Raw genomic sequence first — 54,447 nt, 5'->3', positions numbered from 1 at the left:
GCGATGTAGAGGGTCTCACGCTATCTGCCCCAGCCACTTCTGGACGGCGGTCGCGATAAACTCGCTACCATTATCGGATCGTATATGCGCTGGCGGCCCACGCGAGATGAACAGGTAGGCCAGGGCCGCCAGAACATCCTCGTGTTTGAGCTTCCGTGCGACGATGAGCGCCAGACATTCCCTGCTGGCCTCGTCGATGATCGTCAGGATGCGGAACTTGCGGCCGTCATGCGTGCGCCCCTCGACGAAGTCGTAGGCCCACACGTGCCCCGGATACTCGGGCCGCAGCCGGATGCACGATCCGTCATTGAGCCATAGACGCCCGCGCTTTGGCTGGCGCTGCGGGACTTTCAGTCCTTCACGCCGCCATATCCGCTCGACCCGCTTATGGTTCACCGTCCACCCCGCATGGCACAGCAACGCTGTAACCCGGCGGTAGCCGTAACGACCATATTGCTTCGCCAATGCAATGATGTCCTCGGTCAGTGCCTGTTCGTCATCCGCCCCGCGCGGTATCTTGCGCTGCGTCGATCGATGCTGACCCAGCACCCGGCATATCCGTCGCTCGGATACACGGACTGGCAGATCCCGTCGCACCTGATCGATGCAGCGCCGCCGCCGCGCGGGGCTCAGAAGTTTCCCCGTGCAGCCTCCTGCAGGATCAGCTTGTCTAGCGTCAGGTCCGAGATCGCCCGGCGCAGCCGCTGGTTCTCCTTCTCCAGATCCTTCATCCGCCGCGCCTGATCGGTCTTCAGGCCGCCATACTCCTTGCGCCACCGATAATAGGTCTGCTCGCTGACCGCGATCCGCCGGCACGCCTCGGCAGTCGAGGCTCCCTGCGCCAGCACAATCTCAACCTCACGCAGCTTGCCGATGATCTCTTCTGGCTTGTGCTTCTTGCTCGGCATTCAATGTCCCCTTCATGGTCCAGACTATCATAGTCTCTGGGCCACTCAGCGGGGGGCAGATCATGGATGGCCTGGCATTGTGCCTTGTTGAAGAGAAGCAGCTCTCCGCCCTCAACCGACAAGAAATCGAACGTCCTGCCCTCACCAATGTCAGATCGCCAGATTGAAGCCCTAATGTCACTGTGATTGCCATCAGAATGCGCATAAATCCTGTTGCGGGTATCTATCAGCATCTCGTGAAGGCTGGTTTCCTCGGCCGACAATTTGAAGGTTCGTCCCAGCTGTTTCCAACTGAAAGGTGCAGCCATCCCGCGCGCAGTTGTGAATGGCCGCGCATAGGACACAACCATCGACGTTTCGTAGCACTTGAACCGGCGTCGATCTTCCTGCGTGCATCGTTCGATTTCCCAATCGACGTCTTCCACCAAGAATGTCGCCGCGCTCAAAGCGTGACGAAAATCAAGGGCGCTCATCATCAGTCGATGATGCTGACCCTTCAGGTGCTGCTCGGTCGTAAGCTTGGATTTGCTCATAAACAGGGCTTGTAAGAGGCAAATACTATAATCAACGTCCGAGATGACATGAAGGGGGTAGGCAAATCAAGCATTGCATGACTATCTGCTCGGCCGCTGTTTGACCTAAGGATGAAAGTCACGGGGTAATCCGGCGTTGGTGCGGCAGGGCATATCGGCGTGGTTTAGTAGACTCCTGCCGGGAAATTCTCGACTTTCGCACGCGTCATGTCTCGGGTCCATTCTCGGAGCCGCCGAATCCCGTTCGTTCTCATTTGCTTTTCTGCGCCATCCGCTCGATGTACTATCGAGGCTAACAACAGGGTGAAGTGAATGGCAGAAAGATGGCTGGGGCTGACTGCCTCTAAGGACTCCGTAGTGATGGTGGATGCCGAAATACCTGATGACGGGGACGACCCCATCATTATCCACTCTGATGACACGTGGCGCGTCCAAAAGGGTGACCGGGCGGAGGCTTACAATGTGCTGCACCAACAGTGCGCCGACTACGTCAAGGAGAACGGCATCGACGCCGTCGTGGTGAAGGCCAGCGCCGTCGCGGGCAAGGGCTCAGCCACCCTCGGTTTCCTTCTCAGTGCCGAAGTGCGCGGCATCGTGATCGCTGCCGCGGCATCACATTGTCCGGTCAAGGCGCTGTCCAAGGCGGTCATCAGCCGTACCTACGGCGACCGAAAGGTTGATGAGTACCTGGCCGATGATTCCTTCTGGGCGGACAATACAGACGGTGGAGAACTGCGGAAACTTAGCCGAGAGGCGGCGATGCTGCTGATTGCGACGAGGAATGCCTGATGGCGGACTACGTCTCCGACCTGAAGCTGGGAGCAAAACTGGGCAATGGCGCCTTCGGCGAGGTGTACCTTGGCGAGGACCCGGCTCACGGCGAAGTCGCAATTAAGGTCATAAAAAGGGAATTATACCACGATGACGCTCGATGGGCTGACTATAAAGCGGGCTGCTTAAACGAAGCCCGCAACCTAGCGAAGGCAACCCACCGTAACGTCGTTCAGGTGCACCATGTAGCGGAGGCGCAGGGGGGAGACAGCATCGTAATCTGCATGGCCTTCTGCCCGGGCGGATCGCTGCAATCGGCTTTTGAGAACGGACCGATGACCCTCTCGGCCGTGCGCAAGGTCGGCAATGACGTCCTAATGGGTCTCAACACCATGCACGCGCGCGGTATGGTGCACCGGGACATCAAGCCCGCCAACATCCTGTTGAACGTAAAGGGTCAGGCCCAAATTAGCGACTTCGGCCTCGTTACCGACGACCTCGTGCTCGGCTACGCTTCACAGGCTGGTTACAGCGACCACATTGCCTACGAAGTTTGGAACGGCAAAGGGACTAGCGCGAAGTCTGATGTTTGGGCGTTGGGCATGACGCTCTACCGGCTGCTGCACGGGCAGGTTTGGTACGAGGAGGGACCTGACCCGCGAGACATCGTGAGGCACGGCGGGTTCGCTGATACCCTACGGTGGCTTCCGCACATCCCAAAGGCTTCGCGCCGCGTGATCCGCAAGATGCTCAACGACGACGACGCGGTCCGCTACCAGAACGCGGCCCAAACGTTAAAGGCGCTCGCCAACGTTCCGACCTTACCGCTGTGGGAACCGTCGGTGAAAAAGGACGTGATCCGTTGGGAGCAGATCAAGGGCAAGCGTCGGATCGTCGCTGAGTGGAAGCGACTGTCGCCCCGCAAGCATGAGTGGAAGGCGTGGAGTGAGCCTACCGGAGCGAGACAGAGCAAGACGCTGGCCGGTTCGGGCGGAGGTAAGCGTCCGCCCGGGACCGTTGGCGGCTGAAAACGCTTATTGCGGACATCGCCTAGCCGCCTTAGCCTATCTCATGAAATCAAACGGTGGCTACTTCTGCTCGAGGTGGGGAATGTTGGGGTGAGCCTGGAAACCGGAACAGAAGCTAGACTGGCGCTGGCGAGACGCTGGGAGACGCCAGCTCGGTGGATCATGTATTTGGCGATGGCGGGCATCGCCCTATCGTGGCTGGTGCAAGAATTTTGGGTGGCCCTTGCATCTGCGACCGTTGCCATGCCGGCTGCTTGGCTCTTCAACCTTCACTGTCCGAAGTGCGCTTGGCCAGCCTACCGTGTTTATGGGTCAGCGAAGGCCAAGCAAGCCGCAGACCAATTCCTCGCACCGCTGTATTCCAAGCATCTTTGGAAGCAGCCGACGGCGTGTTCAAAATGCGGGCATTCGTTCCGCTCGTCAGAAAATATTGGCAAGATCGCTCACTAACACCCGAATGCGCGTTCACGCTTGCGGGGTAGCCCAGTTCCAAGGCAACAGTTCATCGATCCGGTTGATCGGATGCCCCTTGCCGATGCGCTCGAGCACGTTGGCCAGCCATTCCTGCGGATTGATGCCGTTGAGCTTGGTCGTTTCGAGCAGTGAATACATGGCGGCGGCGCGCTCACCTCCACAGTCGGCGCCAGCGAACATCCAATTCTTGCGGCCCACGGCTATACCTCTGAGGGCATTCTCTGCCGGATTGTTGTCGATCTCCAGTCTGCCGTCGTCGGTGTAGGCGAGCAGTTGCGGCTTCAGCTTCACCGCATAGCGCAGCGCCTCGGCCAGCGGCGATCGGGCCGAGGCCCTCGACAGCACCTCGTCGGCCCACGCGAAGAAATCCAGCGCTTTCAGCTTGGAGAGTTTCCGAGCCTTGCGACGGAAATCCGCAGGTTCGCGCCCAATCTGCCTCTCGACGTCGTACAACTCGCCGATCAGTTGCAGCCCTTCGAGTGCAGCCGAGTTCGGGTCTGCCTTGTAGACATCGTTCAGCTTGCGCCGGGCATGGGCCCAGCACGCAACGGGCGTTATTGGCGCTGGCTTGCGGTCACTCGCGTAGAGGCGCTCGAAACCGGCATAGGCATCCGCCTGCAGAAAGCCTGCAAAGGTCTTGAGATGCTCACGTGGTCGCTCACCCTTACGATCGGGGCTGTAGTGGAACAGCGCAGCCGGCTTATCCAAGTGGCTCCATCGTCGGTTATCGCGAAGGTAAACCCATAGTCGCCCGGTTGCCGTCTTCCCGGTCCCCGGCGCCAGCACGGGAACGGGTGTATCGTCGGCGTGGAGCTTCACGCTGGCCATGACGTGATCGGCGATCCGATCCACTAGCGGTTGCAGCAGCCAGCTTGCTTGGCCGAGCCAGTCCGCCATCGTCGAGCGGCTGATCTCGACACCCTCTCGCGCGTAGATCTGTGATTGGCGGTACAGCGGCAGGTGATCAGCGAATTTGGAAACGATGACGTGAGCCAGCAGGCCGGGGCCAGCGCGGCCACGCGGCACGGGAAGCGCCGGGGCTGGTGCCTGGCTGATTGCATCGCAGCGGTTGCAGGAAAGCTTGGGCCGGACATGACGGACGACGCGGAAGCGGCCGGGGACATACTCCAGCACTTCGGTCACGTCCTCACCGAGCTTGCCCATCGTGCCGCCACAGGCGGAGCAGCCGTCGGCATCCGGCGCTGCGTGCATAACCTCATCGCGAGGAAGGTGGTCGGGCAGTGGCGCACGGCGAGGCTTGCGAGGGGCAGCCTTGGTCGGGGAATCTTCGGGCGCATGGCACTCGATCACACACTCGGCGTGGGCATGCTCGGCCTCGAGATCCTCCAGCGTCAGTTCGAGTTGATCGGCCTGAAGAGCAAGGCGTTCCGACGACTGACCAAACTTCATGCGCCGGAGGCGGGCCAACTGGACCTTGAACTTCTCGATCTGCAGCGCCGTCAACAGAATCGAGTTCTGCGCGGTCTCGAGCTTCCCACGTGTCTCGTCATGGGCCGCGCGTTCGGCTTCCAGCTCCTGCTCCGAAGCGGCCAGACGTGCGCGCATCGCCTCGGCAAAAGCGCGCAGTTCTGCGGGGTCGGCAGGCAGTTCGAGATCGTCGGGAGACACGCTTCCCGATAGCAGAATCCGGCCTTCCGCCCAAGCAGTAAGCCCGGAAATAGGCCGTTTATTGCGTCAAATCTGCACTGGCAGGCGGGGTGGATCAGGGGCGACGGTGCGCCGCCAATCCATTGCTTCGATCAGCAACGCGAACTGCGCCGGGGTCAGCACGACGCCGCCTTCTATGAGCGGCGGCCAGACGAAACGGCTGCGTTCCAAACGCTTGGCGAACAGGCAAAGCCCGGTCCCATCCCAATGCAGTGCCTTCAGGTAGTTGCCGCTCTTGCTGCGAAACAGGAAGACATGCCCGCCGTAGGGTTCGACCGCGAATAGCGGGCGGACCAGCGCCGCCAGCCCATCGAAACCGAGCCGCATGCTGACCGGCTTGCTCGCCAGATAGACCTTTGTTCCGGGCGCAAGCGAGATCACGAGACGTCCCGGAATGCACGCAGCACGCGGGCTAGCGCCTTCTCGTTCACGTAGCTGTCCACCGACAGGCGAACCCCGCTGGGCAGGTCTATGTCTATCGCGCCGGGACGGGCACCGGGATGCGGCCGGATCAGTTCCTCCGGCGCTGGCGGTATCGGCGACGGAACGGGTCGCGGCGTTTTCTGGGGCTCGGGCACCGCCGGCGCAGTGGCCGGCTCCGTCTCTATTATCGCACCGTAGGGAATGAACTCCAAAGCTTCACTGGCGATAGCCGCTGCTTGGCGGCGCGCTGATCGCCAGTTATAGATCAAGCTCTCGGCAATCTCATGACGCTCAGCAACCTGGCGGACCGATACGCCGTCTGTATTCGCCTCGGCGAGGATCGCCGCCTTCTCGGCATGCGAAAACTTTCTGCGCCGCTCGGTGCGTGTTATTATCTCTACCCGGTCCTTCACTCGGCCTCCTTCTGGAGTCCAGAAAGAGACTCCTTAGCGGAGGTCCATCAGCGCCGAGCCCAAATGCCGCAACACGCCCTAGAGCGGACGCTTACCCCCGCTGGGCAGGTCTATGTCTATCGCGCCGGGACGGGCACCGGGATGCGGCCGGATCAGTTCCTCCGGCGCTGGCGGTATCGGCGACGGAACGGGTCGCGGCGTTTTCTGGGGCTCGGGCACCGCCGGCGCAGTGGCCGGCTCCGTCTCTATTATCGCACCGTAGGGAATGAACTCCAAAGCTTCACTGGCGATAGCCGCTGCTTGGCGGCGCGCTGATCGCCAGTTATAGATCAAGCTCTCGGCAATCTCATGACGCTCAGCAACCTGGCGGACCGATACGCCGTCTGTATTCGCCTCGGCGAGGATCGCCGCCTTCTCGGCATGCGAAAACTTTCTGCGCCGCTCGGTGCGTGTTATTATCTCTACCCGGTCCTTCACTCGGCCTCCTTCTGGAGTCCAGAAAGAGACTCCTTAGCGGAGGTCCATCAGCGCCGAGCCCAAATGCCGCAACACGCCCTAGAGCGGACGCTTACGGGCGGAGTGGTAAGCCGTGCGGATGCCGTGAAGGCACTCGAGGCGTTTTTCGGCGTTTAGCTTGCTCTGAAACGCCTTTGCAAAAGGAACCGGCCCGACAAATCCGCTGGCGTGATCCGCTTGAGATCAAGTCGGGAAGCTGCGGCTGCTTGCCGTTCGTTCGCGCATTTTTTGCAGTGCGCTTGGTTTGCAACGACGCCCTCCGCAGGACGCCAGTGACGGCCGCAATTACGGCATTTAGGCAGACTCAGGGTCAAGTTGGGCGACTTGCGGCTCATAAGCTCCTCGCCTTCATGGGAACCAAGCTGTGAACAAATGGTGACTCATTAGGCCGTGTCCCGTTAAGTGGTGTAACAGCGTCACCGTTGGGGCGTGAAGCGGAGGGAGCGTAGCGACCGGAGCTTCATGCCCCAACGGTGGCATGGCTTCTGTCTAGGCGGCCATCGCCAATCTTCGGTAGAGTTCGGGTTGCGAAACCAATGAACCTATCGGAGACGACGATGACCACAGACAGAATGGCCCTTATTGAGCTGGTTGAAAAGGGCGCTGATGCGGATCTCGTTCGCGAGATGTTGGCATTTGCCGCTGAGCGAATGATGGAAGCTGAAGTGCAGGTGCTGACTGGCGCCGCGCATGGCGCTCGCGACCCTGCCGGGCGACAGGTCCAGCGCAACGGCTATCGAGAGCGTTCCTGGGAGACCAGGGCCGGCCACATCGAACTGGAGATCCCGCGGCTACGCAAGGGATCGTATTTCCCATCCTTCCTTGAACCCCGTCGGACTGCCGAGAAGGCGCTGACGGCGGTGATCCAGGAAGCCTATGTCCAGGGCATTTCGACGCGATCGGTCGATAATCTCGTGAAGGCCATGGGCGCTACGGGCATCTCCAAGAGCGCCGTCAGCCGACTGATCCAAGAGATTGACGAACGGGTTAACGCTTTCCTCAACAGGCCAATCGAGGGCGAATTCCCTTATCTGTGGCTCGATGCGACCTACATCAAATCGCGCCAGGGTGGCCGGATTGTGTCGACCGCGACGATAATAGCTGTCGGTGTCAGCAACGATGGCCGCCGCGAGATACTGGGCGTCGACACCGGGCCAACCGAGGCCGAAACCTTCTGGAAGGGCTTCTTGCGCTCTCTTGCCGATCGCGGGCTCCGGGGCGTCAAGCTTGTCATTGCAGACGATCACAAGGGCCTACGCGCCGCTGCCAGCAAGGTTTTCCACGCAACCCAGCAACGCTGTCGGATTCATTGGATGCGCAATGCGCTCGCCCATGTTTCCACTAAGCAGCGTGCTGCCGTCACCGCCATGATCAAGACAATTTTCGCGCAGGAAACTGCTCAGGAGGCTCATAAGCAATGGCAAACAGTCGCCGATGCCCTGCGTGATCGCGCTCCCAAACTTGCTGAGATGATGGATGGCTCCCGCGAAGACGTCCTCGCTTACACAGCCTTCCCGAAAGAACATTGGCCGCAGATTTCCAGCACAAATCCCCTGGAACGTCTCAACGGAGAGATTAAACGAAGGTCCGACGTTGTCGGCATCTTTCCCAATGACGCGGCCATTGTACGCCTCGTCGGAGCCCTCATGCTCGAACAGCAGGACGAATGGGCCGTGGCTCGCCGATATATGACACTTGAAAGTCTCGCCACCGTCAGCGACAATCCCCTCATCAGTTTGCCCGGCGTGGCAGCCTGATCCAGTCCGATCCTCTACCGAGGATACCCGCTGTTACACCATCCCCCGGGACACGATCACTCATTAGTGGGAAAATGTCAAGGGCGCGGCTTTACGCATTGCGGCTCGTGTGCGGCTTCCAACAGACAGTCGCGGCACATTCGATGGCCCGCCCCCTCGCTGCGGAAATTATTACGACGCCGCAGGTAGCCCCGACGGTTCAGCATGTCTCCGTTGCTCAGCCCGCGATCATAGTCAACAGCAACAAGTCGGGTGCGTTCTGAGCGGCCCGCCTATCATGGTCGGATGGCCGAGTTTGGCAGCGGCGGACTTTCACATCACTGGTGCGGAAGGACCGGCTTTGATCGACAACTACCGGCAGCCGACGTCGCGTGTGCGTCAGCTATCCTTGAAGCCCGGCTCCTAACCGGACGGTCGCCGACCGGCCAGATTTTGGTATCAGAGCGGCGAATCGGATGGGCCGCACCTAGGGATCGAAAAATCGAGGCTGAAAGTCTCATTTGGGTCGCGAACTGTCGGCAGATTTTTGCCAAATCTGAAGTTGAGTGACTCGAACAGCCGCCGAAACGCCCTGAAAAGAGCTGGGGGTATGATGGGGGGTATCAGACCATTTGACTTTTCAAAGTTACCTGAATACAGGGATTTTCCGGTGCTATTCGATGACCGTAAGCGCACCATTTTCCTGTTTTCGTGGCGTTTACGGGGTCAGGCGGGGGTTTCTGGCGTGGCGGTGGCGGCGAGTTCGGCTTCGCGGCGGGCGCGGTTGCGGTCGCCCAGGTCCTGGCGCTGGGCCATGGCGGTGAAGGCGGCGGCGGAGCGCAGGCAGCGGTCGCGCACATTGTCGAGCAGGGCGGCGTCCGCTTCGGCATGGGCCTTGTCAGCGAGCGCGCGATAGTCGGGATTGGCCACGGATAATTGTCCTTCGCATCCCCAGGGAAGAAGGCCGGGCATCATGGGATGGACACCCGGCCGGCCCGCACTGCCCACTCAGCGCGAACGCCGGGCGGGCAGGGGCCTTTCCGTTCAGCGATGGGCGGCCCGCGACGCGCGCGATCCGCCCGGACGCCTTATTCGGCGTGGGTGAGGTTCACAGCCGCCATCTTGCCGCGACGGTCCTGCTCCAGATCATAGGAGACGCGGTCCTTTTCGCGCAGCGTGGCGAGGCCAGCGCGCTCGACGGCGGTGATGTGGACGAACGCGTCGGGGGTGCCGTCATCGGGAGCGATGAAGCCATAGCCCTTGTCGGCGTTGAAGAATTTGACGGTGCCGGTGATGGCCATTGGGTATTCCTTCTTGTTTGCGGCGCGCCCCGTATGGGCGGGCCAAGGGCCAGAGAGGCAGGGAAAGAAGGAAGTTGGTGCCGCAAAGCGCCGAAGACCGTCGATTTGCGACTGTAGCCCGTCCCATATAGGGCATCAGGCGTGCAATAGCAAATCGCGGTACCGGGCGGCGCGGCATCCGGGGCCGGCGAAGGACGACAGGGGCAGGATCAGTGCGGAGGGTCCGCCGCGCAGGTCGCGCCGGCCGGCTCGGCCGAATCGGCGGCATTGTCGCACCCGGCCGCCGCCGCGTCGAAGCCGAAATAGGCGTCGCGCGCGCGGATCGCCGCTTCCTTATAGGGCAGATATTCCGCCTCCAGCTGCCGGGCCACGGCCTGTTCCTCGTCCATGGTCAGTTCACGCTGATAATCGTCGGGATCATACATCTCGTCGGTTTCCTCGCCAGTGAAGTCGGGCGGCGGGGGGAAATCGGTGCGCCAAGCGTTATAGAGCGTGTCCCACCAGACGCCGCGCAGCCCGGCGGCGGCTTCCTCCGGCGGCAGGTCCATGAGGTGGGGGAAGGCCTCAGCCGAGCGAAGTTCACACCGTTCATGCGCGGCGGAAAAGGGCGGGTTCAGCCCGGTTTCGCCATGGGCGACGGGGCCAAACGCGCTGCCCTGCGCGGTGGTGGACAACAGATTGCGGCGCACCGCGATGAACATGGCGACGGAGGCGGCGGACGTCACCAGCACGGCGGCCTCGTCCTCGACCGGGTCGGGATCGCCGGGCCGTTCGCCCAGCAGGGTCTGCGCGTCGGCGCTGGTGCGGGCGGAGGGTTCCTGACCGACAAGGGGCAGCTCGTCGCGCGCCACTTCGTCCAGCATGACCGCATAGGGGCAGATCATGTCGCAATAGGCAGTGAAATCCTGCGCCACGATGCGGGCCAGCGCGGCGTCGGAGCCTTCGGCGGGCGCATCGGCCATGCGATCGAGCCGGGAGAGCATCGACATGGCGAGGCGATTGTCATGGCGGTGGCGGCGCACCTCATAATTGTCGGGATCGCGGCGGATGACCTCTTCCTGCCCGGTGATCGCGCGGGCGAGCAGATCGGTCGCGAGCCGATCCCGCGCGATCAGGATCGCCGCGTCCCAGCCCAGCCGAAAGGCCGCGCCATCGTGACGGATGCGCAGATTATAGGCGCTGCGTGCGGTGATGCGCACGCTTTCGCAGGCGAGCATGATGACGCCGGTGGCGGCGAGCGTTTCCAGGAAGCGCCGCTGCCGCGCGGGCGTCCACCCATCGGCGCGGGTCGCATCGGCCGGGGTGGGGAGGTCATCGGGGAGCGAGGGGACGGGCGGCGGCACAATCGCGGTCATGGCAAGGCTCCTGTTTCCAGAATGAGGCTTGCCGAAAGGGTAGGCAGATGGGGCGGGTGTAGGACAGGGCAATAGGATTTTGGGCGCGCGCGTGGTTGCGCGGCCATGCCCGCCCCCTTGTCACCGCCCCGGAAGGCGTCAGGGGGCGGGGAAGGCCATTCTTATTGCGTGAACATATTCTTGTCGGTGACGACCAGATTGGTCACGCCGCAATAATCGACCGGGCTGTCAAATTCGCTGCCGTCGGAAAAGACGATTCGGGTCTGCACCTCGCAGCGTTCATCGCCTTCGAAGAATTTGAGCGGCCGGGTGGCGGCGGGCTTGACCGGCATTTTGAGCCAGTCCTTCGACCAGCTGCCATCCTTACGCTTGGTGAAAAACTGGATGGCGTCCACGGTCGATTTGTTGACGAGGACAAAGGCATTGTCGTCGCCATCATCGGCATGGGCCGCAGGCGCGATGAACAAGGCAGCGCAGAGCGCAGCGGTGGCGGCAAATGATTTCATGAAAGTCCCCCCTGAAACGGCGCGCGACGGGAGTCGCGGCCGTGGGACACGGGGTTAGCGGGCGTTACAGGTGGGCGCTAGGGATATTGCTGGCGGGTGTGAAGAAGCGCCAATATCTGAATGCGGTCGGTCATGACGCGATATACAAGAATGTAGTTGGGATGAACGACCGCTTCGCGCGTGCCGGGGACGCGGCCTGGACGATGAAGGTAAGGATGGTCGGGCAGGCGATCGGCAGCATGGCGGATGGCAGCGCCGATACGGTCGGCCGCCGTCGGGTTCCGCATTTCAATATAGTCGATGACCTGTTCGAGTTTTCGGAGTGCGCTGGCTCTCCAGACGACCGGCAGCACTAGGCGGTCTTGCGTTCGTTCGCCTGTTTGCGGCGGTCTATGATGGCCTGCATCCGCGCCATCGCTTCGTCATGCGGGATGTCGGGTTGGTCTGAGGCCATGGCGGCTTCCACCTCAGCGCGGAACCAAGCGTCATAGGCTTCCGCTTCCTCGGTCGTCGCGAACTCGGACTCGATGGGGGTGAGTTTGGTCATGGAGATTAGAATAGCAGAGCAGCGAATGTTTATCCAGATTGGGGACGGAGTTGCCTCCATAGTGGATCAATCCGAGACCGATCAGCGCGCCTCTATGACCCGATCGCCCTGATCGAGACGCTCGGCGATCATCGGCCAGCGGACGTCGAGCCAAATGCGCAGGCCGCGATTGCTGATATTGCCGCAGCGGAACCAGAGCAGACGGGATTTGACCGGCGGGTGACGCAGGAGAAAATCGTCGTCCTTCGTGACAAGGATCATGCCGTGCCGTTCGACATGGGCCGCAATAATGGCATCGGGTGTCTGGCCGCCCAGTTCTGTGCTGACATGGGTGGCGATCAGGCCGCGCTCCGCAAACCATCCGCACAGGGCGGGTGGCAGTTGCGCGTCGATCAGCAGGTGCATCAGGCGGCTTGGACGACCGTATGGTCCACCGCGCGCGCGCCATAGGCGAGGCAGGCGTGGACGTCTTCGCGGGTGAGATAGGGGAAGTCTTCCAGCAGTTCCTCGACGCTGACCGAGGAGGCGAGCGCATCGAGCACGTCGCTGACGCGCATCCGGGTGCCCACGACGATCGGGCGGCCGCCGCAGACATTGGGGTCGATGACGATGCGTGTGGTCATCGGTGGAGTATGTGGGGGCGGGGCGGGGGCGTCAAGGTGGTGACAGCAAAGCTATTTTTGCAACTCACCAGAAAACTGAACCATTTGAGTCACTTATCTTTCGTTGACTAACGTGTTGATTCTGCTAAGCTTTCTTAATGGATGCAACATACAATTTGAACGGCGGGTTTAAGCCCACTACTAAGCGCTTCGCCGACTTGGACGGGCCGGACTTCTTTCCGACTCCTGCATGGGCGACTCGCGCACTGATCGATAATGAAGATTTTCGGGGCGATATATGGGAGTGCGCCTGTGGCGATGGAGCTATGTCAGAGGTCCTCGAAAAAACTGGCAACAAGGTTATTAGCTCCGATCTGATTGATCGCGGCTATGGCGAGGGTGATCATGACTTCCTCGATAGCGAGCGCAGAGCGCCGAACATCGTTACCAACCCGCCTTACAATGCGGCAGAAGGATTTGTTCGTTCCGGGCTGAAGCGTGCCGATCGCAAATTCGCGCTTCTGTTGCGACTAGCTTTTTTGGAAGGAGCCAACCGCCAGCGTACCATTTTTACAGATGCTCCCCCTTCGCGCGTTTGGGTGTTCAGTGAACGTATTACATTTTATCCCGCTGGCGCGGTGCCAAAAGGAACCGGCACAACTGCGTATGCTTGGTTCGTATGGGACAAAAATGCTCCTGCGAGCACTGAATTAAAATGGTTTAAGCCGGGTTATAAAGCGCTTTACGGATAAAGTCCTAACGCTTGTAGATGGTCACGTCCGGTTTGCGTTATACGGTAGCCTGTTCGAGGAACATGAACCAACCACCCTTGGGCAATATAGTTGGTGCCAGCGATATCATGCGATTTAATATTGCGCACAATCTGGTGCCACATAGGTTCACCGGGCCGGGTAATTGAAGGGGCGTTGTTGCCGGCATTTAGCGCTACGATTGCGGGCATCTCCGTCCGACATCGCCGAAACGTCGCAACTCCGTTCGGCTGCTGTGCAGCGATTAGCATAACACCCTGTGCAATTTCCTGTTCAGTGGCCATACGGGATTCTCCTGTTTCCAAAAGGATCACACAATTATTCCATTTCACAACCGGTATTATGCTTATCTAACTGTATTTGTATAAAATTGTGTGCTGACGATCAGCCTGATCTGGTCACTCCGCCGCGACGCTCTCCAACCCCAACAATGGTGCCAGATACCGCCCGGTAAAGCTCCCCGGCTCCTTCACTACCTTCTCCGGCCCTTCGACTTCGTTCTCGGCTACGCTCGAACTTCGCTCAGGACAGGCTCGTCCCCGGTTGTCATTCCTAACATCGGTCGGAGATAGTGACCGGTGAAGCTCCGTGGGTTCTGTGCTACCTTTTCGGGGACGCCCTCCGCGACCACCTCGCCACCCTTGACGCCGCCTTCCGGTCCCATGTCGATGATCCAGTCCGCCGTCTTGATGACGTCGAGATTATGTTCGATCACGACAACGCTGTTGCCCTGGTCGACCAGCGCGTGGAGGACTTCGAGGAGTTTGCGGACGTCCTCGAAATGGAGGCCGGTGGTGGGCTCGTCCAATATGTAGAGGGTGTTGCCGGTGGCGCGGCGGGAGAGTTCCTTGGCGAGCTTGACGCGCTGGGCCTCGCCGCCCGAGAGGGTCGTCGCCTGCTGGCCGACCTTGATATAGCCAAGGCCGACTTCGGCGAGCATCGCCATCTTGTCGCGGATGGGGGGGACGGCCTTGAAGAATTCGACCGCATCCTCGACCGTCATGTCGAGCACGTCGGCGATCGACTTGCCCTTGAATTTCACCTCCAGCGTCTCGCGATTGTAGCGCGCGCCGTGGCACACGTCGCAGGTGACATAGACGTCGGGGAGGAAGTGCATCTCGATCTTGAGCACGCCGTCGCCCTGGCAGGCTTCGCAGCGGCCGCCCTTGACGTTGAAGCTGAAGCGGCCGGGCTTGTAGCCGCGCGCCTGCGCTTCGGGGAGGCCGGCGAACCAGTCGCGGATGTTGGTGAAGGCGCCGGTATAGGTCGCCGGGTTGGAGCGCGGGGTGCGGCCGATGGGCGACTGGTCGATGTCGATCACCTTGTCGCAATGGTCTAGGCCCGTCACCTTGTCATGCGGGCCGGCGATGATGCGCGCGCCATTGAGCGCACGGGCCGACGCGGCGTAGAGCGTGTCGATGGTGAAGCTGGACTTGCCCGATCCACTGACGCCGGTGATGCAGGTGAAGGTGCCCAGCGGGATGGACGCGGTGACGCCGGTGAGGTTGTTGGCGCGGGCGTTGTGGACGGTGAGTTTCTTGCCGGTGCCCTTGCGGCGCTTGGCCGGCACCTCGATGCGGCGGGTGCCGTTCAGATAATCGGCGGTGAGGCTTTTCTTGTTCTTGAGCAGTTGCTTGAGCGTGCCTTCCGCGACGATGGTGCCGCCATGGACGCCCGCGCCCGGCCCCATGTCGACGATATAGTCGGCGGCGCGGATCGCATCCTCGTCATGCTCGACGACGATGACGCTGTTGCCGAGGTCGCGCAGGCGCTTCAGGGTGACGAGCAGGCGATCATTGTCGCGCTGGTGCAGGCCGATCGAGGGTTCGTCGAGGACGTAGAGGACGCCCGAGAGGCCGCTGCCGATCTGGGAGGCGAGGCGGATGCGCTGGCTCTCGCCGCCCGACAGGGTGCCGGACGTGCGGTCGAGGTTGAGATAGTCGAGGCCGACATTGTTGAGGAAGCCCAGGCGCTCGACGATTTCCTTGAGGATGGCGCGGGCGATCTGGTTTTGCTGGTCGTTCAATTGCGCGGGGAGGGTGGAGAAGAAGCCCAGTGCGTCCACCACGCTGCGGCGGGTGGAGATGGAAATGTCCTCGCCCGCGATCTTCACCGCCAGCGCCTCGGGCTTGAGGCGCGCGCCGTGGCAGGTCTCGCAGGGCTGGGCGCGCTGATATTTGGAGAGCTCCTCGCGCATCCAGGCGCTGTCGGTTTGCAGCAGGCGGCGGTTCAAGTTGCCGATGACGCCCTCAAACGGTTTTTTCACCTCATAGCTTTTGCGGCCGTCCTGGAAACGCAGCGTGACCGACTTGCCGCCGGTGCCGTATAGGATGATGCGCTTCGCCTCGTCGGGCAGGTCGGTCCAGGGCGTGTCGAGGGAGAAGCCGAATTCCTTGGCGAGCGAGCCGAGCACCTGCATATAATAAGGCGAGGGCGGGTTGGATTTCGCCCAGGGGACGACCGCGCCTTTCTTGAGGCTGAGGGCTTCGTTGGGGACGACCAGTTCGGGGTCGAATTCCTGCCGCTCGCCAAGGCCGTCGCAGGCGGGACACGCACCCATCGGGGCGTTGAAGGAGAAGAGGCGCGGCTCGATCTCGGGAATCGTGAAGCCGCTGACTGGGCAGGCGAATTTTTCGGAAAAGACGATGCGGTTGGCGGGGACGCCCGCGCCCTTCATCTTCTTGTCGGGGGAAGCGGCTTCGTCTTCGCGGCCGGGGACGACGCCGTCCGCCAGATCGACATAGGCGAGACCGTCCGCCAGCTTCAACGCCTGCTCGAAACTGTCGGCAAGACGCGTGCCCATGTCCGGGTCCACGGCGAGGCGATCGACCACGACTTCGATGTCATGCTTATATTTCTTGTCGAGCGTGGGGGCGTCTTCGATCAGATACATCTCGCCGTCGATGCGGACGCGGGTGTAGCCCGCCTTCTGCCATTCGGCGAGTTCCTTGCGATATTCGCCCTTGCGCCCGCGCACGACGGGGGCGAGCAGGTAGAAGCGTGTCCCTTCGGGCAGCAGCATCACGCGGTCGACCATCTGGCTGACCGTCTGGGCGCTGATCGGTTCGCCGGTGACGGGCGAATAGGGGATGCCGACCCGCGCCCAGAGCAGGCGCATATAGTCGTAGATTTCGGTGACGGTCGCGACCGTCGAGCGCGGATTGCGGCTGGTCGTCTTCTGCTCGATGGAGATGGCGGGGGAAAGGCCCTCGATATGCTCGACATCGGGCTTCTGCATCATCTCCAGGAACTGGCGCGCATAAGCGGAGAGCGATTCCACATAGCGGCGCTGCCCCTCGGCATAGATGGTGTCGAAGGCGAGCGACGATTTCCCCGATCCCGACAGGCCGGTGATGACGATGAGGCTGTCGCGCGGCAGATCGACGTCGACGCCCTTGAGATTATGCTCGCGCGCGCCGCGGACAGAGATGTGGGTCAGCATTCGCTATGGCTCTGCTTCTGGATGTGGGGAAGGCTCATGAGGGATGTTCTATCTTCGTTCCTGGCAAGGGTCCAGAGTGGAAGATAGGTGGGCGAAGGGGCAAATGCGAGGGCGGTTGCGAAACCGCTGGCGCACCTTGGCAGTCGCTGTTCTCGAAGTGCAAAGCGTGATCGGCTTCGTTTTTTGCCGCATAATCAAAGTGGACCCCGCCCACGTCGTTGACATATAACCAACCTTCAGTGAGATACGCTGGTAACGTCATGGGCTGCCGACTTTTGCCGCCGCATTGATTGTCAAAGGTGGTGAAGCGCGCCGAATATAATCTAAGTCCCAATTACGGCTCAATGGCGAACCTTCGAAATCAACAGCCGGATCCGGCGTGATTGGGCCTGTCATCACTGGATCGCGGGCTGAATCGGGGGATTTCATGGCAGGCGAAAACGGCACATATGTAACCGTCGGCAATAGCGCGGACAATTTGGCGGTCATCAGTGGCGTCGATGGCAGCGTCACGGGCGGTCAGTTCATTGGTGCCGGGGAGTTCGTTGGTGGCGACCTTCAATCTGCGATCACCGAGATTCGCTATAATTATCTGGGCATTGTCCGGAATTACACTCTGACCGATGGCGTGATGGAGGTTTTTGCCGAAGCCGGCCACGGTCTGTTCGTCGATGCGTCTTTGGCTCCACTAAACTACCGCGCTCTCTATTCTGAAGGACTGGATGACGTCATCCACATCCCTGTCGGTCCGACATTCCATCTGTCCGGGCAAACCGATTTTATCATCGGATCGCGACACAATGACGAGTTTTTGAGCGGGCAGAGTGCGCTGTCCGTAGGTGGTGAGGACAGTATCTTGGGGGGCGGGGGAGGAGATGAATTTCTGATTCATCCCGGCAGCCAGTCCAGCACGCTGGTCATCGCCGATTTCGATGCGGACGACCGGATCGTCATCAAGGCCGATGGTGCGGCCGGCGTCAGCCCCCAAGTGGTCGATGCCTTCACCGGCGTGGCTGGCCAGGTCAAATATTCGATTGTTCGCGGTGTCGCCACGATCGAAATCGATGCCAATGGCGATGCGGCGACCGACAATATCGTCAGCTTCGCCGTGAACCAGGAGTTTTTGCGCTTCTACACGATCGGTTCCGGAACAGACCTGTATGTCGACTATCGTAAATATGTCGACACTCTGGACGCCAGTGACGGAGATAACATCGTTGATGGCTATTTTACGGACATCAATGCTTTCAACATTCGCGGCTATGCGGGCAATGATCGTCTGTTTGGAACCCAGGGTGCCAATCTGATCGACGGCGGATCCGGCGCGGATTATATGGTCGGTGGCGATGGGGACGACATCTACATCGTCGATCAGATTGATGACGTGGTTGTCGAAAGTCAGGATCAGGGATTGGATCAGATATCGTCCAGTGTGAGCTATTCGCTGGCAAACAATGTCGAAAATCTTATCTTGATCGGCGCTTTGAATATTGACGGTGTCGGAAATGATTTGGCGAACGACATTCGCGGGAATGCAGGTGACAATTTCCTGTATGGCGATGCGGGGGACGACCATCTTTACGGTAATGCCGGCGTCGACCTGTTGAGCGGGGGCATCGGCGCGGACTGGATGGAGGGCGGACAGGGCAATGACCGCTATATCGTCGACAATATGGGCGACACAGCGGTCGAGCGCGCTGGCGAGGGCTTCGATATGGTCGATACCAGTATCAGCTACACGCTGGGCGACAATATCGAGGCACTGCGGTTGATCGGTGCCCAAGGGGCGGTGGATGCCCGTGGCAATGGCGCGAAAAACTGGTTGAACGCCGCGTGGGTCGATGTCGCGCCGGCTGCTGGCACGCAAATCCGGCTCTATGGCGAGGGTGGCGACGATAATCTGCTCGGTTCGCGCTATGGCGACCTGCTGGATGGGGGCACGGGCGTCGACAGCATGACGGGTGGCGCTGGCAATGACCGCTATATTGTCGACAATGCTGGTGACGTGGTGATCGAGCAGGCGGACCAGGGGTTCGACATGGTCGATACCAGCATCAGCTATAGGCTGGGTGATAATGTTGAAGCTTTGCGCCTGATGGGCGTGACCGGCGCCGTCGAGGCGCACGGCAATGCGGGCAACAACTGGCTGAACGCCGTATGGGTCAATGTCGCGCCAGCGGCGGGCACGCAAATCCGTCTCTATGGCGAGGGCGGCAATGACGATCTGCAGGGATCGCGCTATGGCGACCTGCTGGACGGCGGGACGGGCGCGGACCGGATGACTGGCGGTCTGGGCAATGACAGCTATGTCGTGGACAATGCCGGCGACATCGTGGTCGAGCAGGCGGGCGCGGGCTATGACGTGGTGACGTCGAGCATTGGATATGCACTGGGCGACAATGTCGAGGCGGTGCGGCTGATCGGCGTGGCCGCCGGCGCGACCGTGGTGGCGCAGGGCAATGACCTCAACAACGAACTTAACGCAGTGTGGGTCGACCAGTCGGCGAAGGTCAGCCTGCTGGGCGGGGGTGGCAACGACCGGCTGCTGGGTTCGCGCTATGACGACCTGCTGGATGGCGGGACCGGGGCCGATACCATGCGCGGCGGCCGTGGCAATGACAGCTATGTCGTCGATAGCGTAACCGATCTGGTCTATGAGCAGGCGGGTGAGGGCTATGACGTCATCACCAGCAGCGTCGGCTATCGGTTGGGCGCCAACGTCGAAGGGCTGCGGCTGGTGGGCGTGGCCGAAGGGGCGAGCGTGGTGGCGCAGGGCAACGACCTCAACAACTCGCTGAACGCGGTGTGGGTCGATAAGTCGGCGAGCATCAGCCTGCTGGGCCATGGCGGCGACGACACGCTGCAGGGGTCGCGCTTTGGCGACTTGCTGGACGGCGGGGCGGGATCGGACAGGCTGACCGGCGGCGGCGGCGCGGATCGCTTCCATTTCGGCGACGTGTTGAACGCGGCGACCAATGTCGACACGATCCTGGATTTTCAGAAAGGCGTGGATGTCATCGAACTGGACGACGCTGTCTTTGCCGGGCTGAACCTTGGCAAGCTGGACGCGAGCGCGTTCGTGGCCAATGCCAGCGGCACGGCGACCTCGGCCGATCAGCGCATCATCTATGACACGGATAGCGGGCAACTCTTCTACGACGCTGACGGGTCACTGGGCGGTGCGGCAGTGCTGTTCGGCATGGTCGCGGGGCATCCGCCGCTGACGGGCGCGGATTTTGTCGTGGTGTAAAGCCGCATAGCGCTGATCCGTCGACAAACGGGCTGGCCAAGCGGCCGTCGAGCGGGCAGAGGGGCGGGCGATGCATGCGCCTGATCCTGCAACCTTCATCGCCGCGGGCGCGAGCGCGCAGGTGTATCGGCTTGAGGGCGGGCGGGTGCTCAAGCTGTTCCATGCCGGCATCGATCCGTCGATCGTCGCGCGGGAATATGCGATCGCGCGGGTGGTGCAGGCGAGCGGCCTGCCGGTGCCGGCGGTGTTCGGCGAAACGCGGGTCGATGGGCGGCAGGGGATCCTCTACGCCGAGATGCGCGGCCCCAATCTGCTGACCTATATGGCCCGGCATCCGCATCGCGCGGCCTGGGCGCTGGAGCAGATGGCCCAGCTTCAGGAGCGCATCCAGCGCTGCCATGCACCGGCGCTGCGCAGCCGCAAGGCGGTGCTGGCCGAGGATATCGCCGCCGCCGACATATCCGAGCCACTGCGCGAAGCGGCGATTGCGCGGCTGGACCTGCTCAATGAAGGGGACCATCTGAGCCATGGCGACCTGCATCCCGGCAATCTGATCGTGACAGACGCGGGCGTTGGCGTGATCGACTGGTCGCGCGCGGCCTGCGGGACGATCGCCACCGATCTGGTGCGGACCGAGATGGTGATGCGCTTTGGCCCGGCGCGCGGAGGCGGCGACGTCGCGCGGGCGGAGGCGGTCATGCGGGACGCGGCGGCCGGATGGTATCTGCGGCGCTATCGTGCGCGCACGGGGCTGGACAAGGAAGCACTGGGCGCGTGGCGGGCGCTTGTGGCGCTGGCCTGGATGCGCCAGCGCGCGCCGGCGCGGGATGCGGCCTTCGCCGATTATGTCGCCCGAGCGCTACGCGAGGCGGGGTTGCCGCCGCTTTAAGCTGTCGCAGGTGCGGGCGGTCCGCCCCCATGTCGTTGGTCGGCGCTGGCCCGCGCCTTGTCGACAGGAGACGCCGCCGGGCGGGACGCGGCGGCGGATCGTCGAAGGACGGCGGCGATGCACGGCCCGTCCGCTATGATCGATCATGTTAAGGCACGGTTCACCGCTAATAGCGTCGTCTGCCTTTTGACAGTTTACCCCGATCCGGAGTGCCCGACAGCGCCTGGATACGCCCCCGGCAATCCCTTGCGCCGGGGGCGTTTTCTTTATGCGGCGATTTCGTTACGATTCGCATATTCCCTTACGGTGCGCTGTCGTTCGCGGCGCTGGCCATGTCGTTCGTCGCGCCGTTCGTCCCCTGCCTGTCCCCCCTTTGTCGATGGTCGCGCCGTTCGCCGACGCGGCGTGCACCCGGTCGAAGCGGGCGAGCGACAGGCGGGCACTGGGCATAAAAGGATCAGGCGAGCGGGAGAGGGCGCTTCAAACCCCATCCAGACCTCAAAGAAGCGCCGCCCGTTCGCACCCAGCGCCGCGACGCCCCCCTGAACAGGCGGCGCGGGTCATGACAGAGACAAGAGGAGATTTGCCCATGTTCCGTATGTTTACGCTCGCCGCACCTGCGGCCGCCGCATTCGCCCTGACCGCAGGCGCCGCCCAGGCCGAGGATTTCGTGTCCAATGGTCGGACCGCGCAAGTCTATCATGGCGACCTGAACCTGGCCGATGCCGACCAGCAGAAGACGCTGCGCAGCCGCATCGCCCGCGCCGCCGCTCGCGTCTGTTCGTCGAGCGACCGCATGACCGCGCTGTCGTGCAAGTCCAAGGCGATCGCCCATGTCGAAGCGCCCATGGCCGCGGCCATCGCCCGCGCCGAAACCGGTGAGCGCTATGCCGATGCCGGCAGTGAGACGGTCAAGGAGACGCGCGCGATCGTCGGGAATTGACGGTGCTTGCGCCAACTGACGAACAACAAAGGCCCGGATGCGCTCCGGGCCTTTGTCATGATCAGGGCAGCATCAGCCGTTGACGATCATGCCGCCATTGGGGTGAAGCACCTGGCCGCTCATATAGCTGGCATCCTGACAGGCGAGGAAAAGGAAGGCAGGCGCGACCTCATTGGGTTGGCCGGGCCGGCCCATGGGCGTGGATTCGCCGAAATGCTCCAGCTTCTCCTCGCTCGCGCCGCCGCAGGGGTTGAGCGGGGTCCAGATCGGCCCGGGCGCGACGGCGTTGACGCGGATGCCGTGCCCGATCAGATTTTCCGACAGGCTGCGGGTGAAGGCGGTGATCGCCCCCTTGGTGCTGCTGTAATCGAGCAGTTCGGACGCGCCCTGATACATGGTGACGGACGTGCAGTTGACGATCGCCGCGCCTTCCTTGAGGTGCGGCCGCGCCGCCTGCGTCAGAAAGAACATGCCGAAGATGTTGGTCTGGAACGTGCGGCGCAACTGATCCTCGGTAATGTCGGTGATGTCCTGATCGGGATGTTGTTCGCCGGCATTGTTGACCAGAATGTCGAGCTTGCCGAAGCGGTCGATCACCTGAGCGACGGCGCTGTCGCAAAAGGCCTTGTCGCCCACATCGCCCGCGATGGTCAGGGCCTCGCGTCCCTCGGCTTCGACGATGTCTGCCGTCTTGCGCGCATCATCATGTTCGCACAGATACAGGATGGCTACGTTGGCGCCTTCGCGGGCGTAAAGCGCGGCGACGGCGCGGCCGATGCCGCTGTCCGCGCCGGTGACGAGCGCCACCTTGCCTGCGAGGCGGCCGGAGCCGGGATAGCGCGGTTCCCATTCGGGTTTGGGATCGACCCTGGATTCATGGCCGGGCAGGCCGTCTTCCCGGATCATTTCTTCATAGCTGTCGGACATGGGGCTCTCCTTTGCAAAAAGGGCCAACCCATGTCGCGCCGCTTTTGTTCAGCCGGGCGGGGCCGCCTTCGCGCGGTCGAGGAAATTGCGCGACAGGCCGTGATAGAGGCGTTCCTTGCACACGCGCTGCGCCGCGCCATCCGCGACCAGCGCCGCGCCCAGCAAGGGGAGCATGAAGCCGCGGCTGCCGGTGGTTTCGGAAATGATGATGACGGCGGTCAGAGGTGCGCGAACCACGCCGGTGAAGTAGGCCACCATGCCCAGCAGTACGACGGCGCTGCCCTGTTGTTCCGGGAACATCCAGCGCAGCAGGTTGCCAAAGCCCGCGCCGGTCGCGAGCGAGGGCGCGAAGATGCCACCGGGAATGCCCGAGATGCTGGTCGCCAGCGTGCTGATGAATTTGGCCGGGGCGAACCAGAGCGGTTCCTGCCCCCCGGTGATGAGGTGGCGGGCGGGCGCGTAGCTGGTGCCCCAGGTAAGGCCGGTCAACACCCCGATCAGCGCGACGACCGCGCCGCAGCAGGCGGCAAAGCGGATCGGATGGGCGCGGCTGAAATCAGTGAGGCGGTTGCGGCTGGTCGCCGCCGCCAGCGCCAGACGGGCGAACAGGCCGCCCGACAGGCCGCCCAGTACGCCGGCGAACAGCGCGACGACCATCGCGGAGCCGAGCGGCAGATGCGCGGCCACGACGCCGAAATAGACATAGTCGCCCGCCAGCCCCAGGCTGACCATGCCCGAGATGATGACGGCGGTGATGACCAGCAGCGTCATGCGCTGTTCATAGGCCGACGCCAGTTCCTCGATCGCGAAACTGATCCCGGCGAGCGGCGTGTTGAAGGCAGCGGCGACACCGGCCGCGCCGCCTGCGACCATGACCGATGCGCGCAGAGGCACCTGAAGCACCGAATGGACGCGGGCGAGGATGGCGGCGGAAATCTGGACCGTGGGGCCTTCGCGTCCGACCGATGCGCCCACCAGCAGGCCCGCCAGCGTCAGTGCGACCTTGAGCAGCGCGGTGCGCAGGTCGACCAGCCGCCCGCCAATCTGTTCGGGCAGGCGGGTGGCGGCGATGACCTGCGGAATGCCCGATCCGCCGGCGAAGGGGGCGTAGCGGCGGGTGATCCAGGCGATGCCGGCAAAACCGAGCGGGGTCAGGAGTAGTGGCAGCCAGGGCCATTGCCCCGCGAGGTGATCGAAGGCTTCGCTGCTGGCGTCGGCCGCCCGCGCGAAGAGCAGCGCGGCGAGGCCAACGAGAATAGCGCCGCCCATCAGCGCGAGACGGCGGCGGAAGATGAGCGACGTCGGGCCGGTGTGGCGGATCAGCGCGCGCACGCGCCGCATGGTCCATCGGCGGCCCGTGATGCTCATACCCGGACGGACTTCCCGCCTGACAGAGAGGAAAGGGCGACGAGGGGGGTGGGCTGGGCCACAGGCTGCTCCGCGGTTCGGCTGAAAAGGCCAACGATCGGCCTTGCGCCTTCCCTCTATGGTCGCCAGCCCGCAGAGGCAAGACCGGCGACCGGGAAAAGCCGCATCAGGGCTTGGCCGTGCCCTGCGCCTTGGTAACGAACGGGTTGATCGTCTGGATCGTGCCGTCCGGATTATAATGTAGTTCCGTCACCTTGACGTTGCGCAGGCGGGTTTGCCCCGACAATTGGGTGTCGGCATAGAAAAGCCACCATTTCCCATTCCATTCGACAATGGAATGATGGGTGGTCCAGCCTTCCACCGGCTCCATGATCCGCCCCTTGTAGGTGAAGGGGCCATAGGGGCTGTCGCCTATGCCATAGGCCAGATAATGGGTGTCGCCAGTCGAATAGCTGAAATAATATTTGCCCTTATATTTGTGCATCCACGACGCTTCGAAGAAACGGCGGTCATGGTCGCCCCCCAGCAGCGGCTTGCCCTGGTCATCGACGATCTGTACGGCGCGGGGCGTTTCGGCAAATTCCAGCATGTCGCCGGTCATTTTCGCGACGCGCGGGGCAAGCGCGGGCTTGTCATCCTGGCCAAGGTCGGTCTTGGATCCGTTGGGATCATAGGCGCCGTTGACATTGCGTTGCAGCTGGCCGCCCCAGATGCCGCCGAAATACATATAGCTTTGCCCGTCATCGTCGGTGAAGACGGCCGGGTCGATCGAATAGCTGCCCTTGATCGGCTGGGGCTGCGCCTTGAACGGACCCATCGGATCCTTCGATGTGGCGACGCCGATGCGGAAGGCGCCTTCCTTGTCCTTCGCCGGGAAGTAGAGATAATAGGTGTCGCCCTTCTTCGCGGCGTCGGGCGCCCACATCTGCTTTTCCGCCCAGGGCACGTCATCGACGTCGAGCGCGACCGGGCCAAGCGTCACCGGCCCGCCGATGCGGTCCATGCGCAGCACCCGATAGTCGCGCATTTCGAAATGACTGCCCAGATCATCCTCGGGCGTAGGCCCGTCGATATCATGGCTGGGATAGACGTAGATCTTTCCGTTCCAGACATGGGCGGACGGGTCGGCGGTGAAAATATCCTTTACCAGCGGCTGCGACAGATAGTCGGAAGCCGGGCGCTTGCCCGCCGCCTGCTGGGCGTTCGTAGCGTTGGCGCTGGTGTCGGCCGGTTGCTGGCAACCCGCCGTCAGCGCGGCGGCGGCCACGGCACCAAAGGTCAAAATGGATTTGCGCATCATGCATCCTCTCCCGATTGCATTTATCAAGATAGCGCTACCATCGGAAGGGCGGTGACGTCCACGCTTTTGTTCCAGCGCCTTGGACGAAGATGCGCGTTTGCGCTTCAGCCTTCGGCGCGGCGGCGGTAACGAAAGTACCAGACCTCACTTCCAAATCTCTTATAACCCATTGATGATAAATCGGAAAAATCGATTTTAAAAGGAAGCAGAATCTCGCCAGCAATCATATAGTAAACATTCGGAGAGTGGCGGTGTTGATCGCCGGCTAAGGAGCCATGAGGCCGCTTTACCGGGAGTACTCGTCCTTGGGGGAAGGTCGGGCATGATACCCAATTTGGATCGTTTGATGAATTATGTCGTCACGCCAGTAGCAAGCCGCCTGACCGGCCTTTCCGTCGATCTGCTACGTGAATGGGCGGTCCGGCGTGCGCTCATCCCGGCGGACGGGCAGCCGTGTCGCAAGGGCGCGCCGGCGCAATATAGCTGGCAGACGATTTTAGTGCTCCGTCTGGCGACGACTCTGCATCGGCAGTTCCGCATCGAGCTGCAGGGGCATAAGGATTTGTTCGACAGCTGGCGCCAGACGCTGAAGCGCACGTCGTTCATCGCGCTCTCAGGACGGCGCATAGCCTTCTATGGCAATGATCGCTGGGAGCTGCTTGGCCCCGGCGAAATTCCAGGGGACGGCGAGGACGTCCTCATTTTCGGTCTCGACCAACATCTTGAGGTCCTCCGAGAGGGCTTCGGCCTGCCGTCGCCCACTCGCCGTGAAGGCCAGCTAGAGCTTTTCCCGGTCCGCGCGGTGCGCGATGCCGCGGTTGCATCAGCACCGTCTCCAACAGCCAAGGCGGTCGGTCGATGAGCGAAATGCTGCAGGGCTGGTTCGACCGGCTCGGCTATTCGGCCGAGCCGGCGCAGCTTCATCTACGCACCGATGACGTGCCCGACACGCACCCTTACGCCCTCGAACTGCGCGCGATGCTGAGCGACGATGGTGCGATCGGCGCACGCGCCGTCTTCGATGTCGAAGGCGTGCCCGCGGTCGTATTCGTCTCCCATGATGATCAGCCGCTGTCGCGCGACCAGCTCAACACCATTCGCCAGCGCATCTGGAACAAGAGCCTCGCCACCGTCGTGATCGATGTGCGCGGCGACACCGCCGTCGCCTTACCAGTCCGGCGTCTCAAGAATGCGCAGGAGCATCTGGACTTGTAACGGTTTTGTGCCGGTCACTTGAGAGTTTAAGGCTCGTTCAAGGAGGCCGACGAGATGATCAAGCATGGTGAGGAGTTCAAGCAGGAGGCGGTGCGGATTGCAATGACCAGCGGGTTGTCGCGCGAACGGGTTGCATCAGATTTGGGCGTTGGCAAGTCGACCCTGAACAAATGGGTTTCGCACTATCGTCCGTCGGACCTGGTGGCAGCGCCGCAGGCAGATCTGGCGCGAAAGAATGAACGGCTTCGCCTTGAGAACCGCGTGCTCCGGGAGGAGAGGGAAATCGTAAAAAGGCGACTCAGTTCTTCGCGAGCCAAAGGCCGTGAAGTTCGCTTTCGTGCATAGCTGGCGGCATCGCTGGCCCGTTGAACTGCTCTGCCGTGTCATGCTTGTCAGTGAGCGTGGTTATCGTTCCTGTCGCTCGCGCCCGATCAGTTGCCGGGTCGTGGACTGGGCGGTCAGCGACAGGATGAAAAAGGATCTGGCGATCCGGACGCTGGATATGGCGGTGCGCCTTCGCCAGCCCCCCGATGGCTGAATTTTTCATTCCGATCGCGGCAGCCGATATTGCTCCTATGGCTATCAGCGGCAAGGGTAATTGCTACGACAACGCCTCTGTCGAAACGTTCTTCGAATCTCTGAAGGCCGAACTCATCTGGCGGCAGCGATGGCCAACGCGACGGCAAGCGGAAGCAGCCATCTTCCAGTATATCAACGGCTTCAACAATTCCCGTCGCCGCCATTCATATCTGGGCGGCATCAGCCCGCTCGCCTTCGAAGCCAAGGTGGCATAATCAGATAAGTGACCGGCGCAAAACCGTTACAAGTCCATGGCGCAGGCGATGGGTAAAGAATGTTGGGAGCGGTTCGTCGAAAGCCTCGGCCGACGTATGGACACTAGGTCGCGTTGACAAAAGACTTCAACCACAGCCTTGCGGCGGCGAGGTTGAGGAAGCTCTCGAACGAGAGGACGGTTTTGTCGTATCGGGTGGCGATGCGGCGCTGTTGCTTCAGCTTGCCGAACATTCGCTCAATGCGGTTGCGATCCTTGTAGCGCCGATAGTCGGGATGGACTGGCGTTCTCCGGTTCGACCGGGGCGGGATGATGGGCAGGATGCCGCGCATGAGCAGGTTCTCGCGAAATCGGTCGCCGTCGTAGCCCTTGTCCGCGAGCAGCGCCTTGGGCTTGGGCAACCGTAGGGCCATCAGGTCATCGACCGCTGCATAATCCGAAGCCTCGCCGCCGGTCAGGATGAACCCGATAGGTAGTCCTTGATTGTCGCAGCGGGCGTGGACTTTGCTCGTAAAGCCGCCGCGTGATCGACCAAGAGCCTGCGCACAAGCCCCCCTTTTCCGCCCACTGCCGAGACGTGGCCGCGAACCGTGGTGCTGTCGATCATGTGCTGCCAGTCGTCGGCCAGGCCCAGATCGACCAGCGTTTGCAGGAGGGCATCCCAGACGCCTTGCTCGGCCCAACGCCGAAACCGGACATAGACCGAGTTCCACTTGCCGTAGCGCTCATGCATGTCCCGCCATGGGCAACCTACCCGCAGCACATGAAGCATATCGTTGAGAAAACGCCGGTTATCGCCGGCGGGTCGCGCCCAACGCCCCCGCTCAGATGGTAGCAGAGGGCCGATCAGTTCCCACTCAGCATCCGACAAGTCCCCTCGGCCCATAACTGCTCCCCAAAGATCAGCCTTGAATCAAAACACGACCGGTTTGGGAATCCCTTTTGTCAACACGACCTAGGCCGCGGCTGCGCGTCGAAATCGCGACGGACGTCGATCCGACCACATAATATTATTTCGCAAAGTTCGCGGATTTGCAGATTTGCGTCCGCAAATCTTCGCCTTTTCAGCCGTTTTCCGCGCTTCGCGCATGCGGATAATGCGCAGATGCTTTCAAATCGACCCGAAAAAGGCCTCGACCTGCTGGACGCCATGGTGACCGCTGCGGCCGACCGAGCGTCGTCGCATCTGCCGGGGGCCATTCGCTTCGCGAAATGCGACGGCCTGCAGATCAACGAAGGCTTTTCCACTCCCGATGTCGAGATAGAGGCGTGGTCTCTATCCGCAGACCAGCAGGCGATCATCGTCTCAGTCTTTGCGACCGGCGCACGGGAAGATGGCGGTCGCATGACGGCAGCGACCGGGCGCTTCACCTTCACGACATTGACGGGCCAGCGGGAATATCGGGCATGACGATCCTGGCGATCCGCACGTCCCCGCGTCAGCCTGATGGCGCAGTTCGCCCTTCGGCGCTCGCCCGCTGCCTTTTCCTTCCACTCACCAACTGTCCGAGCCTCGCCGCTTCGGCCGGTATTATATGACGCAAGAGGAATCTATGGCCGAAGTAGCATTCAAGCCGAAGAAATCGGTGGCCTTGTCCGGTGTTGCAGCCGGCAACACCGCGCTTTGCACCGTGGGCAAGTCGGGCAACGACCTGCATTATCGTGGCTATGACATTCTCGACATTGCAGAATCTGCGGAGTTTGAGGAGATCGCGCATCTACTGGTGCATGGCGAACTGCCGACGCCGTCGCAGCTCATCTCCTACAAGGCAAAGCTCAAGGGACTGCGCGGCCTGCCGCATTCGGTGAAGAGCGCGCTGGAGGCGATCCCGGCGGCCGCCCATCCGATGGATGTGATGCGCTCAGGCGTTTCCGCCCTCGGTTGTGTCCTGCCCGAGACGCACGACCACAACTTACCCGACGCGCGCGATATCGCCGATCGGCTCATGGCGTCACTCGGTTCGGTCCTGCTCTACTGGTATCACTACGCCCATCATGGCCGCCGCATCGAGGTGGAGACCGACGACGACAGCATTGGCGGCCATTTCCTCCACCTCCTCCATGGCAAGGCGCCGTCGGCGAGCTGGGTGCGTGCCATGCACACCTCGCTGATCCTCTATGCCGAGCATGAATTCAACGCCTCGACCTTTGCCGCGCGGGTGATCGCCGGCACCGGTTCGGACATGTATTCGGCGATCGCCGGCGCCATCGGCGCGCTGCGCGGTCCCAAGCATGGCGGCGCGAACGAGGTCGCCTATGAGATCCAGAAGCGCTACGCGACGCCTGACGAGGCGGAAGCCGACATCCGTCGCCGTGTCGAGGCCAAGGAGGTCGTGATCGGCTTCGGCCATCCGGTCTACACCATCTCCGATCCGCGCAATGTCGTTATCAAGCGTGTTGCCAAGAGCTTGGCCGACGAAGCCGGTGCGCAGCGCCAGTTCGCGGTGGCGGAGCGGATCGAGAGCGTGATGTGGGACGCCAAGACCATGTTCCCGAACCTCGACTGGTTCTCGGCGGTGTCCTACAACCTCATGGGCGTGCCGACGGCGATGTTTACGCCGCTCTTCGTTATCGCGCGCACCAGCGGCTGGGCGGCGCATGTGATCGAGCAGCGCGTCGACAACAAGATCATCCGGCCCTCGGCCAATTATACTGGCCCGGAAAATCTCGAATTCGTGCCGCTCGCCGAACGTAGCGAAGCGCACGCTTAAGGAGGCATCATGCCCTATCTGATTGCAGACGAACTTCCCAACACCAGCGCCGGTCAGCGTTTCCGCGAAGCGCTCGCCCGTCCGGGCATCTATCAGCTTCCCGGCGCGCATAACGGCCAGGCAGCGATCCAGGGAAAGCAGGCGGGGTTTGAGGGACTGTACCTTTCGGGTGCGGCGATGACCGCATCGATGGGCCTGCCCGACCTCGGCATCATCACTGTGGACGAAGTCGCCTTCTTTATCCGCCAGATCGTGCGCGCCTCCGGCCTGCCGCTCCTGGTCGATGGCGACACCGGCTATGGCGAGGCACTCAACGTCATGCACATGGTCCGCACCTTCGAAGATGCGGGCGCGGGAGCCGTGCATCTTGAAGATCAGATCCTGCCCAAGAAATGCGGCCATCTGAACGGCAAGAACCTTGTTCCGCCGCATGACATGGCGGCCAAGGTGGCGGCAGCCAAGAGGGCGAGCCGTGACATTGTCATCGTCGCGCGCACCGATGCTGCTGCGGTCGAGGGCTATGATGCAGCAGTTGCGCGCGCGAAGCTGTATGTCGAGGCGGGAGCCGATGCGATCTTCCCAGAAGCGTTGATCACGCGCGATATGTTCGAGAAGTTCGCGCAAGACATGCCCGGCGTGCCGCTCCTCGCCAACATGACGGAGTTTGGCAAGACGCCGTTCTACACGGCGAACGAGTTCGAGCAGATGGGTTACAAGATGGTGATCTGGCCCGTCTCGTCCCTGCGTGTCGCCAACAAGGCGCAGGCCGAACTCTATGCCGCCATCAAGCGCGACGGCGGAACGCACAACCAGGTCGAGCGCATGCAGACCCGCCAGGAGTTGTACGACACCATCGGGCTCCACGCTTTCGAGGAACTCGATGCGTCGATCGTCAAGACGATCGTGCCGGAAGGCATTCCTCAGACCTGAGCCGACATTCTGTCGATGACCGGTGACCGCTGGCCTTCCCGCGCTCGCGCGCGTCGGGGAGGCCGACACGCGCCGCACAAGCAAGAGAAAGATATTCGATGACAGCGACAGGCAGTGACAGCCTCGGCACGCGCGACCGGCTCACCGTCAACGGGGAGACATTTGCCTATTATAGTCTGCCCAAGGTGGCCGCGAAATTCGGCGACGTGAGCCGCCTGCCTTTCAGCCTGAAGGTTTTGCTCGAAAATCTCCTGCGTTTCGAGGACGGCGCCAGCGTGACAGTCGATGACATTCGCGCACTGGTCGACTGGCAGAAGGATCGACGGTCGGATCGCGAAATCCAGTACCGGCCCGCCCGCGTCCTGATGCAGGACTTCACCGGCGTTCCCTGCATCGTCGATCTGGCCGCGATGCGCGACACGATGAACCGTTGGGGCGCGGATGCATCACGCATCAATCCGCAAGTGCCGATCCATCTCGTCATCGACCATAGCGTCATGGCAGACGAGGCCAGCAGCAGCCATGCGTTCGAGCGCAATGTCGAGATCGAATATGAGCGCAATTCCGAACGCTACGCCTTCCTCAAATGGGGTGCGAGGACACTCGACAATCTGAAGGTTGTGCCGCCCGGCACCGGCATCTGTCATCAGGTCAATCTGGAGCATATCGCCCAGACCGTCTGGACCAGCACGGATGCGAAAGGCGTCACGGTCGCCTATCCTGACACCTGCGTCGGCACGGACAGCCATACCACCATGGTCAGCGGCCTCGGCGTCATGGGATGGGGTGTGGGCGGGATCGAAGCCGAAGCGGCTATGCTCGGCCAGCCGGTATCGATGCTGATCCCCGATGTTGTCGGCTTCCGGCTGTCCGGCACGTTGACCGAAGGCGTGACAGCCACCGATCTCGTCCTGACAGTGACCCAGATGCTCCGCGCGCACGGCGTGGTCGGCCGCTTCGTCGAATTTTATGGGCCGGGGCTCGACGCCCTGCCGCTCGCCGATCGTGCCACGATCGCCAACATGGCACCCGAATATGGCGCCACATGCGGCTTCTTCCCGGTCGATGACGCCACGATCACCTATCTCCGCCTCACCGGCCGCAGCGAAGATCGCATCGCGCTCGTGGAGGCCTATGCCAAGGCGCAGGGCATGTGGCGGGATGCCACGACGCCCGACCCGGTATTTACCGAGACGCTTGAACTCGATCTCGCGACCGTATTGCCGTCGGTGGCCGGACCCCGTCGTCCGCAGGACCGGGTATTGCTGACCCAGGCCGCGGAAGGCTTTCGGACCGAGCTGGCTGCTGGATATGGCAAAGGCGACGAGCTGGACCGGCGGGTCGCTGTGGATCAGAAAGATTTCAGTATCGGCCATGGCGATATCGCGATCGCGGCGATTACGAGTTGCACCAATACGTCCAATCCCTCCGTCCTTGTCGCTGCTGGACTGGTGGCGCGCAAGGCGCGCGCGCTGGGCTTGGCGCCCAAGCCGTGGGTTCGCACGACGCTGTCGCCCGGCAGCCAGGTCGTTACCGACTATCTGGTGCGATCCGGGCTGCAGGAGGATTTCGATGCGCTCGGCTTCAATCTGACCGGCTATGGCTGTATGATCTGCATCGGCAATTCGGGTTCGCTCGATCCTGCCGTCTCCCAGACGATCAACGACAATGGCCTCGTGACAGCGGCGGTCCTGTCCGGCAACCGGAACTTCGAGGGACGGATTTCACCCGATGTGCGCGCCAATTACCTGGCTTCGCCGCCGCTCGTCGTCGCCTATTCGCTGATCGGCACCGTCTCGCGCGATATCGCGACTGAGTCTCTTGGCACCGGCACCGATGGGCAGCCCGTCTATTTGAAAGATGTCTGGCCGACCAATGCGGAAGTGCAGGCCACTATGTCCTCGGCCATCGACGCCGAGATGTTCGCCAGCCGCTATGCCAATGTCTATGCGGGCGACGATCGCTGGAAGGCGCTTGAGGTGAAGCAGGGCGACACCTATGACTGGCCGACTGCATCGACCTATGTCGCCAATCCGCCCTTCTTCGATGGACTGGAACGCGAGGCCGCGCCGGTCGCTGATATCGTCGAGGCCCGTACGCTCGCCATCTTCGGCGATTCCATCACGACCGACCACATCTCGCCGGCCGGCTCGATCAAACCGGCTTCGCCGGCCGGGCAATGGCTCATCGAACGACAGGTGCAGCCTGTCGATTTCAACAGCTATGGCTGCCGCCGGGGCAATCATGAAATCATGATGCGCGGCACCTTCGCCAATATCCGCATCCGCAATGAAATGATGGGCGGTGCAGAAGGCGGCAACACGCTGTTCGACGGCGAGACGCTCCCGATCTACGAAGCAGCCATGCGGCACAAGGCGGCGGGAACGCCTCTCATTGTCCTCGCCGGCAAGGAATATGGCACCGGCTCCTCGCGCGACTGGGCGGCCAAGGGCACGGCCCTGCTAGGTGTGCGCGCGGTTATCGCGGAGAGCTTCGAGCGTATCCACCGTTCCAATCTCGTCGGGATGGGTGTGCTGCCGCTTCAGTTCGCCGAGGGCGTCAATCGCCATACTTACTGGCTGAAAGGAAACGAACAGTTCACTATTACCGGCCTGTCGGACCTGCAACCGCGCCAGACCGTCATGGTCGAAGGCCGATGGTCGGACGGATTATCCTTCCGGCTCCAAACATTATGTCGGATCGACACCGCCGAGGAACTCGCCTATTTCCAGAATGGTGGCATCCTGCCCTATGTGCTGAGAAACCTCGCGGCATAGTGCGATCGCGGAAGCGGCGAAGTCTTTTGCTGCTGGTGCAGATGCTGGCAACCCTCATTCCAAGACGAGCAGCAGATCCTTTGCCTCGATGCTGTCGCCCGACGAGGGCGTGGCTTTGACGATATCGCCGAACAGATCATTGGCTTCGCGATAGGCGCGCGCCACTTCGTGCCAGCGGCTGGCGAGGCCCAGCAAGCGGGCCTGTTCCTTCAGGTTCGTGAACCGACCGCCTGGCATTTCATGGAGATAGACCTCCGACGCGCCTGAGCGCAGATCGCTCTCGAACGGCGCATAGAGCCCGCGAACACCCTCCCAATAGAAGCTGATCCTCCGGATTGCCTCGGCGTCGAGACCGGTGTCGCGGTTGTGTAGCGCAGCGCTTCGACCACCGATCCCAGGCAGGGCTGTGACGTTGTTCCCGACATTGCATCCGTCGCGACATCGATCGCATCAGCGCCCGCCTCGGCGGTGGCGATAAGGGTCGCGCCTGCGATGCCGGAGGTGTCGTGCGTATGGAGGTGGATCGGCAGGTCGGTGACATCGCGCAATGCAGCGATCAACGCTCGTGCCGCTGGGGGCCGTATCAGACCAGCCATATCCGTGATCGCAAGAACCTGGCACTCGGCCTTCTTAAGATCGCTCGCTATGCCGGCATAATAGTTCAGCGAATATTTCACGCGCCGGATCGAACAGGTCGCCCGTGTAGCAGATTGCGCCCTCGGCGATCTTGCCCTTCATCATTGCTGCCTTGCCGTAGAATTCTTCATGGCTTCGCAACATCCGCATTATCTGTTACGCTAGAAATGTCTGAATGTGCGAAGATTTGCGGATGAAATGCTGCAAATTAGCAAAGTTTGCGAAGATTGGGCAGGAACATGCGGAAAGCCTTTATGGGGGTGCGGCTGCGGCGGCTGCGCGAGGAACGGAAGCTCAAGCAGGTCGACCTGGCCAATGCGCTCGGCATCTCGTCGAGCTATCTCAATCAGCTCGAACAGAACCAGCGGCCGTTGACAGTCCCAGTGCTGCTCAAGATCAACGCGGTCTTTGGCGTCGACGTCCAGCTCTTTTCAGAGGATGAGGAAGCGCGCCTCATCACCGAACTGCGTGACGCGCTGTCCGATAGCGCGGAGGCGATCTCGGTCGCGGAAATCCGCGAGCTGGCGACGAACATGCCCGCGGTGGGAAGGACGCTCATATCCCTGCACCGCCGTTATCGGGAGGCCGCCGAGCGCAGCGAAGCGATGGCTGCCCAGTTGGGAGACGATTGGATCAGCGGCGGTCCGGCACGGATGGCCTTCGAGCAAGTGCGCGACTTTTTCTATGCCCGGCACAATCATGTCAAGCCACTCGATGAAGCAGCGGAGCGAATTTATCGAGAGGCGGGTCTAGCGCCACACTCGGTCCACCCTGGACTCGTTGCTTGGCTGAAGGACCGCCACGATGTTCAGATTGTCTGGGGTGAGAGCGATACGGCTCAGCGCCGGTATGACCCCGCGACACGGACGTTGCACGTCTCGGCCCATCTACATCAGGGCCAACAGGCCTTCCAGATGGCGACCCAACTGGCATTTCTGGAACTGGGCAGCGTCATCGACCGGCTGGCCGATAACAGCCTACTGTCGGGCGACGAAGCGCGGAGACTGGCCAGGGTGGGTCTGGCCAACTATTTCGCGGGAGCACTCATCCTGCCCTATGGTGATTTCCTCGCCGCCGCCGAGGCCGAGGCCTATGATATCGAAAAGCTCGGGCGCCGGTTCGGAGTCGGCTTCGAGACGATCTGCCATCGGCTCTCGACGCTCCAACGCGCCGAGGCCCGTGGCATCCCCTTCTTCTTTGTGCGGGTCGATCGTGCCGGCAATATCTCCAAACGACAATCGGCAACCGATTTCCATTTCTCCCGTGTCGGCGGAAGCTGCCCACTGTGGAAGGTCTACGAGGCTTTCACGCAACCAGGCCGGGTCCTCCGTCAGATCGCGCAAATGCCTGACGGCCGTACTTACCTGTGGATTGCGCGAACGGTCAGCAGTGGCAACGCAGGCTTCGACGTGCCGGGCAAGACATTTGCGGTCGGACTGGGCTGCGACATTCGTCACGCCTCGCGGCTTATCTATTCGCGGGGACTGGATTTGGACGATCCAGCAGCGGCGACGCCGATCGGAGCTGGCTGCAAGGTCTGTGAACGTCCAGCGTGCCCGCAACGCGCCTTCCCTGCAATCGGGCGGGCGGTGGCGGTAGACGAGAATCGAAGCACCTTGGCCCCTTATCCCGCAGCCTGATTCGCAAGCTACATGATTGTTGAGACGGTGATGACAAGGCCCCTAATCCATCTCAAATGGCTGAACGCTCCGAACGCGATCCCCACCGGCTCGGTTTTGGCGGCCGAGCGCATTCTTGCCGATCACGCAATGCTGGCTCGCTGGCGGGAAGGCGACCGAATGGCCGAGGCCTGACCAGGAGATCGCCGCCGCCTCTAGGCTGGGGCCTCGGCCTTTCGAATTGAAAGGCGCTCCGTTTCCAACCGGAAATAGAGCGCTCAAGACTCCCCTCAGCAGAAGCATATAAAGAAATCTTTATATGTCGCTTGACAGCAGCCTCCCGATGCTGTTGAAGGAGCCTGTCGAGGTTCCCCGCTTCAGGCATGACGGCGGGGCTAAGACGGGAAGCCGGTGGTGCCCTTTGGGCAGAGTCCGGCGCTGCCCCCGCAACTGTAAGCGGCGAGTGGTGGCTCCATTTTGTGTCACTGAGCTTTTGCACGAGGCTCGGGAAGGCCGGAGCCATTGCGATGACCCGCAAGCCAGGAGACCTGCCTTCGACGGCATAACGTTCCTCGGACGGGGGTTCCTCCGGCGGATCGCGCTTGAAGCAGGCTCGTGGCATATCGCCATCCGGGCCTTCTACGTCCGGCGCGCTCTTCCTACGACCCTACCGCCCGGCAAAGCAGGTGATCGGTCGATGTCTTCAATCCTGTTTCGCTCCGTCGTCTTTCGACGAATGCGCCTGCGCGCCGTGCTGATCCTCGGCTGACGCGGCGCGCGCCCCAATCCCACACAATTCCAGAACCATGACGGACCGGTCGACGCGCTGGCCCGAAGGAGACCTCGCATGCCTGTGACTAGCGTGAAATTAGGACATTACGCCATGGCGCACCAAGACTTTGAGTTCAGCATCAGCCGTATCGCTTTCGACGAGAATTATCGTCCTGCCGAGAATACGCGCATTACGACCAACTTTGCCAACTTGGCGAGGGGGGAGAGCCGCCGGGAGAATTTGCGCAATACGTTGCGGATGATCGACAATCGATTCAACTCCCTGGCGCATTGGGACAACCCCAAAGGCGACCGATATGCGGTCGAGCTTGAGATCATTACCGCCGAAATGCGCATCGATTCAGAAGACAGCGACACCGTCTTCCCTCTGATCGAAATCCTTCAGACGACGATTATCGATAGCAAAACGGGCGAACGCATCGCCGGCATGGTGGGCAACAATTTCTCCTCTTATGTGCGAGACTATGATTTTAGCGTCGTTCTGCCGGCGTATATGCAGAGCCACCCCGATGCGGGCGCTCCGAACGATTTTGGTGACCTGCATGGAAAGCTGTTCAAGCATTTCCTGAATTCGCGCGCCTATCGCGACAATTTCGGCAAGCCGCCGGTCATATGCCTGAGCGTATCGAGCAAGGAGGTCTATCACCGGACCGCGAACGAGCACCCCATTTTAGGGATCGAGTATCGCAACGACAAATTCTCCGCGACCGACGAGTATTTCGCCAAGATGGGCATGAAGGTCCGCTACTTCATGCCGCCGAACAGCGTGGCACCCTATGCTTTCTATCATATGGGCGAACTGCTCGGCGATTACTCCAGTCTCGAGTTGGTCAGCACGATCAGCGTGATGGAGACCTTCCAGAAAATCTATCGGCCCGAGATTTACAACGCCAATTCCGCGGCGGCTGAGCATTATCAGCCTAGCTTGAAGTATCAGGACTATTCGCTCACCCGCATTGTCTATGACCGGGAGGAACGGAGCAGGCTGGCTGTCGAACAGGGGAAGTTCGCCGAGGAGTGCTTCATCAAGCCCCATCGGGCCGTGCTTGAGCAATGGTCCGCCGCTTTCGCCCTTTGATCATTCGAGAATATAAGGTCACCAATCCATGAGAATATTGTTGCCCACGTCCACCGCTGGCAGCTTGCCAAAGCCGTCCTGGCTTGCCCAGCCTGAGATACTTTGGTCGCCCTGGAAGCTGGAGGGCGAGGAACTGGTTGGGGGCAAGCAGGATGCCTTGCGCCTGGCCGTGGAAGATCAGCGCCAGGCGGGCATCACCATCGTCGGCGATGGCGAGCAGACGCGCCAGCACTTCGTCACGACGTTTGTCGAACATCTCAGCGGCGTTGATTTTGAAAAGCGCGAAACCGTCAGAATCCGCAATCGCTATGATGCAAGCGTGCCGACGGTCGTTGGCGCTGTCTCCCGTCCCAATCCGGTTTTCGTCGAGGACGCGAAGTTTCTGCGAGCACAAACCGATCAGCCGATCAAATGGACGCTGCCTGGCCCCATGACGATGATCGATACGCTCTACGACGCCCACTATAAAAGCCGCGAAAAGCTGGCATGGGAGTTCGCCAAGATCCTCAATCAGGAAGCGAGGGAGTTGGAGGCTGCGGGCGTCGACATCATCCAGTTTGACGAGCCGGCGTTCAATGTCTTCTTTGACGAGGCAAACGACTGGGGAATCGCTACTCTGGAGAAGGCGGCCGAGGGGCTAAAGTGCGAAACGGCGGTCCACATCTGCTATGGCTATGGCATCAAGGCCAATACCGACTGGAAGAAGACCCTGGGATCGGAATGGCGGCAGTATGAGAAAACCTTCCCCAATCTACAGAAGTCCAGGATCGATATCATCTCGCTGGAATGCCATCATTCCCATGTTCCGATGGATCTCATCGAACTCATCAGGGGCAAAAAGGTGATGATCGGTGCCATCGACGTGGCGACGGATACTGTCGAGACGCCGGAAGAAGTGGCCGACACCCTCAGGAAGGCACTGCAATTCGTGGATGCCGACAAGCTCTACCCCAGCACCAATTGCGGCATGGCGCCACTGTCCCGTCGTGTGGCGAGGGGCAAGCTCGATGCTCTGGGCGCAGGCGCGGAAATCGTCCGACAAGAACTCGCTGCCTGAGACGCTGTTGGAGACGTCGCTGGCGTTTGGCGACAAGCCCTGAACCCCATCCGTTTCGATCAATGTCAGCACGTCGTGATCCAGCCATATTGTGAAAGGACAGGCTGGATCGCGACGTAGGCTGGCCGCTTCCCTTTCCGGAGAACGCTGAATGCCTCGATCGTACACGCCGGTGATCAATTGCCCGGACCATCCCGGCATTGTTCATCATGTCAGCGGTCTCATTTTGAGCATAGCGGCAATATTGTGGAATCGCGCCAGTTTGAAGACAGGGAAACAGGGCGCTTCTTCCTCCGCACCGTCTTCGAAAGCGATTGCGAACGATCGGTGATGGCAGACGGGGTTGCAAAACTCGATGATGAATTTGCCATGGACTGGAAGCTGGTGCCAACCGGTCAGTCCGTCAAAGTCCTGATCCTGGTGTCCAAGTTCGATCATTGCGCTGATCTGCTCATAATAGCGCTTTTGTCAGGCCTGCTGTTGACGGTCGTCCTTTCCTTCAGCCACTTTCTTGGGCGCTGGCTGGGCTTCAATTGAGAAGACCGGATCGTCCTTCAGTTCTGCGGGTCCAAGAAGAGTCTCGCCTCCGGCGTGCCCATGGCCGGCGTCCTGTTCGCCACGTCGCAGGTGGGCGGCATCATCCTTCCGCTCATGTTCTTTCACCAGATCCAGCTCATGGTCTGCGCGGTCCTGGCACGGCGCTACGCCGACCAACAGTTTAGCGCCGTCGCATCACAGGCGGCGTAGGATTTCGCAATCTTCGCGACTTCGCTGAATCGCCCCCAGCAGGGTTCGCCAATTCAGCTATGGTCATCGGCTAGGGGCTGTGATTTCACGCGCTCTTGCTGAAGGAACCCTGGGAATGACAGAGTTGGAAACACATCCCGCCGCGTCGGAGACGCGATTGTGCGAAATGGTCTTTCCCAAGTAGGCCAATCGCTATGGCATGCTCTTTGGGGGCACGGCGCTGAGCCTCATGGGCGAGGCTGCCTTCATCGCGGCAAGCCATCATGCACGCGCTGCCGTGGTCATGGCGCGGTCCGAGCAAATCGCGTTTCACCATCCCGTCTCGGTCGGCCAACTCGTAGAGCTGCACGCCTATGTCACGCGGGATGGGCGTTCCTCGATGACCGTCGAGGTTGAGATGATCAGCGAAACCCTTTCGACCGGTTATCGCAGCCAAGCGGTGAAGGGCCAGTTTGAAATGGTTTCGGTCGACGAGCACGGCAAACCCAAGCCCTATCGCCCGCAAACTTAGAACGTCCGGGAAATTTGCAAAGTTCGCCGATTTGCAGCTTTTCCTTCGCAAATCTTCGCCTTTTCAGAGGTGTCGGCTCCCTCGCGCGTGCGGGTAAGGATTTTCGACTCTGAAAAATTGCCCTGTAGAGATTTGCGCCGATGAATGATGCTTTTTGCCAGCCGCTTCCCGGCACCGACCTCACCTATTTCGATGCGCGCGCAGCGATCGATGCCATCCGACCTGGTGCTTACGACAAGCTCCCCTATGTGTCGCGGGTTCTTGCCGAGCAGCTCGTCAGGCGCTGCGATACGGCGCTGTTGCCCGAAGCGCTGCGGCAAATTGCAGAAAGCAAGCGCACGCTCGATTTCCCTTGGTATCCTGCGCGCGTCGTTTGTCATGACATTCTGGGGCAAACGGCACTCGTCGATCTCGCGGGCCTGCGCGACGCCATAGCCGATGAAGGCGGCGATCCAGCCAAGGTGAACCCCGTTGTTCCAACCCAGCTCATCGTAGACCATAGCCTGGCCGTCGAATTTGGCGGCTTCGATCGGCAAGCGTTCGAGAAGAACCGCGCGGTGGAGGATCGCCGCAACGAAGATCGCTTTCACTTCATCGAGTGGACCAAGAAGGCGTTCGAGAATGTGGACGTCATCCCGGCGGGCAACGGGATCATGCACCAGATCAATCTGGAGAAGATGTCGCCCGTTGTGCAGGTCCGCGACGGTGTCGCCTTCCCGGACACCTGCGTTGGCACCGATAGCCATACGCCGCACGTCGATGCGCTCGGCGTTATCGCGATCGGCGTCGGAGGGCTGGAGGCCGAGACCGTCATGCTCGGCCGCGCCTCGATGATGCGGTTGCCCGACATCGTCGGCGTAAAACTGACCGGCCAGCGCCAGCCCGGCATCACCGCGACCGACATCGTTCTCGGCATCACTGAGTTCCTGCGCAAGGCACGTGTGGTCGGCGCCTGGGTCGAGTTCTTCGGAGAGGGTGCGGACAGCCTCACCATTGGCGACCGCGCGACCATCTCGAACATGTGCCCGGAATATGGCGCGACCGCCGCCATGTTCTATATCGACAGCCAAACCATCGACTATCTGCGCCTCACAGGGCGTGAGCCGGAACAGGTCGCGCTGGTCGAGACCTACGCGAAGCACACCGGGCTCTGGGCCGATGCGCTCAAGACTGCCGAATATAAGCGCGTTCTGGAGTTCGACCTGTCGAGCGTCGTGCGCAACATGGCCGGCCCGTCCAACCCGCACAAGCGCCTGCCGACCTCTGCGCTCGCGGAGCGCGAGATCGCCGTCAATCTCGACAAGGCGGTCGCTGAGGAAAAGCAGGGCCTGCTTCCCGATGGCGCGGTCATCATCGCAGCGATCACGAGTTGCACCAACACCTCCAACCCGCGCAATGTCGTCGCCGCCGGTCTGCTCGCTAAGAAAGCGAACGCGCTGGGCCTCGTCCGCAAGCCCTGGGTGAAGACCAGCTTCGCGCCCGGCTCCAAGGTGGCGCGGCTTTACCTGAAGGATTCGAAGCTGCTACCCGAGCTGGAGAAGCTCGGCTTCGGCATCGTCGCCTATGCCTGCACGACCTGCAACGGCATGTCCGGCGCTCTCGATCCAGCGATTCAGGACGAGATCATCGAGCGCGACCTCTACGCCGCCGCCGTGCTGTCAGGGAACCGCAATTTCGACGGTCGCATCCACCCCTATGCAAAGCAGGCCTTCCTCGCCTCGCCGCCGCTGGTGGTCGCCTATGCGATCGCGGGCACGGTGCGTTTTGACATCGAGCAGGACGTGTTGGGGCTCGTGGATGGCAGGGAGATCCGTCTCAAGGACCTGTGGCCGAGCGATGAAGAGATTGATGCGATCGTCGCAGCGTCCGTGAAGCCGGAGCAGTTCCGGGAAATCTACGAGCCGATGTTCGCCGCCCGCGACACCGGCAAGGCCGATCCCCTTTACGACTGGCGACCGCAATCGACCTACATTCGTCGGCCGCCCTATTGGGACACCGAGGGCGTGGGCGCGCTCGCCGCCAATCCGCGCAGCCTCAAGGGCATGCGTCCACTCGCTATCCTGCCGGACAACATCACGACCGACCACCTCTCCCCGTCGAACGCCATCCTCGCCAGCTCGGCAGCGGGCGAGTACCTCACGAAAATGGGCGTGCCGGAAGAGGATTATAACAGCTACGCCACGCATCGCGGCGACCATCTCACCGCCATGCGTGCGACCTTCGCCAATCCACAGCTTATCAATGAGATGGCCGTGGTCGACGGCGCGGTGAAGAGAGGTTCGCTCGCGCGCGTCGAACCCGACGGCAAGGTCATGCGCATGTGGGAGGCGATCGAGACCTATCTCGACCGCCGACAGCCGCTGATCATCATCGCCGGCGCCGATTATGGCCAAGGATCGTCGCGTGACTGGGCGGCGAAGGGCGTGCGCCTCGCGGGGGTCGAGGCGATCGTGGCGGAAGGGTTCGAGCGCATCCACCGGACCAACCTCATCGGCATGGGCGTGCTGCCGCTCGAGTTCGAACCGGGCACCACGCGCCTGACCCTGGGCCTGGATGGGACCGAGACTTTCGATGTGCTGGGCGACCGCCAACCGGGTGCGACGCTCAACCTTCACATTCACCGCCGCGACGGCCAGAAAATCAGCACAGCCGTCAGGTGCCGCCTCGACACCGCCGAGGAGGTCTCGATCTATGAGGCCGGCGGGGTTCTCCAGCGCTTCGCCAAGGATTTCCTGGCTTCCGAAAAAGGCGTTGCGTGATGTCGCCTATTAAGTCTGGCCTGCCGCAAATCCGCATCCCCGCCACTTATATGCGGGGTGGGACGAGCAAGGGTGTCTTCTTCCGCCTCGAAGACATGCCCGAACCGACGCGGGTCCCCGGCATCGCACGCGACAAGCTGTTCCAGCGGGTGATCGGCAGCCCCGATCCTTATGCCGCGCATATCGACGGTATGGGCGGCGCAACTTCGAGCACCAGCAAATGCGTCATTGTCTCCCCCAGCACGCAGCCCGGTCATGATGTCGACTATCTCTACGGCCAGATCGCGATCGATACCGACTTCGTCGATTGGTCGAGCAATTGCGGCAATCTTTCGACCGCTGCGGGAGCCTTTGCCATCCACGCCGGCTATGTCGATCCGGCGCGGGCCGAACAGGGTATCGTCACGGTTCGCATCTGGCAGGCCAATATTGGCAAGACGATCATCACGTATGTCCCGGTGACCGACGGCCCAAATGGCCTAGAGGTTCAGGAAACCGGCGATTTCGAACTGGATGGCGTGACTTTTCCCGCCGCCGAAATCGTCCTTGAATTTCTCGACCCGGCTGAGGACGGCGACGAGGGCAGATCCACGTTCCCGACCGGCAACCTCATCGACGAACTCGATGTGCCGGAAGACGTGGTTCCTGGCGGCAAGATCGAGGCGACGCTGATAAACGCGGGCATCCCCGCTATTTTCGTCAACGCGGCAGACATCGGCTATGCTGGCACGGAGCTGCGAGAGGCGATCAATGGCGATCAGGCCGCCCTGCGGCGGTTCGAGGCCTTGCGCATCGCCGGCGGGCTCAAGATGGGTCTGTTCAAGGCGCCCGAAGATGCCGCGAGAAGCCTGCGCGCGCCGTGTATTGCCTTCGTCGCGCCCGCCACCAGCTACACGTCCTCGAGCGGCAAGACGATCACCGCCGAGGATATCGATCTGCTCGTCCGCGCACTATCCATGGGCAAGCTGCACCATGCGATGATGGGCACCGCATCCGTCGCCATTGCCACGGCGGCGGCGGTTCCCGGTACGCTCGTCAATCTGGCGGCAGGCGGCGGGGAGCGTCAGGCGGTGCGGTTTGGGCATCCCTCCGGGACTTTGCGGGTCGGCGCAGAAGCGCGCCTGGAAGATGGCCATTGGTCGGTGACCAAGGCCATTATGAGCCGGAGCGCCCGTATCCTCATGGAAGGCTGGATACGTATTCCCGGCGATACGTTCTAGATTTTCCGGCCTGTGACAGGCTGCGTCGCGCCGCGTTTGTGCAGCCTAAATCCGTCGCGGGGCTGGCAGGCATGTACCGCAGAACTGACCACAGCGAGGCTGTGCCCCTGTCCGATGCGATCGGAACGGACCGCTTTCCTTTGGAGAGGAGGATTGCATGGACGCAGCACATAGTCGTCCGTCCTGAAACAGGCGAAGTGGCGCTGCTCGCAGGTTTCGTAACGTGCTTGACCGACATACTGGACTTGTAACGCTTTTGCGCCGGTCACTTATCTCATTATGCCACCTTGGCTTCGAAGGCGAGCGGGCTGATGCCGCCCAGATATGAATGGCGGCGACGGGAATTGTTGAAGCCGTTGATATACTGGAAGATGGCTGCTTCCGCTTGCCGTCGCATTGGCCATCGCTGCCGCCAGATGAGTTCGGCCTTCAGAGATTTGAAGAACGTTTCGACAGAGGCGTTGTCGTAGCAATTACCCTTGCCGCTCATTGATGGACGCAGGCCGTAGGCCTGCAATTTCTTCTGATAGCCATAGGAGCAATATTGGCTGCCGCGATCGGAATGAAAAATGCAGCCATGGGGGGCTGGCGAAGGCGCACCGCCATATCCAGCGCCCGGATCGCCAGATCCTTTTTCATCCTGTCGCTGACCGCCCAGCCCACGACCCGGCAACTGATCGGGCGCGAGCGACAGGAACGATAACCACGCTCACTGACAAGCATGACACGGCAGAGCAGTTCAACGGGCCAGCGATGCCGCCAGCTATGCACGAAAGCGAACTTCACGGATTTTTCCAGTCGCCATGACCATACCTTTCCTGTGCTCTCAGCAACCAGCCGGCAAACATCGTGGCGGAAACCGAGTGCTACGTTAGGAAGTGTATGTCGAGGTAAGTTATTGATCTAGGATGACAATTATACGCCAGGGTTGGCGGCTGTACGCCTAAATTTGAAATACCAGACCTCATGGCCCAGCCGCCGCGCCTTGGCCTCGTAACGGGTTTCGGGCCAGCCGCCGGGGCGGTTCTGGAAATCTTTAGGCTCGTGCGCCAGCCAGTCGAAATCGGGATGGCCGTTCATCACCATCAGCGCCCAGCGCAGATAGACGGGATGATCGGTGCCGAAGCGGAATTCGCCGCCGGGCTTGAGCTTTTTCGCGATCATCGCGACCGGGCCGGGGTTCATCATGCGGCGCTTGGCGTGGCGCGCCTTGGGCCAGGGGTCAGGGTGAAGCAGATAGACGAAGCTGAGCGCGCCGTCGGGAATGCGCGAGAGCACGTCGAGCGCGTCGCCCATATGTAGCCGGACATTGCCCAGCGCCTTGTCGCGGACATGGCCGAGCGCCTGCACGACGCCGTTCAGGAAGGGTTCGCAGCCGATGAAGCCATGATCGGGCAGCAGGTCGGCGCGCCAGGCCATATGTTCGCCGCCGCCAAAGCCGATTTCGAAATGGAGCGGGCGATCATAGCCGAACAGGTCGGCCGCCGTCACCGGCCCCTGCGCGGGCACCGAAATGGCGGGCAGCAACGTGTCGACCAGCTCCTGCTGGCCCTTGCGCAGCCTTGGCCCGGACTGGCGGCCATAGAGGCGGTTGAGGGTGGTCGGGTCGCCGGATTTATGCGCTGTCATGGGGCGCGCGCTTAGCGGCGGGAGCGGGCGCAGGCAAGCAGGACGACGCGCTAGAAGCCGAGCAGCGGCCAGAGCGCGATGAGCAGGCCGACAAGGCTGGCGAGAAAGATGATCGAGCGGACCACGGGCACGCCAAAGCCATAGAGCGGCAAATAGACGACCCGCGCGCCAAGCCAGATCCATCCCCCCAGCGCCGTCCATTCGCTGGTGCGCCCGGCCAGCACCACGCCCAGCAGGGCGACGATGGCAAGGGGGAGCGTTTCGCGATAATTGGCCTCCGCTCGGCAAAGGCGGCCGGCGACGGGATTGAGCGGCGGCAGGCTTTCGTCGCGCGCGCCCATATTCCATTTCGGGCCATATTGCTTCGTCTTGGCATGGCCGGCGGCGAAGATATGGACGAGGAGCAAGATCATGCCCCAGGCGAGGATCGTGATTTCGACAGGCATGACGGCTTGCTCCCTTTCCAGCCCCTTTTAGCAGAGGCGCTGGCGGCCGGATAGCGTTGCTATGGCTGCCTTAAAGGGTGAGGCCGACCCTTGCGATCAGGGTCGCGCCGGCATGGGCGCTGTCGGGCGCGTCAATGTCGCTATCGGCATAGCGCAGGCCCGCGGACCAGCGGCCGCGATACCAGTCGAGCGCGACGCCATGATCCCAATAATCGCCAGCCGGACGCAGGCGCGCGGCGCGTATGGGATTGCGCGTTTCGCCCGACGATCGGCCGACATGGCCCGACAAAGTCAGCGGGGTTCCGGGGATGCCGACCGCTGCGCTGGAGGACAGGTAGAGATTGTCGCCGCCGATGCCGGACTGGCGCGGGGCGTAGCGCGCGCCAAGGTCCAGGCTGGCCGGGCCGAGTGAAAAGCCGGCGATCGCGCCCACTTCTCCATAGCCCCAGCCTTCGCCGCTATCGTCCGCGCCGGGGAAGATATGATAGCGGCCCTCGGCGGTCAGGCGAAGGCCGCCCAGTTGCCGGGCATAGGTGCCGCCCAAGTCAAGAACGGCATCCGCGCCGCCATGGCGGTCGCTGCCCCAGAGCGTCGTTGCCGCGCCGTCAAGGCTGAGGCCCGGCGCGACCGGCACCGACACGCTGCCGCGCACCACAGGATCGCCGTCGCTCCAGCTGAGGCCCCGGCGGCGTTCGTCGCTCGCGGCCTCCAGCGTGATGGTGGGGCCGGCGGCATATTGCGCGGCGGCCGGAGCGACATGGCCGGCAAGCAGCAATGCCCCCAGCCATGTCGTACGAGTGAGAAAGTCAATTCGAGGCAAGATTGCGTACCGAGTCCAGTTCAGCGAGCAGAACGCCGTGGTCAGCCTTCGCCGCCGCCACAAGATGCGCCTCTATCTTTTCGCGATGATTGGCAAGGGCTTGTTCGGCGGGATTGCGACCGGGCGTGCACGCGCCCGCTTCGCTGCCAGAGAATGTTTGGTCCGTGGCGATGGTGCGGGCGAGCGCCGGGCCGTGGTCGAGCTTGCGATCGACCATGATGGTCGCGCTCCAGCGGCACCGTTGCATATCCATGCGATTGGGGGTCTTCGCGCCGACAGTCTTGCTGCGCACGTCGATGCGGGCGGTATAGGTGGCGGCGATCGGCTGGCCATGATGCTGCACCGTGACGCTGTGGGTCGCGGCCGCAGCCGCCAGGGCGAAAAGGATGCTCATGTTGGTCTCCTGCATTGAACGCCGCGCTTTTGCGCGCGGTCGTCACCGCAGATGTAGGAAAGCCCTGTTGCTGATCCTTTGCCGAACTATGAAAAAGGGCAAAAGGTTGGTGGGGCTGGGGGCTCAAGCCCAATTGCTACGCGTCACCCCTGGCAAAAAAGGCGACCCTTGCGAGCCGCCTTTTTATTCAGTTTCGCAACACTGCTTACTTGGTGCCCGCGGGCGCCTTCGCTTTGCCGCCTTTCTTCCCCTTTTTCGGGGCGGCGGGGGTGATTTCGAAGGCGAGGGCTTCGACGCCGTCGCTGTCCTTCATATGGACATGGACCTCGCCACCGTGGACCAGCTTGCCGAACAGCAATTCCTCGGCGAGCGGCTGCTTGATCTTTTCCTGCATCAGGCGGCCCATCGGGCGCGCGCCATAGAGCTTGTCATAGCCCTTCTTCGTGAGCCACGCCTTGGCGTCGTCATCCAAAGTGATGTGGACGTCGCGGTCGGCCAGTTGCAGTTCGAGTTGCAGCACGAACTTGTCGATCACACGAGCGACGATTTCGGGCGGCAGGTAGCCGAAGGGCACGATCGCATCGAGGCGGTTGCGGAATTCGGGCGTGAAGAGCTTCTTGACCGCATCTTCCTGCACATCGTCGCGGGTGAGCTCGCCAAAGCCGATCGATTCCTTCGCCATGTCCGATGCACCGGCATTGGTGGTCATGATGAGGATGGTGTTGCGGAAATCGACGGTCTTGCCGTGATGATCGGTCAGGCGGCCATTGTCCATCACCTGCAACAAGATGTTGAACAGGTCGGGATGCGCCTTCTCGATCTCGTCGAGCAGCAGCACGCTGTGCGGATTCTGATCGACCGCATCGGTCAGCAGGCCGCCCTGATCATAGCCGACATAGCCCGGAGGCGCGCCAATCAGCCGGCTGACCGAATGGCGTTCCATATATTCCGACATGTCGAACCGCTGGAGCGGGATGCCGAGCAGCGTCGCAAGCTGGCGCGCAACCTCCGTCTTGCCGACGCCAGTAGGGCCGGAGAAGAGATAGTTGCCGATCGGCTTGTCGGGATCGCGCAGGCCCGCACGCGACAGCTTGATCGCGGAGGACAGGACTTCGATCGCCTTGTCTTGGCCGAACACCACGCGCTTGAGGTCGGTGGTGAGCGATTCGAGCACGCTCTTGTCATCGGACGACACCGTCTTGGGCGGGATGCGCGCCATCGTAGCGATGACCTGCTCGATCTCCTTGGGGGTGATCGTCTTCTTGCGCTTGGACGGCACGACCAGCATCTGCATCGCGCCAACCTCGTCGATCACGTCGATCGCCTTGTCGGGCAGCTTGCGATCGTTGATGTAGCGCGCTGAAAGCTCGACCGCCGCCTTGATCGCGTCGGGCGTATATTTGACGCTGTGATGTTCTTCGAACGCCGAGCGCAGGCCCGCCAGAATCTTGATGGTGTCGTCGATCGTGGGTTCGTTGACGTCGATCTTCTGGAACCGGCGCAGCAGCGCGCGGTCCTTTTCGAAATGATTGCGGAATTCCTTGTAGGTGGTCGATCCGATGCAGCGGATCGTGCCGCCCGACAAAGCGGGTTTGAGCAGGTTCGACGCATCCATCGCGCCGCCGCTGGTCGCGCCCGCGCCGATGACGGTGTGAATCTCGTCGATGAAGAGCACCGCATGCGGCATTTTTTCCAGTTCGGTGACGACCGCCTTCAGCCGCTCCTCGAAATCGCCGCGATAGCGGGTGCCGGCCAGCAGCGCGCCCATGTCGAGCGAATAGATGACCGCTTCCTTGAGCACGTCGGGCACGTCGCCTTCGATGATCTTGCGCGCCAGACCCTCCGCGATCGCGGTTTTGCCCACGCCCGGATCGCCGACATAGAGCGGGTTGTTCTTTGATCGGCGGCAGAGGATCTGCACGGTGCGGTCCACTTCGGCCGACCGGCCGATCAGCGGGTCGACCTTGCCCCGGTCCGCCTTCTCATTAAGGTTGACAGTGAACTGGTCGAGCGCGCTGTCCTTCTTGCCCTTGCCGTCCTGCACCTTCTTTTCCTCCTCGGCGGTGCCCTTGGTCTCCTGACGCTCGGGCGTGGGCGTGCCCTTGCCGACGCCGTGGCTGATGAAGCTGACGGCATCGAGACGGCTCATATCCTGCTGTTGCAGGAAATAGACGGCATAGGATTCGCGCTCGGAAAACAGCGCAACCAGCACATTGGCGCCGGTCACTTCATCCTTGCCGGAGGATTGGACATGCAGGATGGCGCGCTGCACGACGCGCTGGAAACCGCTGGTGGGCGAGGGGTCGGACGACCCTTCCACCTTGAGGCTGTCCAGTTCGGTGTCGAGATAATGGGTGACGGCGTCGCCCAGCTCGCCCAGTTCCACGCCGCACGCCTGCATCACCTTCGACGCATGGTCATCGTCGATCAGCGCGAGCAGAAGATGCTCGAGCGTCGCATATTCGTGCCGGCGCTCCGACGCGTGCGTCAGCGCGTTGTGCAGGGTTGTTTCGAGGGCGGCTGCGAAAGAAGGCATGTCTGTTCTACTCCATGCTCCCTGTCACGGGAGCGTCATCGAACCCCATGTCGGCATTGCTCGACGCTGGATCAAGGCGCGACCCCCGATCAGCGGAATTGCCAGACTGCCCAAGCCCGAAGAAGCCCTGAAGGGCGCTGGGAGCGGGGCGTCGGTTCATCGCTTGAATAGCGCCTCGGCACTTGCCTTATGGTTAACGGCGCTATCCTTGTGGCGTCTGGTTCGTTCAATCTCCGCCTCCAGGGCGGCGATGCGGTTTTCCAGTTCGCTCATGGACAATGGCCCCAGATCCTGTTTGATCAGGCGGGCCAGCGGATCATCGCCCTTGCGCGGCAGATCGTCATCCAAGTCCATGTCGGCAATGTTGACCCTTGGGGCCAGTCTGTCAATAAGGGCGCCGCAACGGCCTGCCGATTTGAGGCGGGCGCCTGGCACAAGCCACAGGCGGGGGACAGCAAGATGGCGGACGGTTATTCCATTCCGGCGGAGATGACGGCGATCGGCATCGCCGCGCCCGGCGGGCCAGAGGCGTTGGTGGCGCAGCGGCGCCCGGTGCCGGCGCCGGGCGAGGGGGAAGTCCTGATCCGGGTCGCGGCCGCCGGGGTCAATCGGCCGGACGTGCTGCAACGGCAGGGCAAATATCCGCCGCCGCCGGGCGCTTCGGACATTCCGGGGCTGGAGGTTTCCGGGACCATCGTCGCGGCGGGCGGCGGCGCGGACCAGTTGATCGGCCAGCAGGTCTGCGCGCTGCTGGCGGGCGGGGGCTATGCCGAATATGCGGTCGCGCCGGCGGGCCAATGCCTGCCGATTCCGCCGGGCTATGATCTGGTGGAGGCCGCCGCGCTGCCCGAAACCCTGTTCACGGTGTGGACCAATTTGTTCGAGCGCGCCTATGCAGCGCCAGGGGACACGGTGCTGGTGCATGGCGGCACCAGCGGCATCGGCACCATGGCGATCAGCCTGTGCCGCCTGTTCGACGTCACCATCATCGTCACCTGCGGCAATGACGACAAATGCGCGCAGGCGCTGGAATGGGGCGCTGCCCATGCGGTGAACTACAAGACACAGGATTTCGTCGCGGAGGTGAAGCGGATCACCGATGGCAAGGGGTGCCAGGCGGTGCTCGACATGGTTGGCGGCGATTATGTGGCGCGCAATCTCGATTGCCTGGCGGAAGACGGCCGCCATGTGTCGATCGCGGTGCTGGGCGGGGCGAAGGCGGAAATCTTCATTCCGCAGATCATGCAGCGCCGCCTGACGCTGACCGCGTCGACGCTGCGCGCGCGATCGGTGGGGTTCAAGAGCCTGGTCGCCGACGAACTGGTCCGCACGGTCTGGCCCTTCGTCGCGGAAGGGCGGCTGCGCCCGGCGATGGACCAGCGGTTCGACATGGCGGACGCGGCCAAGGCCCATGCGCGCATGGATTCGGGCGCCCATTTCGGGAAGATCGTGCTGACCATGTGACGCGCGCGGCGGGGGCTAGAGCAGGCCCTTGGCGCGCAGGCTGACATGGCCCTGGCCCGCGATGATGACATGGTCGTGGACACTGATGTTAAGCCGCTTGCCCGCGTCGATGATCTGGCGGGTGACGTCGATATCCTGTCTGCTGGGCGATGGGTCGCCGGACGGGTGATTATGGACCAGGATGAGCGCCGCAGACCCCAGGTCAATGGCGCGGCGGATGACCTCGCGGGTATAGATCGCCGCCTGGTCGATCGATCCGTCGCCCATATGATCGTCGCGGATCAGCATGTTGCGGCTGTTGAGGTGCAGCACCCGCACCCGCTCGACGCCCAGATGGGCCATGTCGGCGCGCAGATAGTCGAGCAGGGCCTGCCAGTTGGCGAGCACGGGCCGGGCCGCCACTTCGTTTCGCAGCATCCGCAGCGCGGTCGCCTGCACGATCTTGATCGCGGCGACACTGGTGTCGCCCATGCCGGGTACGCGGGCGATCGCCTGCCAGTCGGCGGTCATCAGGCCGCCGATGCCGCCAAATTCCCGCAGCAGCAGCTTGGCCAACGGCTTGGTGTCGCGGCGCGGGATGGCGAGCGCCAGCAGATATTCGATCAGTTCATGATCCAGCAGCGCTTCGCCGCCAGCATCGGCCAGTTTCTGCCGCAGGCGGGCGCGGTGCCCGGCCCCGTCATGCGCGGCTTTCGCATCCTGTTCGGCCAAATTCCTGTCCCCTGAACCTGTGGACCCGACGCTATGCGTTGCGGAATCACGGGGCAAGGATATTTAGGAGCGACGGGACGTTATGATCCCGTTACGGATCATCAGTGTCGCAGCGAAGCCGGGGTTGGCCATAGGCATGGAAGAAGAAGACGGCGAAGAAGCGGTTCGCCGGGCATGGCTGCGCTGGCTGGGCGTGGGTACGGGGTCGCTGGCGCTGCTGCTGGCCGGCCTGTGGACGCAGCGCGCGCCGATCGCCGAGAATTTCGTTACGCGTGAGCTCAACCGGCGGGGCGTTCAGGCGCGCTATGACCTGGTCGATGTCGGCCTGCGCACGCAGCGGATCGAAAATATCATATTGGGCGATCCTGCCCGCCCCGACCTGACCGCGCGCTGGGTGGAGGTGGACATCGCCTTTGCCGGCCTGACGCCCCAGGTGGCCGCGGTGCGGGCGGGCGGCGTGCGGCTGCGCGGCTCGTTGCATGACGGCGTGCTGAAACTCGGCGATCTGGACCAGTTCCGTGATCCCAATTCGACGGCGCCGTTCAGCCTGCCGGACATCAAGGTCGCACTGAACGATGCGCGCATGATGCTGGATACCGATGCCGGCCCGATCGGCATGGAGATGGACGGCGCGGGCAATCTCCAGTCGGGCTTCCGGGGGCAGCTGGCGGCGGCGATGCCCCGTGCGGCCATGGCGGGATGCGTGCTCACCATGATGCGCGCGTCGCTCGATATCGCGATGGACGGCGGGAAGCCGCGTGTGGCCGGGCCTGTCACCGCCGATGCGCTGGCCTGTCGGGATGCGGGCGCCGCGCTGGCGCAACCGGCAGCGCGTATCGACCTGACGCTGGGTCAGGCGCTGGATCGCTGGACCGGGCGCGCCGATCTGTCGGGCAGAGCGCTGCGTGGCGGCGGCATGGTGCTGGCGTCGCCCAAGGCCCATGTCGATTTCGACGGCAGCGCCGCGCGCACGACCGGCCGAATGCGCCTGGATGCGGCGGGCCTTGGCGGACGCGGCGCGACGTTGGGTCGCACATCGTTGGCCGGGCAATGGGCGATCGGCCCGGAAACCCGCTTTCAGGGCCAGTTGAACGGCGACAATCTGCGCCTGCCGGGGCGTGATCCACTCGCTGGGTTGCGCAGCGGGGCCGCGGGCACGCCGGTCGCGCCGCTGGCGGCCAAGCTGGCGGACGCGGTGGAGCGTGCTGGCGCGGGCAATCGGATCAGCACCACTCTGGCGCTGGTGCAGAAAGCGGGCGTGGGCAGTCTGGCGATCACCGACGCCGCCCTTGATGCGCGCAGCGGCGCGCGTATCGCCATTGCGCAAGGCGGGCAGATGACGATAGCCTGGCCAGGCAAGGCAGCGGGCATCGACTGGGCGCTTGATGGCGCGATCACGGCGGACGGGGGCGGTCTTCCCCGTGCCGCGCTGCGTCTGGCGCGGCGGCCGGGCGGCGGCTTTGGCGGCGAATTATTTGTCGATCCCTACACCGCCGGCGATGCGCGGCTGGCGCTTGATCGGGTGCGCTTTTCCGCCGATCCCGACGGTGCGACCCGGTTCCGGACCGCGATGCGGCTGGACGGCCCGTTGCCAGACGGACGGCTGCGCGGCCTTAGCCTGCCAGTCACTGGCCGGGTCGCGGCCAATGGCACGGTTTCGGTCAATCCCGATTGCGTGCCGCTGTCGCTGGTCGAGGCGCGCTATGGCAATTTCGCGTTGGGGCAGACGCACCAGACTTTGTGCCCAGTCGGTGGAGCGATGCTCGCCGTGGGCCCCGCAGGCGTATCGGGCGGCGTCGACCTGAAAGAGGTCGACCTGGCCGGACGCAGCGGTGACAGTCCGATGCGGCTGACCGCAAGTCATGCGCGCATGCTGCTGGGCAAGCCAGGCTTCGCGCTGGACAACCCGGCGCTGACCATCGGCAGGGGACG

49 protein-coding genes, 5 pseudogenes and 1 riboswitch are annotated in these 54,447 nt (G+C 62.3%); of the genes and pseudogenes, 25 read left to right on the top strand and 29 right to left on the bottom strand.

Features of this window, described 5'->3' with window-relative positions; translation table 11 throughout:
• Positions 1-21: 21 nt before the first annotated feature.
• Positions 22-908, bottom strand: a pseudogene (locus SKA58_RS19470) (IS3-like element ISSpma1 family transposase); the annotation flags it as partial.
• Between the two features lie 182 nt (positions 909-1,090).
• Here SKA58_RS19470 and SKA58_RS09325 point away from each other — a divergent pair.
• The 3 genes from SKA58_RS09325 (at position 1,091) to SKA58_RS09315 (ending at position 3,240) form a co-directional block, all read left to right on the top strand.
• Positions 1,091-1,456: a hypothetical protein gene (locus SKA58_RS09325; RefSeq protein ID WP_232209392.1), complete on the top strand. Its 366-nt coding sequence runs from the start codon at positions 1,091-1,093 to the stop codon at positions 1,454-1,456.
• Positions 1,457-1,801: 345 nt separating this feature from the next.
• Positions 1,802-2,230 carry a hypothetical protein gene (locus tag SKA58_RS09320; protein ID WP_198005935.1) on the top strand — a complete coding sequence of 143 codons (429 nt, stop codon included), beginning with the start codon at positions 1,802-1,804 and terminating at the stop codon, positions 2,228-2,230.
• Positions 2,230-3,240: a serine/threonine-protein kinase gene (locus SKA58_RS09315; protein ID WP_009822162.1), complete on the top strand. Its 1,011-nt coding sequence runs from the start codon at positions 2,230-2,232 to the stop codon at positions 3,238-3,240. Before SKA58_RS09320 ends, SKA58_RS09315 begins: the two co-directional genes overlap by 1 nt.
• Before the next feature lie 465 nt (positions 3,241-3,705).
• Here SKA58_RS09315 and tnpC read toward each other — a convergent pair whose 3' ends face one another.
• From tnpC to SKA58_RS09295, 4 genes are all read right to left on the bottom strand, one after another.
• Positions 3,706-5,322 (bottom strand): IS66 family transposase, encoded by a 1,617-nt coding sequence (gene tnpC, locus SKA58_RS09310; protein ID WP_083784884.1) that lies wholly within the window; start codon positions 5,320-5,322, stop codon positions 3,706-3,708.
• 87 nt (positions 5,323-5,409) lie between these two features.
• Positions 5,410-5,763, bottom strand: a complete 354-nt coding sequence (tnpB, locus tag SKA58_RS09305) for an IS66 family insertion sequence element accessory protein TnpB (RefSeq protein ID WP_009822160.1) — start codon at positions 5,761-5,763, stop codon at positions 5,410-5,412.
• Positions 5,760-6,218 carry an IS66-like element accessory protein TnpA gene (gene tnpA / locus SKA58_RS09300; RefSeq protein WP_009822159.1) on the bottom strand — a complete coding sequence of 153 codons (459 nt, stop codon included), beginning with the start codon at positions 6,216-6,218 and terminating at the stop codon, positions 5,760-5,762. The genes tnpB and tnpA overlap by 4 nt, the downstream gene beginning before the upstream one ends.
• Positions 6,219-6,296: 78 nt before the next feature.
• A complete protein-coding gene (locus SKA58_RS09295) occupies positions 6,297-6,695 on the bottom strand; it encodes a transposase (protein ID WP_009822158.1) in 399 nt (132 codons plus the stop codon).
• A 596-nt stretch (positions 6,696-7,291) separates the two neighbouring features.
• On the opposite strand from SKA58_RS09295, the gene SKA58_RS09290 reads away from it, so the two are divergent.
• A complete protein-coding gene (locus SKA58_RS09290) occupies positions 7,292-8,491 on the top strand; it encodes an IS256 family transposase (RefSeq protein ID WP_037542386.1) in 1,200 nt (399 codons plus the stop codon).
• 705 nt (positions 8,492-9,196) lie between these two features.
• Here the strand turns inward: SKA58_RS09290 and SKA58_RS09280 are convergent.
• From SKA58_RS09280 to SKA58_RS09245, 8 genes are all read right to left on the bottom strand, one after another.
• Positions 9,197-9,400 (bottom strand): hypothetical protein, encoded by a 204-nt coding sequence (locus SKA58_RS09280; protein ID WP_037542818.1) that lies wholly within the window; start codon positions 9,398-9,400, stop codon positions 9,197-9,199.
• Between the two features lie 158 nt (positions 9,401-9,558).
• Complete coding sequence (locus SKA58_RS09275; RefSeq protein ID WP_009822156.1) at positions 9,559-9,771, bottom strand: cold-shock protein; 213 nt, start codon at positions 9,769-9,771, stop codon at positions 9,559-9,561.
• 209 nt (positions 9,772-9,980) lie between these two features.
• Positions 9,981-11,126 (bottom strand): hypothetical protein, encoded by a 1,146-nt coding sequence (locus SKA58_RS09270; protein WP_009822155.1) that lies wholly within the window; start codon positions 11,124-11,126, stop codon positions 9,981-9,983.
• 161 nt (positions 11,127-11,287) lie between these two features.
• The gene (locus SKA58_RS09265; protein ID WP_009822154.1) at positions 11,288-11,632 is read right to left on the bottom strand and encodes a hypothetical protein; all 345 of its coding nucleotides are present in this window, start codon (positions 11,630-11,632) and stop codon (positions 11,288-11,290) included.
• A gap of 77 nt (positions 11,633-11,709) precedes the next feature.
• The gene (locus tag SKA58_RS19465; RefSeq protein WP_232209404.1) at positions 11,710-11,919 is read right to left on the bottom strand and encodes a type II toxin-antitoxin system RelE/ParE family toxin; all 210 of its coding nucleotides are present in this window, start codon (positions 11,917-11,919) and stop codon (positions 11,710-11,712) included.
• Between the two features lie 65 nt (positions 11,920-11,984).
• A complete protein-coding gene (gene relB / locus SKA58_RS09255) occupies positions 11,985-12,179 on the bottom strand; it encodes a type II toxin-antitoxin system RelB family antitoxin (protein ID WP_009822152.1) in 195 nt (64 codons plus the stop codon).
• A gap of 81 nt (positions 12,180-12,260) precedes the next feature.
• Positions 12,261-12,584, bottom strand: a complete 324-nt coding sequence (locus SKA58_RS09250; protein ID WP_009822151.1) for a DUF5615 family PIN-like protein — start codon at positions 12,582-12,584, stop codon at positions 12,261-12,263.
• Positions 12,584-12,802 (bottom strand): DUF433 domain-containing protein, encoded by a 219-nt coding sequence (locus SKA58_RS09245; protein ID WP_009822150.1) that lies wholly within the window; start codon positions 12,800-12,802, stop codon positions 12,584-12,586. Before SKA58_RS09245 ends, SKA58_RS09250 begins: the two co-directional genes overlap by 1 nt.
• A gap of 137 nt (positions 12,803-12,939) precedes the next feature.
• On the opposite strand from SKA58_RS09245, the gene SKA58_RS19460 reads away from it, so the two are divergent.
• Positions 12,940-13,533 carry a hypothetical protein gene (locus SKA58_RS19460; protein ID WP_083784870.1) on the top strand — a complete coding sequence of 198 codons (594 nt, stop codon included), beginning with the start codon at positions 12,940-12,942 and terminating at the stop codon, positions 13,531-13,533.
• A 523-nt stretch (positions 13,534-14,056) separates the two neighbouring features.
• Here the strand turns inward: SKA58_RS19460 and uvrA are convergent.
• A complete protein-coding gene (gene uvrA, locus SKA58_RS09235; protein WP_009822147.1) occupies positions 14,057-16,993 on the bottom strand; it encodes an excinuclease ABC subunit UvrA in 2,937 nt (978 codons plus the stop codon).
• Positions 16,994-17,251: 258 nt separating this feature from the next.
• Entirely contained in the window at positions 17,252-17,422 is a 171-nt protein-coding gene (locus SKA58_RS20335; protein WP_228223087.1) for a hypothetical protein, read from the bottom strand.
• On the opposite strand from SKA58_RS20335, the gene SKA58_RS19140 reads away from it, so the two are divergent.
• The 3 genes from SKA58_RS19140 to SKA58_RS09220 all read left to right on the top strand — a co-directional run bounded on the left by SKA58_RS19140 (position 17,421) and on the right by SKA58_RS09220 (position 22,075).
• Positions 17,421-20,243: a calcium-binding protein gene (locus tag SKA58_RS19140; protein ID WP_009822146.1), complete on the top strand. Its 2,823-nt coding sequence runs from the start codon at positions 17,421-17,423 to the stop codon at positions 20,241-20,243. The genes SKA58_RS20335 and SKA58_RS19140 overlap by 2 nt on opposite strands.
• Positions 20,244-20,313: 70 nt before the next feature.
• Positions 20,314-21,132 (top strand): phosphotransferase family protein, encoded by an 819-nt coding sequence (locus SKA58_RS09225; protein WP_009822145.1) that lies wholly within the window; start codon positions 20,314-20,316, stop codon positions 21,130-21,132.
• A 589-nt stretch (positions 21,133-21,721) separates the two neighbouring features.
• Positions 21,722-22,075: a UrcA family protein gene (locus tag SKA58_RS09220; RefSeq protein WP_009822144.1), complete on the top strand. Its 354-nt coding sequence runs from the start codon at positions 21,722-21,724 to the stop codon at positions 22,073-22,075.
• A gap of 72 nt (positions 22,076-22,147) precedes the next feature.
• Here the strand turns inward: SKA58_RS09220 and SKA58_RS09215 are convergent, their stop codons facing one another.
• The 3 genes from SKA58_RS09215 to SKA58_RS09205 form a co-directional block, all read right to left on the bottom strand.
• Entirely contained in the window at positions 22,148-23,002 is an 855-nt protein-coding gene (locus SKA58_RS09215) for a glucose 1-dehydrogenase (RefSeq protein WP_009822143.1), read from the bottom strand.
• Between the two features lie 48 nt (positions 23,003-23,050).
• Positions 23,051-24,370: a chloride channel protein gene (locus tag SKA58_RS09210; RefSeq protein WP_009822142.1), complete on the bottom strand. Its 1,320-nt coding sequence runs from the start codon at positions 24,368-24,370 to the stop codon at positions 23,051-23,053.
• Positions 24,371-24,536: 166 nt separating this feature from the next.
• The gene (locus SKA58_RS09205; protein ID WP_009822141.1) at positions 24,537-25,670 is read right to left on the bottom strand and encodes a glycoside hydrolase family 43 protein; all 1,134 of its coding nucleotides are present in this window, start codon (positions 25,668-25,670) and stop codon (positions 24,537-24,539) included.
• A 322-nt stretch (positions 25,671-25,992) separates the two neighbouring features.
• Here SKA58_RS09205 and SKA58_RS09200 point away from each other — a divergent pair, with 322 nt between their 5' ends.
• The 3 genes and pseudogenes from SKA58_RS09200 to SKA58_RS19455 all read left to right on the top strand — a co-directional run bounded on the left by SKA58_RS09200 (position 25,993) and on the right by SKA58_RS19455 (position 27,679).
• On the top strand, positions 25,993-26,532 hold the full coding sequence (locus tag SKA58_RS09200; RefSeq protein WP_009822140.1) for a hypothetical protein: 540 nt from the start codon (positions 25,993-25,995) through the stop codon (positions 26,530-26,532).
• Positions 26,529-26,885 (top strand): PH domain-containing protein, encoded by a 357-nt coding sequence (locus SKA58_RS09195; RefSeq protein WP_009822139.1) that lies wholly within the window; start codon positions 26,529-26,531, stop codon positions 26,883-26,885. The genes SKA58_RS09200 and SKA58_RS09195 overlap by 4 nt, the downstream gene beginning before the upstream one ends.
• A gap of 54 nt (positions 26,886-26,939) precedes the next feature.
• Positions 26,940-27,679 (top strand): annotated as a pseudogene (locus SKA58_RS19455) (IS3 family transposase).
• 103 nt (positions 27,680-27,782) lie between these two features.
• Here the strand turns inward: SKA58_RS19455 and SKA58_RS19450 are convergent.
• A pseudogene (locus SKA58_RS19450) lies at positions 27,783-28,564 on the bottom strand (IS5 family transposase).
• 219 nt (positions 28,565-28,783) lie between these two features.
• Here SKA58_RS19450 and SKA58_RS09170 point away from each other — a divergent pair.
• From SKA58_RS09170 to acnA, 4 genes are all read left to right on the top strand, one after another.
• Positions 28,784-29,089 carry a hypothetical protein gene (locus SKA58_RS09170; protein ID WP_009822133.1) on the top strand — a complete coding sequence of 102 codons (306 nt, stop codon included), beginning with the start codon at positions 28,784-28,786 and terminating at the stop codon, positions 29,087-29,089.
• A 142-nt stretch (positions 29,090-29,231) separates the two neighbouring features.
• A complete protein-coding gene (gene prpC / locus SKA58_RS09165) occupies positions 29,232-30,389 on the top strand; it encodes a bifunctional 2-methylcitrate synthase/citrate synthase (protein ID WP_009822132.1) in 1,158 nt (385 codons plus the stop codon).
• Between the two features lie 9 nt (positions 30,390-30,398).
• On the top strand, positions 30,399-31,319 hold the full coding sequence (gene prpB / locus SKA58_RS09160; protein ID WP_009822131.1) for a methylisocitrate lyase: 921 nt from the start codon (positions 30,399-30,401) through the stop codon (positions 31,317-31,319).
• A gap of 98 nt (positions 31,320-31,417) precedes the next feature.
• Positions 31,418-34,096 carry an aconitate hydratase AcnA gene (gene acnA, locus SKA58_RS09155; protein ID WP_009822130.1) on the top strand — a complete coding sequence of 893 codons (2,679 nt, stop codon included), beginning with the start codon at positions 31,418-31,420 and terminating at the stop codon, positions 34,094-34,096.
• A gap of 54 nt (positions 34,097-34,150) precedes the next feature.
• Here acnA and SKA58_RS20055 read toward each other — a convergent pair whose 3' ends face one another.
• Both SKA58_RS20055 and SKA58_RS20050 read right to left on the bottom strand, forming a co-directional pair.
• Positions 34,151-34,291, bottom strand: a complete 141-nt coding sequence (locus tag SKA58_RS20055; RefSeq protein ID WP_232209391.1) for a hypothetical protein — start codon at positions 34,289-34,291, stop codon at positions 34,151-34,153.
• A gap of 14 nt (positions 34,292-34,305) precedes the next feature.
• Positions 34,306-34,773: a hypothetical protein gene (locus tag SKA58_RS20050; RefSeq protein WP_198005934.1), complete on the bottom strand. Its 468-nt coding sequence runs from the start codon at positions 34,771-34,773 to the stop codon at positions 34,306-34,308.
• A gap of 198 nt (positions 34,774-34,971) precedes the next feature.
• On the opposite strand from SKA58_RS20050, the gene SKA58_RS09145 reads away from it, so the two are divergent.
• From SKA58_RS09145 to prpF, 8 genes and pseudogenes are all read left to right on the top strand, one after another.
• Positions 34,972-36,372 (top strand): short-chain fatty acyl-CoA regulator family protein, encoded by a 1,401-nt coding sequence (locus SKA58_RS09145; protein ID WP_037542360.1) that lies wholly within the window; start codon positions 34,972-34,974, stop codon positions 36,370-36,372.
• 12 nt (positions 36,373-36,384) lie between these two features.
• The gene (locus SKA58_RS19850; RefSeq protein WP_009822126.1) at positions 36,385-36,546 is read left to right on the top strand and encodes a hypothetical protein; all 162 of its coding nucleotides are present in this window, start codon (positions 36,385-36,387) and stop codon (positions 36,544-36,546) included.
• 153 nt (positions 36,547-36,699) lie between these two features.
• Positions 36,700-36,921: riboswitch (cobalamin riboswitch) on the top strand.
• A gap of 313 nt (positions 36,922-37,234) precedes the next feature.
• On the top strand, positions 37,235-38,221 hold the full coding sequence (locus SKA58_RS09140) for a DUF1852 domain-containing protein (RefSeq protein WP_009822124.1): 987 nt from the start codon (positions 37,235-37,237) through the stop codon (positions 38,219-38,221).
• Positions 38,222-38,249: 28 nt separating this feature from the next.
• Positions 38,250-39,278, top strand: coding sequence for a methionine synthase (locus SKA58_RS09135; RefSeq protein WP_009822123.1), 1,029 nt, complete (start codon positions 38,250-38,252; stop codon positions 39,276-39,278).
• A gap of 444 nt (positions 39,279-39,722) precedes the next feature.
• Positions 39,723-40,025, top strand: a pseudogene (locus SKA58_RS19440) (bile acid:sodium symporter); the annotation flags it as partial.
• A gap of 199 nt (positions 40,026-40,224) precedes the next feature.
• Positions 40,225-40,536, top strand: coding sequence for an acyl-CoA thioesterase (locus tag SKA58_RS09125; RefSeq protein WP_009822120.1), 312 nt, complete (start codon positions 40,225-40,227; stop codon positions 40,534-40,536).
• Between the two features lie 140 nt (positions 40,537-40,676).
• Complete coding sequence (acnD, locus tag SKA58_RS09120; protein ID WP_009822119.1) at positions 40,677-43,295, top strand: Fe/S-dependent 2-methylisocitrate dehydratase AcnD; 2,619 nt, start codon at positions 40,677-40,679, stop codon at positions 43,293-43,295.
• Positions 43,295-44,515: a 2-methylaconitate cis-trans isomerase PrpF gene (gene prpF, locus SKA58_RS09115; RefSeq protein WP_009822118.1), complete on the top strand. Its 1,221-nt coding sequence runs from the start codon at positions 43,295-43,297 to the stop codon at positions 44,513-44,515. The genes acnD and prpF overlap by 1 nt, the downstream gene beginning before the upstream one ends.
• A gap of 277 nt (positions 44,516-44,792) precedes the next feature.
• Here prpF and SKA58_RS09105 read toward each other — a convergent pair.
• From SKA58_RS09105 to SKA58_RS19435, 7 genes and pseudogenes are all read right to left on the bottom strand, one after another.
• Positions 44,793-45,190, bottom strand: a pseudogene (locus SKA58_RS09105) (IS3 family transposase); the annotation flags it as partial.
• A 240-nt stretch (positions 45,191-45,430) separates the two neighbouring features.
• The gene (gene trmB / locus SKA58_RS09100; protein ID WP_009822115.1) at positions 45,431-46,144 is read right to left on the bottom strand and encodes a tRNA (guanosine(46)-N7)-methyltransferase TrmB; all 714 of its coding nucleotides are present in this window, start codon (positions 46,142-46,144) and stop codon (positions 45,431-45,433) included.
• Positions 46,145-46,194: 50 nt separating this feature from the next.
• On the bottom strand, positions 46,195-46,590 hold the full coding sequence (locus SKA58_RS09095; RefSeq protein ID WP_009822114.1) for an MAPEG family protein: 396 nt from the start codon (positions 46,588-46,590) through the stop codon (positions 46,195-46,197).
• A 70-nt stretch (positions 46,591-46,660) separates the two neighbouring features.
• Positions 46,661-47,365, bottom strand: a complete 705-nt coding sequence (locus SKA58_RS09090) for a TorF family putative porin (protein ID WP_009822113.1) — start codon at positions 47,363-47,365, stop codon at positions 46,661-46,663.
• Between the two features lie 31 nt (positions 47,366-47,396).
• Positions 47,397-47,804, bottom strand: coding sequence for a hypothetical protein (locus tag SKA58_RS09085; RefSeq protein ID WP_037542812.1), 408 nt, complete (start codon positions 47,802-47,804; stop codon positions 47,397-47,399).
• Positions 47,805-48,009: 205 nt separating this feature from the next.
• Positions 48,010-50,340: an ATP-dependent Clp protease ATP-binding subunit ClpA gene (gene clpA / locus SKA58_RS09080; protein ID WP_009822111.1), complete on the bottom strand. Its 2,331-nt coding sequence runs from the start codon at positions 50,338-50,340 to the stop codon at positions 48,010-48,012.
• Positions 50,341-50,496: 156 nt separating this feature from the next.
• The gene (locus SKA58_RS19435; protein WP_083784868.1) at positions 50,497-50,694 is read right to left on the bottom strand and encodes a DUF1192 domain-containing protein; all 198 of its coding nucleotides are present in this window, start codon (positions 50,692-50,694) and stop codon (positions 50,497-50,499) included.
• A gap of 105 nt (positions 50,695-50,799) precedes the next feature.
• Here SKA58_RS19435 and SKA58_RS09075 point away from each other — a divergent pair, with 105 nt between their 5' ends.
• A complete protein-coding gene (locus tag SKA58_RS09075; RefSeq protein ID WP_037542810.1) occupies positions 50,800-51,804 on the top strand; it encodes an NAD(P)H-quinone oxidoreductase in 1,005 nt (334 codons plus the stop codon).
• Between the two features lie 15 nt (positions 51,805-51,819).
• On the opposite strand, the gene radC is transcribed toward SKA58_RS09075, so the two are convergent.
• Positions 51,820-52,515 (bottom strand): RadC family protein, encoded by a 696-nt coding sequence (gene radC / locus SKA58_RS09070; RefSeq protein ID WP_009822109.1) that lies wholly within the window; start codon positions 52,513-52,515, stop codon positions 51,820-51,822.
• 136 nt (positions 52,516-52,651) lie between these two features.
• Here radC and SKA58_RS09065 point away from each other — a divergent pair.
• Positions 52,652-54,447: intermembrane phospholipid transport protein YdbH family protein (locus SKA58_RS09065; RefSeq protein WP_442852450.1), on the top strand; the 1,796-nt coding region annotated here is incomplete at its 3' end.

The sequence above is a fragment of the Sphingomonas sp. SKA58 genome, assembly GCF_000153545.1.
In the GTDB taxonomy this organism is placed as follows: domain Bacteria; phylum Pseudomonadota; class Alphaproteobacteria; order Sphingomonadales; family Sphingomonadaceae; genus Sphingobium; species Sphingobium soli.
Note: the sequence above shows the minus strand (reverse complement) of the source record. Positions and strands in the feature narration are given on the sequence as shown.

Coding starts and splice junctions, on each gene's coding strand:
- SKA58_RS09320 (WP_198005935.1), top strand. CDS start 1,802: ATGGTGGATGCCGAAATACCTGATGACGGGGACGACCCCATCATTATC.
- SKA58_RS09315 (WP_009822162.1), top strand. CDS start 2,230: ATGGCGGACTACGTCTCCGACCTGAAGCTGGGAGCAAAACTGGGCAAT.
- SKA58_RS09290 (WP_037542386.1), top strand. CDS start 7,292: ATGACCACAGACAGAATGGCCCTTATTGAGCTGGTTGAAAAGGGCGCT.
- SKA58_RS09275 (WP_009822156.1), bottom strand. CDS start 9,771: ATGGCCATCACCGGCACCGTCAAATTCTTCAACGCCGACAAGGGCTAT.
- SKA58_RS09270 (WP_009822155.1), bottom strand. CDS start 11,126: ATGACCGCGATTGTGCCGCCGCCCGTCCCCTCGCTCCCCGATGACCTC.
- SKA58_RS09265 (WP_009822154.1), bottom strand. CDS start 11,632: ATGAAATCATTTGCCGCCACCGCTGCGCTCTGCGCTGCCTTGTTCATC.
- SKA58_RS19465 (WP_232209404.1), bottom strand. CDS start 11,919: ATGCGGAACCCGACGGCGGCCGACCGTATCGGCGCTGCCATCCGCCAT.
- relB (WP_009822152.1), bottom strand. CDS start 12,179: ATGACCAAACTCACCCCCATCGAGTCCGAGTTCGCGACGACCGAGGAA.
- SKA58_RS09250 (WP_009822151.1), bottom strand. CDS start 12,584: ATGCACCTGCTGATCGACGCGCAACTGCCACCCGCCCTGTGCGGATGG.
- SKA58_RS09245 (WP_009822150.1), bottom strand. CDS start 12,802: ATGACCACACGCATCGTCATCGACCCCAATGTCTGCGGCGGCCGCCCG.
- SKA58_RS19460 (WP_083784870.1), top strand. CDS start 12,940: ATGGATGCAACATACAATTTGAACGGCGGGTTTAAGCCCACTACTAAG.
- uvrA (WP_009822147.1), bottom strand. CDS start 16,993: ATGCTGACCCACATCTCTGTCCGCGGCGCGCGCGAGCATAATCTCAAG.
- SKA58_RS19140 (WP_009822146.1), top strand. CDS start 17,421: ATGGCAGGCGAAAACGGCACATATGTAACCGTCGGCAATAGCGCGGAC.
- SKA58_RS20335 (WP_228223087.1), bottom strand. CDS start 17,422: ATGAAATCCCCCGATTCAGCCCGCGATCCAGTGATGACAGGCCCAATC.
- SKA58_RS09225 (WP_009822145.1), top strand. CDS start 20,314: ATGCATGCGCCTGATCCTGCAACCTTCATCGCCGCGGGCGCGAGCGCG.
- SKA58_RS09220 (WP_009822144.1), top strand. CDS start 21,722: ATGTTCCGTATGTTTACGCTCGCCGCACCTGCGGCCGCCGCATTCGCC.
- SKA58_RS09215 (WP_009822143.1), bottom strand. CDS start 23,002: ATGTCCGACAGCTATGAAGAAATGATCCGGGAAGACGGCCTGCCCGGC.
- SKA58_RS09210 (WP_009822142.1), bottom strand. CDS start 24,370: ATGAGCATCACGGGCCGCCGATGGACCATGCGGCGCGTGCGCGCGCTG.
- SKA58_RS09205 (WP_009822141.1), bottom strand. CDS start 25,670: ATGATGCGCAAATCCATTTTGACCTTTGGTGCCGTGGCCGCCGCCGCG.
- SKA58_RS09200 (WP_009822140.1), top strand. CDS start 25,993: ATGATACCCAATTTGGATCGTTTGATGAATTATGTCGTCACGCCAGTA.
- SKA58_RS09195 (WP_009822139.1), top strand. CDS start 26,529: ATGAGCGAAATGCTGCAGGGCTGGTTCGACCGGCTCGGCTATTCGGCC.
- SKA58_RS09170 (WP_009822133.1), top strand. CDS start 28,784: ATGCTTTCAAATCGACCCGAAAAAGGCCTCGACCTGCTGGACGCCATG.
- prpC (WP_009822132.1), top strand. CDS start 29,232: ATGGCCGAAGTAGCATTCAAGCCGAAGAAATCGGTGGCCTTGTCCGGT.
- prpB (WP_009822131.1), top strand. CDS start 30,399: ATGCCCTATCTGATTGCAGACGAACTTCCCAACACCAGCGCCGGTCAG.
- acnA (WP_009822130.1), top strand. CDS start 31,418: ATGACAGCGACAGGCAGTGACAGCCTCGGCACGCGCGACCGGCTCACC.
- SKA58_RS09145 (WP_037542360.1), top strand. CDS start 34,972: ATGCGGAAAGCCTTTATGGGGGTGCGGCTGCGGCGGCTGCGCGAGGAA.
- SKA58_RS19850 (WP_009822126.1), top strand. CDS start 36,385: ATGATTGTTGAGACGGTGATGACAAGGCCCCTAATCCATCTCAAATGG.
- SKA58_RS09140 (WP_009822124.1), top strand. CDS start 37,235: ATGGCGCACCAAGACTTTGAGTTCAGCATCAGCCGTATCGCTTTCGAC.
- SKA58_RS09135 (WP_009822123.1), top strand. CDS start 38,250: ATGAGAATATTGTTGCCCACGTCCACCGCTGGCAGCTTGCCAAAGCCG.
- SKA58_RS09125 (WP_009822120.1), top strand. CDS start 40,225: ATGCTCTTTGGGGGCACGGCGCTGAGCCTCATGGGCGAGGCTGCCTTC.
- acnD (WP_009822119.1), top strand. CDS start 40,677: ATGAATGATGCTTTTTGCCAGCCGCTTCCCGGCACCGACCTCACCTAT.
- prpF (WP_009822118.1), top strand. CDS start 43,295: ATGTCGCCTATTAAGTCTGGCCTGCCGCAAATCCGCATCCCCGCCACT.
- trmB (WP_009822115.1), bottom strand. CDS start 46,144: ATGACAGCGCATAAATCCGGCGACCCGACCACCCTCAACCGCCTCTAT.
- SKA58_RS09095 (WP_009822114.1), bottom strand. CDS start 46,590: ATGCCTGTCGAAATCACGATCCTCGCCTGGGGCATGATCTTGCTCCTC.
- SKA58_RS09085 (WP_037542812.1), bottom strand. CDS start 47,804: ATGAGCATCCTTTTCGCCCTGGCGGCTGCGGCCGCGACCCACAGCGTC.
- clpA (WP_009822111.1), bottom strand. CDS start 50,340: ATGCCTTCTTTCGCAGCCGCCCTCGAAACAACCCTGCACAACGCGCTG.
- SKA58_RS19435 (WP_083784868.1), bottom strand. CDS start 50,694: ATGGACTTGGATGACGATCTGCCGCGCAAGGGCGATGATCCGCTGGCC.
- SKA58_RS09075 (WP_037542810.1), top strand. CDS start 50,800: ATGGCGGACGGTTATTCCATTCCGGCGGAGATGACGGCGATCGGCATC.